General features: G+C 75.8%; 52 protein-coding genes and 1 pseudogene (1 of these 53 only partly in view). 24 read left to right on the plus strand and 29 right to left on the minus strand.

Going from position 1 to position 55,755, the window contains the following annotated elements; all coding sequences use genetic code 11:
• Nucleotides 1-1,156, minus strand: a pseudogene (locus tag ACFU5J_RS14440) (hypothetical protein); the annotation flags it as partial.
• 446 nt (nt 1,157-1,602) lie between these two features.
• Between ACFU5J_RS14440 and ACFU5J_RS14445 the strand changes: the two are divergent.
• From ACFU5J_RS14445 to ACFU5J_RS14470, 6 genes are all read left to right on the plus strand, one after another.
• Nucleotides 1,603-3,102 carry a cytochrome ubiquinol oxidase subunit I gene (locus tag ACFU5J_RS14445; RefSeq protein ID WP_430579174.1) on the plus strand — a complete coding sequence of 500 codons (1,500 nt, stop codon included), beginning with the start codon at nt 1,603-1,605 and terminating at the stop codon, nt 3,100-3,102.
• A 31-nt stretch (nt 3,103-3,133) separates the two neighbouring features.
• Nucleotides 3,134-4,183, plus strand: a complete 1,050-nt coding sequence (cydB, locus tag ACFU5J_RS14450; protein ID WP_430579175.1) for a cytochrome d ubiquinol oxidase subunit II — start codon at nt 3,134-3,136, stop codon at nt 4,181-4,183.
• Nucleotides 4,184-4,238: 55 nt separating this feature from the next.
• Nucleotides 4,239-6,002, plus strand: a complete 1,764-nt coding sequence (cydD, locus tag ACFU5J_RS14455) for a thiol reductant ABC exporter subunit CydD (protein ID WP_430579176.1) — start codon at nt 4,239-4,241, stop codon at nt 6,000-6,002.
• A complete protein-coding gene (gene cydC, locus ACFU5J_RS14460; protein WP_430579177.1) occupies nt 5,999-7,810 on the plus strand; it encodes a thiol reductant ABC exporter subunit CydC in 1,812 nt (603 codons plus the stop codon). The genes cydD and cydC overlap by 4 nt, the downstream gene beginning before the upstream one ends.
• Before the next feature lie 120 nt (nt 7,811-7,930).
• Nucleotides 7,931-8,545, plus strand: a complete 615-nt coding sequence (locus tag ACFU5J_RS14465; protein WP_430579178.1) for a CatB-related O-acetyltransferase — start codon at nt 7,931-7,933, stop codon at nt 8,543-8,545.
• Entirely contained in the window at nt 8,542-8,937 is a 396-nt protein-coding gene (locus ACFU5J_RS14470) for a VOC family protein (protein WP_430576267.1), read from the plus strand. The genes ACFU5J_RS14465 and ACFU5J_RS14470 overlap by 4 nt, the downstream gene beginning before the upstream one ends.
• Here ACFU5J_RS14470 and ACFU5J_RS14475 read toward each other — a convergent pair.
• The 4 genes from ACFU5J_RS14475 to ACFU5J_RS14490 are packed head-to-tail and all read right to left on the minus strand — an operon-like array spanning nt 8,934 to nt 13,933.
• On the minus strand, nt 8,934-10,559 hold the full coding sequence (locus ACFU5J_RS14475) for a phytoene desaturase family protein (protein WP_430579179.1): 1,626 nt from the start codon (nt 10,557-10,559) through the stop codon (nt 8,934-8,936). The genes ACFU5J_RS14470 and ACFU5J_RS14475 overlap by 4 nt on opposite strands.
• The gene (locus ACFU5J_RS14480; RefSeq protein ID WP_430579180.1) at nt 10,556-11,926 is read right to left on the minus strand and encodes a dipeptidase; all 1,371 of its coding nucleotides are present in this window, start codon (nt 11,924-11,926) and stop codon (nt 10,556-10,558) included. Before ACFU5J_RS14480 ends, ACFU5J_RS14475 begins: the two co-directional genes overlap by 4 nt.
• Entirely contained in the window at nt 11,923-12,426 is a 504-nt protein-coding gene (locus ACFU5J_RS14485; protein ID WP_430576270.1) for a hypothetical protein, read from the minus strand. The genes ACFU5J_RS14480 and ACFU5J_RS14485 overlap by 4 nt, the downstream gene beginning before the upstream one ends.
• Before the next feature lies 1 nt (nt 12,427).
• Nucleotides 12,428-13,933, minus strand: coding sequence for an APC family permease (locus ACFU5J_RS14490; RefSeq protein WP_430579181.1), 1,506 nt, complete (start codon nt 13,931-13,933; stop codon nt 12,428-12,430).
• Between the two features lie 127 nt (nt 13,934-14,060).
• On the opposite strand from ACFU5J_RS14490, the gene ACFU5J_RS14495 reads away from it, so the two are divergent.
• Nucleotides 14,061-14,999 carry an NAD(P)-dependent oxidoreductase gene (locus ACFU5J_RS14495; RefSeq protein ID WP_430576272.1) on the plus strand — a complete coding sequence of 313 codons (939 nt, stop codon included), beginning with the start codon at nt 14,061-14,063 and terminating at the stop codon, nt 14,997-14,999.
• Between the two features lie 18 nt (nt 15,000-15,017).
• Here the strand turns inward: ACFU5J_RS14495 and mutM are convergent, their stop codons facing one another.
• The 6 genes from mutM to coaD form a co-directional block, all read right to left on the minus strand.
• Complete coding sequence (gene mutM, locus ACFU5J_RS14500; RefSeq protein WP_430579182.1) at nt 15,018-15,962, minus strand: bifunctional DNA-formamidopyrimidine glycosylase/DNA-(apurinic or apyrimidinic site) lyase; 945 nt, start codon at nt 15,960-15,962, stop codon at nt 15,018-15,020.
• A complete protein-coding gene (gene rnc / locus ACFU5J_RS14505) occupies nt 15,955-16,698 on the minus strand; it encodes a ribonuclease III (RefSeq protein WP_430576274.1) in 744 nt (247 codons plus the stop codon). Before rnc ends, mutM begins: the two co-directional genes overlap by 8 nt.
• 1 nt (nt 16,699) lies before the next feature.
• On the minus strand, nt 16,700-16,894 hold the full coding sequence (gene rpmF / locus ACFU5J_RS14510) for a 50S ribosomal protein L32 (protein ID WP_079574722.1): 195 nt from the start codon (nt 16,892-16,894) through the stop codon (nt 16,700-16,702).
• 2 nt (nt 16,895-16,896) lie between these two features.
• Entirely contained in the window at nt 16,897-17,409 is a 513-nt protein-coding gene (locus ACFU5J_RS14515; RefSeq protein ID WP_430579183.1) for a YceD family protein, read from the minus strand.
• Between the two features lie 189 nt (nt 17,410-17,598).
• A complete protein-coding gene (locus ACFU5J_RS14520) occupies nt 17,599-18,165 on the minus strand; it encodes a hypothetical protein (RefSeq protein WP_430576276.1) in 567 nt (188 codons plus the stop codon).
• Nucleotides 18,165-18,659 (minus strand): pantetheine-phosphate adenylyltransferase, encoded by a 495-nt coding sequence (coaD, locus tag ACFU5J_RS14525; RefSeq protein WP_430576277.1) that lies wholly within the window; start codon nt 18,657-18,659, stop codon nt 18,165-18,167. The genes ACFU5J_RS14520 and coaD overlap by 1 nt, the downstream gene beginning before the upstream one ends.
• 117 nt (nt 18,660-18,776) lie before the next feature.
• Here coaD and ACFU5J_RS14530 point away from each other — a divergent pair, with 117 nt between their 5' ends.
• Nucleotides 18,777-19,574 carry a GNAT family N-acetyltransferase gene (locus tag ACFU5J_RS14530; protein WP_430579184.1) on the plus strand — a complete coding sequence of 266 codons (798 nt, stop codon included), beginning with the start codon at nt 18,777-18,779 and terminating at the stop codon, nt 19,572-19,574.
• Here ACFU5J_RS14530 and rsmD read toward each other — a convergent pair.
• From rsmD to ACFU5J_RS14545, 3 genes are read right to left on the minus strand one after another with little or no spacing between them, the layout of a single operon-like run.
• Nucleotides 19,563-20,228 carry a 16S rRNA (guanine(966)-N(2))-methyltransferase RsmD gene (gene rsmD / locus ACFU5J_RS14535; protein WP_430579185.1) on the minus strand — a complete coding sequence of 222 codons (666 nt, stop codon included), beginning with the start codon at nt 20,226-20,228 and terminating at the stop codon, nt 19,563-19,565. The genes ACFU5J_RS14530 and rsmD overlap by 12 nt on opposite strands.
• 50 nt (nt 20,229-20,278) lie before the next feature.
• The gene (locus tag ACFU5J_RS14540; RefSeq protein ID WP_430579186.1) at nt 20,279-22,531 is read right to left on the minus strand and encodes an ATP-dependent DNA helicase RecG; all 2,253 of its coding nucleotides are present in this window, start codon (nt 22,529-22,531) and stop codon (nt 20,279-20,281) included.
• Complete coding sequence (locus ACFU5J_RS14545) at nt 22,528-24,315, minus strand: DAK2 domain-containing protein (protein ID WP_430579187.1); 1,788 nt, start codon at nt 24,313-24,315, stop codon at nt 22,528-22,530. Before ACFU5J_RS14545 ends, ACFU5J_RS14540 begins: the two co-directional genes overlap by 4 nt.
• Before the next feature lie 215 nt (nt 24,316-24,530).
• Between ACFU5J_RS14545 and rpmB the strand changes: the two genes are divergently transcribed.
• Both rpmB and ACFU5J_RS14555 read left to right on the plus strand, forming a co-directional pair.
• Nucleotides 24,531-24,722: a 50S ribosomal protein L28 gene (gene rpmB / locus ACFU5J_RS14550; protein WP_069984843.1), complete on the plus strand. Its 192-nt coding sequence runs from the start codon at nt 24,531-24,533 to the stop codon at nt 24,720-24,722.
• Between the two features lie 195 nt (nt 24,723-24,917).
• The gene (locus ACFU5J_RS14555) at nt 24,918-25,436 is read left to right on the plus strand and encodes a GNAT family N-acetyltransferase (protein ID WP_430576282.1); all 519 of its coding nucleotides are present in this window, start codon (nt 24,918-24,920) and stop codon (nt 25,434-25,436) included.
• A gap of 27 nt (nt 25,437-25,463) precedes the next feature.
• Here the strand turns inward: ACFU5J_RS14555 and ACFU5J_RS14560 are convergent, their stop codons facing one another.
• On the minus strand, nt 25,464-26,474 hold the full coding sequence (locus ACFU5J_RS14560; protein ID WP_430579188.1) for a thiamine-phosphate kinase: 1,011 nt from the start codon (nt 26,472-26,474) through the stop codon (nt 25,464-25,466).
• Between the two features lie 52 nt (nt 26,475-26,526).
• Between ACFU5J_RS14560 and ACFU5J_RS14565 the strand changes: the two genes are divergently transcribed.
• Nucleotides 26,527-27,021: a DUF3515 domain-containing protein gene (locus ACFU5J_RS14565; protein WP_430579189.1), complete on the plus strand. Its 495-nt coding sequence runs from the start codon at nt 26,527-26,529 to the stop codon at nt 27,019-27,021.
• Nucleotides 27,022-27,066: 45 nt separating this feature from the next.
• The gene (locus tag ACFU5J_RS14570; protein ID WP_430579190.1) at nt 27,067-27,480 is read left to right on the plus strand and encodes a VOC family protein; all 414 of its coding nucleotides are present in this window, start codon (nt 27,067-27,069) and stop codon (nt 27,478-27,480) included.
• A 19-nt stretch (nt 27,481-27,499) separates the two neighbouring features.
• Here ACFU5J_RS14570 and ACFU5J_RS14575 read toward each other — a convergent pair whose 3' ends face one another.
• The gene (locus ACFU5J_RS14575) at nt 27,500-28,669 is read right to left on the minus strand and encodes a D-alanine--D-alanine ligase family protein (RefSeq protein ID WP_430579191.1); all 1,170 of its coding nucleotides are present in this window, start codon (nt 28,667-28,669) and stop codon (nt 27,500-27,502) included.
• 43 nt (nt 28,670-28,712) lie between these two features.
• The gene (locus ACFU5J_RS14580) at nt 28,713-30,341 is read right to left on the minus strand and encodes an AMP-binding protein (RefSeq protein ID WP_430579192.1); all 1,629 of its coding nucleotides are present in this window, start codon (nt 30,339-30,341) and stop codon (nt 28,713-28,715) included.
• A 219-nt stretch (nt 30,342-30,560) separates the two neighbouring features.
• Between ACFU5J_RS14580 and ACFU5J_RS14585 the strand changes: the two genes are divergently transcribed.
• Genes ACFU5J_RS14585 through ACFU5J_RS14595 form a run of 3 tightly spaced genes read left to right on the plus strand, consistent with a single transcriptional unit; the run spans nt 30,561 to nt 34,253 of the window.
• A complete protein-coding gene (locus tag ACFU5J_RS14585; protein ID WP_430579193.1) occupies nt 30,561-32,012 on the plus strand; it encodes a hemolysin family protein in 1,452 nt (483 codons plus the stop codon).
• On the plus strand, nt 32,009-33,028 hold the full coding sequence (locus ACFU5J_RS14590) for a CNNM domain-containing protein (RefSeq protein WP_430576289.1): 1,020 nt from the start codon (nt 32,009-32,011) through the stop codon (nt 33,026-33,028). The genes ACFU5J_RS14585 and ACFU5J_RS14590 overlap by 4 nt, the downstream gene beginning before the upstream one ends.
• A 28-nt stretch (nt 33,029-33,056) precedes the next feature.
• Nucleotides 33,057-34,253, plus strand: a complete 1,197-nt coding sequence (locus tag ACFU5J_RS14595; RefSeq protein WP_430579194.1) for an acyl-CoA dehydrogenase family protein — start codon at nt 33,057-33,059, stop codon at nt 34,251-34,253.
• A gap of 15 nt (nt 34,254-34,268) precedes the next feature.
• On the opposite strand, the gene ACFU5J_RS14600 is transcribed toward ACFU5J_RS14595, so the two are convergent.
• Nucleotides 34,269-35,225 carry an aldo/keto reductase gene (locus tag ACFU5J_RS14600; RefSeq protein ID WP_430579195.1) on the minus strand — a complete coding sequence of 319 codons (957 nt, stop codon included), beginning with the start codon at nt 35,223-35,225 and terminating at the stop codon, nt 34,269-34,271.
• 60 nt (nt 35,226-35,285) lie between these two features.
• Between ACFU5J_RS14600 and ACFU5J_RS14605 the strand changes: the two genes are divergently transcribed.
• From ACFU5J_RS14605 to ACFU5J_RS14615, 3 genes are all read left to right on the plus strand, one after another.
• Nucleotides 35,286-36,683 (plus strand): MFS transporter, encoded by a 1,398-nt coding sequence (locus ACFU5J_RS14605; protein WP_430579196.1) that lies wholly within the window; start codon nt 35,286-35,288, stop codon nt 36,681-36,683.
• Nucleotides 36,680-38,230 carry a pyridoxal phosphate-dependent decarboxylase family protein gene (locus ACFU5J_RS14610; protein WP_430579197.1) on the plus strand — a complete coding sequence of 517 codons (1,551 nt, stop codon included), beginning with the start codon at nt 36,680-36,682 and terminating at the stop codon, nt 38,228-38,230. Before ACFU5J_RS14605 ends, ACFU5J_RS14610 begins: the two co-directional genes overlap by 4 nt.
• A gap of 116 nt (nt 38,231-38,346) precedes the next feature.
• Nucleotides 38,347-39,492 carry a trans-sulfuration enzyme family protein gene (locus ACFU5J_RS14615; RefSeq protein ID WP_430579198.1) on the plus strand — a complete coding sequence of 382 codons (1,146 nt, stop codon included), beginning with the start codon at nt 38,347-38,349 and terminating at the stop codon, nt 39,490-39,492.
• A gap of 2 nt (nt 39,493-39,494) precedes the next feature.
• Here the strand turns inward: ACFU5J_RS14615 and ACFU5J_RS14620 are convergent, their stop codons facing one another.
• From ACFU5J_RS14620 to murA, 4 genes are all read right to left on the minus strand, one after another.
• Nucleotides 39,495-40,190 carry a haloacid dehalogenase type II gene (locus ACFU5J_RS14620; protein ID WP_430579199.1) on the minus strand — a complete coding sequence of 232 codons (696 nt, stop codon included), beginning with the start codon at nt 40,188-40,190 and terminating at the stop codon, nt 39,495-39,497.
• Between the two features lie 34 nt (nt 40,191-40,224).
• Nucleotides 40,225-41,283: an NAD(P)H-dependent glycerol-3-phosphate dehydrogenase gene (locus ACFU5J_RS14625; RefSeq protein WP_430576296.1), complete on the minus strand. Its 1,059-nt coding sequence runs from the start codon at nt 41,281-41,283 to the stop codon at nt 40,225-40,227.
• Complete coding sequence (locus ACFU5J_RS14630) at nt 41,280-42,038, minus strand: lysophospholipid acyltransferase family protein (protein ID WP_430576297.1); 759 nt, start codon at nt 42,036-42,038, stop codon at nt 41,280-41,282. Before ACFU5J_RS14630 ends, ACFU5J_RS14625 begins: the two co-directional genes overlap by 4 nt.
• Nucleotides 42,039-42,100: 62 nt before the next feature.
• Nucleotides 42,101-43,417, minus strand: coding sequence for a UDP-N-acetylglucosamine 1-carboxyvinyltransferase (murA, locus tag ACFU5J_RS14635; RefSeq protein ID WP_430576298.1), 1,317 nt, complete (start codon nt 43,415-43,417; stop codon nt 42,101-42,103).
• A 237-nt stretch (nt 43,418-43,654) separates the two neighbouring features.
• Here murA and ACFU5J_RS14640 point away from each other — a divergent pair, with 237 nt between their 5' ends.
• Complete coding sequence (locus ACFU5J_RS14640) at nt 43,655-45,016, plus strand: MFS transporter (protein ID WP_430576299.1); 1,362 nt, start codon at nt 43,655-43,657, stop codon at nt 45,014-45,016.
• Between the two features lie 88 nt (nt 45,017-45,104).
• On the opposite strand, the gene ACFU5J_RS14645 is transcribed toward ACFU5J_RS14640, so the two are convergent.
• Together ACFU5J_RS14645 and ACFU5J_RS14650 are read right to left on the minus strand one after the other, a co-directional pair.
• Entirely contained in the window at nt 45,105-46,763 is a 1,659-nt protein-coding gene (locus ACFU5J_RS14645; RefSeq protein ID WP_430576300.1) for a DHA2 family efflux MFS transporter permease subunit, read from the minus strand.
• 37 nt (nt 46,764-46,800) lie between these two features.
• A complete protein-coding gene (locus ACFU5J_RS14650) occupies nt 46,801-47,289 on the minus strand; it encodes a MarR family winged helix-turn-helix transcriptional regulator (RefSeq protein WP_430579200.1) in 489 nt (162 codons plus the stop codon).
• A 114-nt stretch (nt 47,290-47,403) separates the two neighbouring features.
• On the opposite strand from ACFU5J_RS14650, the gene ACFU5J_RS14655 reads away from it, so the two are divergent.
• From ACFU5J_RS14655 to ACFU5J_RS14665, 3 genes are all read left to right on the plus strand, one after another.
• Nucleotides 47,404-48,489: an LLM class flavin-dependent oxidoreductase gene (locus ACFU5J_RS14655; protein ID WP_430576302.1), complete on the plus strand. Its 1,086-nt coding sequence runs from the start codon at nt 47,404-47,406 to the stop codon at nt 48,487-48,489.
• Entirely contained in the window at nt 48,486-49,145 is a 660-nt protein-coding gene (locus ACFU5J_RS14660) for an NADPH-dependent F420 reductase (protein ID WP_430579201.1), read from the plus strand. Before ACFU5J_RS14655 ends, ACFU5J_RS14660 begins: the two co-directional genes overlap by 4 nt.
• A 222-nt stretch (nt 49,146-49,367) precedes the next feature.
• A complete protein-coding gene (locus ACFU5J_RS14665; protein ID WP_430579202.1) occupies nt 49,368-50,063 on the plus strand; it encodes a DUF4287 domain-containing protein in 696 nt (231 codons plus the stop codon).
• 52 nt (nt 50,064-50,115) lie between these two features.
• Here the strand turns inward: ACFU5J_RS14665 and ACFU5J_RS14670 are convergent, their stop codons facing one another.
• Genes ACFU5J_RS14670 through ACFU5J_RS14680 form a run of 3 tightly spaced genes read right to left on the minus strand, consistent with a single transcriptional unit; the run spans nt 50,116 to nt 52,397 of the window.
• The gene (locus tag ACFU5J_RS14670; protein WP_430579203.1) at nt 50,116-50,625 is read right to left on the minus strand and encodes a MarR family winged helix-turn-helix transcriptional regulator; all 510 of its coding nucleotides are present in this window, start codon (nt 50,623-50,625) and stop codon (nt 50,116-50,118) included.
• Nucleotides 50,622-51,380: an SDR family NAD(P)-dependent oxidoreductase gene (locus ACFU5J_RS14675; protein WP_430579204.1), complete on the minus strand. Its 759-nt coding sequence runs from the start codon at nt 51,378-51,380 to the stop codon at nt 50,622-50,624. The genes ACFU5J_RS14670 and ACFU5J_RS14675 overlap by 4 nt, the downstream gene beginning before the upstream one ends.
• Before the next feature lie 24 nt (nt 51,381-51,404).
• Entirely contained in the window at nt 51,405-52,397 is a 993-nt protein-coding gene (locus ACFU5J_RS14680; RefSeq protein ID WP_430579205.1) for a helix-turn-helix transcriptional regulator, read from the minus strand.
• A 121-nt stretch (nt 52,398-52,518) separates the two neighbouring features.
• Between ACFU5J_RS14680 and ACFU5J_RS14685 the strand changes: the two genes are divergently transcribed.
• Complete coding sequence (locus ACFU5J_RS14685; protein ID WP_430576308.1) at nt 52,519-52,923, plus strand: VOC family protein; 405 nt, start codon at nt 52,519-52,521, stop codon at nt 52,921-52,923.
• A 6-nt stretch (nt 52,924-52,929) separates the two neighbouring features.
• Here the strand turns inward: ACFU5J_RS14685 and ACFU5J_RS14690 are convergent, their stop codons facing one another.
• Entirely contained in the window at nt 52,930-53,454 is a 525-nt protein-coding gene (locus tag ACFU5J_RS14690; protein WP_430579206.1) for a VOC family protein, read from the minus strand.
• Between the two features lie 93 nt (nt 53,455-53,547).
• Between ACFU5J_RS14690 and ACFU5J_RS14695 the strand changes: the two genes are divergently transcribed.
• Entirely contained in the window at nt 53,548-54,498 is a 951-nt protein-coding gene (locus tag ACFU5J_RS14695) for a helix-turn-helix transcriptional regulator (RefSeq protein WP_430579207.1), read from the plus strand.
• A gap of 40 nt (nt 54,499-54,538) precedes the next feature.
• Here ACFU5J_RS14695 and ACFU5J_RS14700 read toward each other — a convergent pair whose 3' ends face one another.
• Nucleotides 54,539-55,755 carry the 3' portion of a DHA2 family efflux MFS transporter permease subunit gene (locus ACFU5J_RS14700; RefSeq protein ID WP_430579208.1) on the minus strand. 472 nt of this gene lie beyond the right edge of the window, so only the last 1,217 of its 1,689 coding nucleotides appear in the window; its start codon lies off the right edge, out of view — the gene reads right to left on this strand; it ends in the stop codon at nt 54,539-54,541.

Genomic DNA, 55,755 nt, shown 5'->3' on the forward strand with positions numbered 1-55,755 from the left:
GCTCCGGCGCGGCCTCGGGCCGGGTGGCCTCGGGCCGGGTGGCCTCGGTCTCCGCGACCGCGGGCTGCGCCGCCTTGGACGGGCGGGTGGCGCGGCGCGACCGCGAGCGCGTCGCGCCTCCGGTCGTCGCGGCGGCGGCCTCGGCCGGGACCTCGGCGGTGGACGCCGCAGGCGCGGCGGGCGCGGCGGCCGGCTCGGTGGTCTCGGCGGCCGGCTCGGTGCTCACCTTCGACGCGAACGAGGGCGCGGCCGGCTCGTCGTGCGGGCGCGGCGGGCCCGCGGGGGCCTGGGCGCGGCGGGCGCGGCGGCCGGACAGGTCCGGCGCCTGGAACAGGACGGCCGTGGTCGCGAGACGCGGGGTCACGGACCCGCCGCCCCTGGCGGCCGGCGACCGCGGAGCGGTCGGTTCCGGCTGCGCCGCGGCGGCGGTCTCCGGTGCGGTCGCCTCCGGAGCGGTCTCCTCGGCGGGCGCCGCGGGGGCTGCCTTCTTGCGCGTGGTCTTCCTCGCGGCCTTCGCCGCGGGCTCCTTCTCCTCGGTCTCGGCCGTCCGGGCGGAGCGCTTCGCGCCGGTCTTGGTGGCGCTCTTCGCGGCGGTCTTCGCGGTGCTCTTCGTCGCGGCGGGTGCCTCCGCCGGCTCCGCGGCCTCGGTCGCGGCGGGCTCCTCCGTCGCGGCCTTCTTCGTCGTCGAGCCCGTGGCCCGGCGTGCGCGGGTGCGGGGCTTGGTCGCGGGGGCCGCCTCGGCCTCGGGGGCGGGCTCGGCCGCCGGCGTCGCGGGAGCCTCGGCGGGCGTCTCGACGACGGCCTCCGTGGCGGGCGGCGCGTCGGCGGCCGGCTCGGCGGCGCGCTGCGCGCCCGTGGAGCGGGTGGCCCGGCGGCGGGTACGGGCGGGCTTCTGGCCTGCGTCGTCGCCCTCGGTGCGGCCGCTCGGGCCCTGCGGCAGCACGATGTCGGCGAGGTTCCCGGTGCCGCCCCCGGGAGCGTCCTCGCGGGCGTCGGAGCGCTCCGGCAGGACGAGGTCGGACAGCGCGGCGGCCGGGGTGTCCGGGGTCGTCGCGGGCTGCTCGGTGGCGGCGTCCTGCGGGCCGCCGGCGGCGCGGGTCGCGCGGCGGCGAACGGGCTTGCGGGCTGCGGCGTCGGTCGGGTTGTCGGACGTCACGGAAGGCGCTCCAGCTCCGGAGATCCCGCCCCCACACGTGCGGACCCCGGTGGTCGTCGTCGGACGGCGGCGCTGCTCAGCGCACCGACCGACGGAAGTCTCGGTTCCGGCTGCGGCACCGCTCTCTTCGCGGACGCCCACCCCCCGGCCTCGTGCCAGGCGGCGGCATCGCGTGCGGATCGCGAGTGCTGCGAGCTCGTGGGCCGCCCCGGGATGTGGGCCCGTGCGGCTTCGGACCAGTATCGCATCCTGCGCGACCCGCCGCGTGACACGCCGCCGCCGGACACGCCGTGCCCGTCCCGGGTTTGACTTGTGAAGACCTTCACGACCAAGATCGTGAAAGTCTTCACGAGCAGGGCTCCGTGGCGGCGACCGCCCTGGTCGTGCGCCCACGGGCCAGTGGTCATACCGTCGAAAGACGACTCGGTCGAAAATCAGGAGAACCCGTGGACGCCCTCGCACTGGCCCGCTGGCAGTTCGCCATCACCACCGTCTACCACTTCATCTTCGTCCCGTTGACCATCGGCCTCGCGCCCCTGGTCGCCGCGATGCAGACGGCGTGGGTGGTGACCAAGAAGGAGCGCTGGCTGCGTCTGACGAAGTTCTTCGGCAAGCTCCTGCTGATCAACTTCGCGCTCGGCGTCGTGACCGGCATCTGGCAGGAGTTCCAGTTCGGGATGGCGTGGAGCGAGTACTCCCGCTTCGTGGGCGACGTCTTCGGCGCCCCCCTCGCGATGGAGGCGCTGGCCGCCTTCTTCGTCGAGTCCGTCTTCCTCGGCCTGTGGATCTTCGGCTGGGACCGCGTGTCCAAGAAGGTGCACCTCGCGGCCATCTGGCTGTTCGCGATCGCCACGAACCTCTCGGCGTTCTTCATCCTCGCCGCCAACTCGTGGATGCAGCACCCGGTCGGCACGATCTACAACCCCGAGACGGGGCGCGCCGAGATGGAGTCCATCGGCGCGGTGCTCACCAACAACACCCTGTGGGCGGCCTTCCCCCACACCATCACCGCCGCGTTCCTCACCGCCGGCACGTTCGTGTGCGGCATCGCGGCCTGGTGGATGGTGCGCCTCGCCCGCACGAAGAAGGCCGAGAACGTCGAGACGGCGCGGAACGTCTACCGCCCCGCCGTCGTCCTCGGGGCCTGGGTCATGCTCGTCGCCGGCGCCGGCGTCATCTGGTCCGGCGACGTGCAGGGCAAGCTCATGTTCGAGCAGCAGCCCGGCAAGATGGCGTCGGCCGAGGCCCTGTGCGACGGCGAGGAGGCCGCGGCCTTCTCCATCCTGTCGATCGGCAACCTCAACGAGGGCTGCGAGGGCGTGCGGCACATCCTCACCGTCCCCGGCCTCGCCAGCTACCTCGGCACGGGCCACTTCTCCGGCCCCGAGTCCTTCCTGCCCGGCGTCAACGACGTGCAGCAGCAGTACACGGAGCGCTACGGCGACACCACCGCCTCCGGCGACCCCGTCGTCTACACGCCGCCGCTCGCCGTCGCGTACTGGTCGTTCCGCCTCATGATCGGCTTCGCCGCCTTCTCCGCCGCCCTCGCCCTCCTCGCGCTCTGGCTGACGCGCAAGGGACGCGTGAGCGAGAACGTCTGGCTCGGGCGGCTCGGCATCCTGGCCCTGCCCATGCCGTTCATCGCCTGCTCGTTCGGGTGGATCTTCACCGAGGTCGGCAGGCAGCCGTGGGTCGTGGCACCCAACCCGAGCGGCATCGACCAGGTACGCCTGCTCACCGAGCGCGGCGTCTCGACGGCGGTCCCGCCGGGCGTGATCCTCGCGTCGATGATCGTGCTCACGCTCGTCTACGCGCTGCTCGCCGTCGTCTGGTACCGCCTCATGCACCGGTACACGATCGAGGGCGTGCCCGCCTCGGTCCGGGACGAGTCGCCCGAGGCGCAGAGCCCGGACGACACCGACCGCCCGCTGTCCTTCGCGTACTGAGCGCCGAGAAAACGAGACTGGAGCTACTGCCGTGGACCTCGCGATCCTCTGGTTCGTCATCATCGCCGTCCTGTGGACCGGCTACCTCGTGCTCGAGGGCTTCGACTTCGGCGTCGGCATGCTGCTGTCGATCCTGCCGCGCGGCGGCAAGGAGCAGCGCGACAAGGAGCGTCGCGTCCTCATCAACACCATCGGGCCGGTGTGGGACGGCAACGAGGTGTGGCTGCTCACCGCGGGCGGCGCGACCTTCGCCGCGTTCCCCGAGTGGTACGCCACCATGTTCTCCGGCTTCTACATCCCGCTGCTGATCATCCTGCTGGCGCTCGTCGCCCGCGGCGTCGCGTTCGAGTACCGGGGCAAGATCGCCGACGCCCGCTGGGCGCGGCGCTGCGACCTCGCGATCCAGTTCGGGTCGTGGGTCCCCGCGGTCATGTGGGGCGTGGCGTTCGGCAACCTCGTGCGCGGGCTGCTGCTCGACGAGTCGTTCCAGTACGTGGGCGGGTTCTGGGCGCTGCTCAACCCGTTCGCGCTCGCCGGCGGCCTCACCACGCTGGTGCTGTTCCTGCTGCACGGCAGCGTGTTCGTGGCGCTCAAGACCGACGGCGACGTCCGCGAGCGCGCGGGCCGGCTCGCGTCGGTGCTGTCGGTCGTCGCGCTGGTCGTGGCCGGCGGCTGGGCCGTCTGGGCGCAGGTCGCCTACTCCGTGGCGTGGACCTGGGTGCCGGTGGCGGTCGCCGCGCTCGCGCTCGTCGGCGTGGTCGTGGCCGCGCGGGCCCGCCGCGAGGGCGTCGCGTTCACCCTGTCGGCCGTGACCATCGCGGCCGCCGTCGTGCTCATCTTCGGCTCCATGTACCCCGACGTCATCCCCGCCGTCGACGGCGGCGTGGCCCTCACCGTGGCCGAGGCCTCCTCCACCCCCTACACGCTCACGGTGATGTCGTGGGTGGCCGTGGTCCTCACCCCGCTCGTCATCGCCTACCAGGCCTGGACGTACTGGGTGTTCCGCCGCCGGCTGTCCAGCAAGGACATCCCCGCGCCCGCCGGGCTGTCCTGGCAGAAGATCAAGGACGCGGCGTTCTGACGCGCCGCGCGAGCGCCGTCCGAGCACCGTCCGTGCCGAGCCCTAGCCTGCTCCCGTGAAGCCCCTCGACCCGCGCCTGCTGCGACGCGCCCGCGCGGCCCGGTGGTACGTCGCCCTGACCGCCGCGCTCGGCGTCGCCGCCGCCGGCGCGGTGGTCGTGCAGGCGTTCGCCATCGCCCACACGCTGGGGCCCGCGGTCACCGCGGGCAGCGCGGGCACGCCCCTCGCCCTGGCGGACCTCGCGCCGTGGCTCGGGGTGCTCGTCGCCGCCCTCGCGGCGCGGGCGGCGATCGCCTGGGCCCAGGAGCGGTACGCGCAGAAGGCGGCCGCGGACGTCGTCGCCGAGCTGCGCGAGCAGGTCGTGGCGCACACCGTGGCGCTCGGGCCGCGGGCCGGCGGCGACGCAGGCTCCGCGGCCACGGCCACGCTGGCCACCCGCGGCCTCGACGACCTGGCGCCGTACCTCGTCCGGTACCTGCCGCAGCTGCTGCTCACCGCGATCCTCACCCCGGTGCTGGTGCTGGTCGTGCTCGGGCTGGACTGGGTGTCCGCGCTGATCTGCGTCGTGACGCTGCCGCTCGTGCCCCTGTTCATGTGGCTCGTCGGCGTGATGACCGCCGGCGCGTCCGAGCGCCGGCTGCACACGATCGAGCGCCTGGGCTCCCAGGTGCTCGACCTGCTGGCCGGGCTGCCCACCCTGCGCGCGTTCGGGCGCGAGATCGGGCCCGGCGCGCGGGTGCGGGCCCTCGGCGACGCGTCGCGGCGCGCGACCATGGGCACGCTGCGGATCGCGTTCCTGTCGGGCATGGTGCTCGAGCTGCTCACCACGCTGTCGGTGGCGATCGTCGCGGTGGGCGTCGGCCTGCGCCTGGTGGAGGGGATGATCGCGCTGGTCCCCGCCATCGCCGTCCTCGTCCTCGCGCCCGAGGTGTACCTGCCGCTGCGCCGGGTCGGCGCCGAGTTCCACTCCTCCACCGACGGCCTCGCGGCCGCCGACCGCGCCTTCGCCGTGCTCGAGCAGCCGCTGCCCGACGCCGGCACCGCGCCCGCGCCGGCGCTCGCGGGCGCCACCCTCGTCCTCGACGGCGTGGGCGTGCGCGCCGGGGACCGCGGCGTCGCCGCGCCCGCCGGGCTCACCGCCCGGGTGCCGCTCGGCACGGGCCGCCCCGGCGGCGGCCGGGTCGTGGCGCTGCGCGGACCCAGCGGTGCGGGCAAGTCGACCACGGCCCTCGTCCTGCTCGGGCTGCTGCGGCCCGACGAGGGGCGGATCGTCGTCGAGCCCGCGGACACGACGTCCGTCGATCCGGCTCCCGTCGACCTCGCCGACGTCGACCCGGCCACCTGGTGGCCGCAGGTCACGTGGGTGCCCCAGCGCCCCAGCCTCGCGCCCGGCACCCTGCGCGACGCCGTCGCCGACGGCCGTGACGTCCGTGCCGACGAGCTGGCCGCCGCCGCCCGCACCACGGGCCTGGACGCCGTCGTCGCCGGGCTGCCCCAGGGCTGGGACACGCCCGTCGGCCTGGGCGGCACGGGGTTGAGCGTCGGGCAGCGGCAGCGCGTGGCCCTCACGGCGGCGCTGCTCGACGGCGCCGGGACGGGCGGCTCCGCTCCCCCGCCGCTGGTGCTGCTCGACGAGCCCACCGCCCACCTCGACGCCCGCGGCGAGCAGGTGGTGCTCGACACCGTGCGCGCGTGGCGCGACGCGGGCCGCACCGTGGTCGTCGTCGCCCACCGCGCGTCCCTGCTGGCGCTGGCCGACCAGGTGGTGGACGTCGCTTCGCGGCGCGTCGCCGAGGGCGGGGAGGTGGTGGGCCGATGAGCGCGCGCACGCCGGGGACGACACCGGCCACGGCCCCGGGGACGGCCGCGGCCCCGCACGCCGGCACGCGCGACCCGCTGCGCCGCGTGCTGCCGATGCTCGAGGTGCGCTGGTCGCGCGTGCTGCGGGCGGTGGTGCTGGGCACGCTCGCGCTCGGGTTCTCGGTGGGCCTGGCCGCCGCGGCGGCGTGGCTCATCGCGCGGGCGTCGCAGATGCCGCCGGTGCTGCAGCTGTCGGTGGCCGTCGTCGCCGTGCGCGCGTTCGGCACCGGGCGAGGCGTGCTGCGCTACCTGGAGCGGCTCGCCTCCCACGACGTCGCCCTGCGCGGCATGGCCGCCCTGCGCGCCAACCTCTACGACGCGCTCGCCCGCGGCCCCGTCACGCGGGTCGTCGCGCTGCGCCGCGGCGACCTGCTGGCCCGGGTGGGCGCCGACGTGGACGCGGTGGGCGACGTCGTCGTCCGCGCGCTGATCCCCGCCGGCGTGGCCGTCGGCGTCGGCCTGGGCTCCGTGATCCTGGTGGGCGCGTTCCTGCCCGCCGCGGGGCTCACCCTGCTCGGCTGCCTGCTGCTCACGGGGGTGCTCGCGCCGTGGCTGGCGTCGCGGGCCGCGGCGTCCGTCGAGCGCCGCGGCGCCGCCGCCCGCGCCGAGGTCACCGGCCGGGCCCTGGAGCTGCTCGAGGACGGGCAGCAGCTGCGCGTCGCCGGCCGCCTCGACGACCGGCTGGCCGGGCTGCGCGCCGCCGACGCCCGGCTCACGCGCTCCACCCACGACGGCGCGCGCATCTCGGGCACGTCGGCCGCCATCGACGCCGGCGCACAGACGCTCGCCGTGCTGTGCTCGCTGCTGCTCGGCGTGCCGGCCGTCGCGGCGGGCGCGCTGACGCCCGTCGAGCTGGCCGTCGTCGTCCTCACCCCGCTCGCCGTCTTCGAGGCCACGTCCACGCTCCCGGCCGCGGCCGTCCAGCTGCGCCGTTCCCGGGAGGCCGCCCGCCGGCTCGTCGCCCTCCTCCCCGACGCCGTTCCCGCGGCCCCCGCGGCCCCCGCGCCCGGGCCGGCCCCCGCGGGCGGCGACCTGCTGGAGCTCGACGGCGTCGCCGCGGGCTGGGCGGACCGCACGGTCGTGGCGGGCGTGGACCTCGCGCTGCGGCCGGGCGCCGTGGTCGCGCTGGCCGGCCCGTCCGGCGTTGGCAAGACGACGCTGCTGCTCACGGCCGCCGGGCTGCTCCCGGTCCGCGCGGGGCAGGTGCGCGCCGCGTCCGGCGGCACGCTCTTCGTCGCGGAGGACGGCCACCTCTTCGGCACGACCGTGCTGGAGAACCTGCGCGTGGCCCGCCCCGACGTGACCGAGGACGACGCCCGCGACGCGCTGGCCGCCGTCGGCCTCGACACCTGGCTGGCGGCGCTGCCGGACGGCCTCGACGCGATGCTCGGCCCGGACGGCGCGGACGTCTCCGGGGGCGAGCGCCGTCGGCTGCTGGTGGCGCGGGCGCTGCTCGCCCCGGCCGGCGTGCTGCTCGTCGACGAGCCGGCCGAGCACCTCGACGCCGCGACCGCCGACGCGCTCGTGGGCACCCTCGCGGCCCACGCGCGGGCCACGGGCCGGGCGGTCGTGGTCGCCTCGCACCGCCTCACGCCGCTCGCGTCCGCCGACGAGGTGCTGCTGCTCGGCGCGGCCCCCGCCGGCCCCGGCGGCCCCGGCGGCCCAGCCCGGGTCGTCGCACGCGGCCCCCACGACGCCCTGCTCCGCGACGACCCGGGCTACGCCTGGGCCGCCGCGCAGGAGCGGGCGGTCGGGGCGCCGGGCTGACCGCAGGAATGAGGATGACCGGCCGGGCCGGGAGCCTCATCATGGGCCGGACGCGAAGCACGACCGACGAGGAGACCGCGACGCATGCCCGTTCCCGCTGATCCGACGATCCTGCACCCGATGCCCGGCCAGCCCCGGGTGGTGCAGCTCAAGCCCCTGGTGACGTCCCCGCTGATCGAGGTCGGGGAGTACTCCTACTACGACGACCCGGACGACGCGACGGCCTTCGAGACCCGCAACGTGCTCTACCACTACGGGCCCGAGAAGCTCCGGATCGGCAGGTACTGCGCGCTCGGGACCGGCACCCGCTTCCTCATGAACGGGGCCAACCACCGCATGGACGGCCCGTCCACGTTCCCGTTCCCCACCCTCGGCGGATCCTGGGCGGACCACGTCGACCTCCTCACCGGTCTCCCGAGCCGCGGCGACACGGTGGTCGGCCACGACGTCTGGTTCGGGCACGGCGCCACGGTGCTGCCGGGCGTGCGCATCGGGCACGGCGCGGTCGTCGGCGCGGGCGCGGTGGTCACCCACGACGTGCCGGACTACGGCATCGTCGGCGGGAACCCGGCGCGCGTCCTGCGTACCCGGTTCTCCGAGCGGGACGTCGCCCGGCTCCTCGCGCTGGCCTGGTGGGACTGGCCCGTCGAGCACGTCACGGCGCACGTGCGCACGATCATGTCGGGGAGCGTCGACGACCTGGAGGCCGTCGCGCCGAAGGGGGCGGACCGATGACGAGCAGGCTCACCGAGGTGGTCGTCCACTGCCACGACCCGGAGCGGCTCGCCGCCTTCTGGTGCGAGGTGCTGGGCTTCGACGTCCTCGAGCGCCGCGACGACCAGGTGGAGATCGGCTCGTGGGAGCCGACCGTCGAGGGCGTCCGCGCCCGCCAGGAGGCCCCCACCCTGGTCTTCGCGCGGGTGCCGCAGGCCAAGACCGTGCAGAACCGGCTCCACCTGGACGTCAGCCCGATCGACCGGAGCTCCGAGGACGAGGTCGCGAGGCTGCTCGGGCTCGGCGCCTCCCGCGTCGACGTGGGGCAGGACCCCGACGCGAGCTGGGAGGTGCTGGGCGACCCGGAGGGCAACGAGTTCTGCGTCCTGCGCACCCTGGCGCCCCAGGGCTAGCCCGCCCCGAGCACCGCCATCGCCGCGGCGCGGCCGGGGACGCCGCTCACGCCCCCGCCGCGCCGCGCGCCGGCACCCGCCAGCAGCACGCGCGGGTGCACGGTCTCGACGCCCCACGACCCGGGCCGGTCGAGTCCGGCCGTGTCGCCGCCGTCGCCGCCGCCGTCCGGCGCCCACGGCCACGACAGGTCGCGGTGGAAGATGTGCCCGCCCGGCAGCCCGACGTCGCGCTCCAGGTCGACGGGCGTGCGCGCCTCCAGGCACGGCCGGTCGTCCGGGCCGCGCAGCAGCACGTCCTCGATCGGCTCGGCGAGCACGGAGTCCAGGGACGCGAACGTGGCGGCGAGCGCCCGGTCCCGCGCGGCGTCCTGCGCGGCCGGGTCGCCGGTGCGGAACAGCCGCTCGGGCATGTGCAGGCCGAACAGGGTGAGCGTCTGGGCGCCCGACGCGCGCAGGTCCGCCCCGAGGATCGACGGGTCGGTGAGCGAGTGGCAGTAGATCTCGCACGGCGGCACCGCCGGGACACGGCCGGCCGCGGCGTCGGCGTGCGCGGCCCGGAGCTGGTCGAACGACTCGTTCACGTGGAAGGTGCCGCTGAACGCGGCGACCGGGTCGACGCCGTCGCGCAGCCTGGGCAGGCGCCCCAGCAGCATGTTGACCTTGAGCTGCGCGCCCTCGGGGGCGCGGGCCCCGGCCCGGCCGGACGGTGCCGCACCGGCCGCGGCGAGCAGGCGGTCCAGGGTGGCGGGCGCCGCGCCGCACAGGACCGCGCCCGCCGCGACGCCGTGCGTGCGGCCGTCGTCGTCCGTCCAGGAGACCTGGGCGTCGCCGCCCGCGCCCGGGTCGACGGCGGTCACGTCGGCGCGCGTCACGACCGTCGCCCCGGCCGCGAGCGCCGCGTCCCGCAGCGCCCCGGACACCGAGCCCATGCCGCCCACGGGCACGTCCCAGTCCCCGGTGCCGCCGCCCACCACGTGGTAGAGGTAGCAGCGGTTCTGCGCCAGCGAGGGGTCGTCCAGGCCCGCGAACGTGCCGATCAGCGCGTCGGTCGCGACCACGCCGCGCACGACGTCGGAGCCGAACCGGGTGCGCAGCGCCTCCCCCAGCGGTCGCTCGACGAGGGCGTCCCAGGCGGCGTCGTCGTCCACGAGGGCGCGGGCCTCGGCGCGGGACGGCAGGGGCTCGGTGAGCGTGGGGAACAGGCGCCGCGCGAGGCGGCCGGTCGCGGCGTACCAGCGCCGCCACGCGTCGTGGTCGGCCGCGGGCGCCCCGACGGCGGCGAACGACGCCCGCGTGGCGGCGGCGTCGCCCGTGTCGACGAGCAGCCCCGCGTCGCCCACCGGCGTGTACGAGGAGTACCGCCGGCGCCGCAGGGTCAGGGGCAGGGCGAGCTCGTCGACGACCCGCCGCGGCAGCAGGGACACCAGGTAGGAGTACCGCGACAGCCGCGCGTCCACGCCCGGGAACACCGGGGCGGAGACCGCGGCCCCGCCCACGTGCTCGAGCCGCTCCAGGACGAGGACCGCCCGCCCCGCCCGCGCGAGGTACGCGGCGGCGGTGAGCCCGTTGTGCCCGCCGCCCACCACGACCGCGTCGTACCGGGCGGCGGGCACGGCGGTCATCCCTGGCCGAGCCGGGCCAGGAAGAGCGCCTCGCCCACGGCCAGGTTCTCGATCTCGCTCGGGTGCACGCTCTCGTTCGGCGCGTGGATGAGGCACGCGGGCTCCTCGACCCCGAGGAGCACGATCGCCGCGTCCGGGTACTGGCTCGCCAGGATGTTGCACAGCGGGATGGAGCCGCCCTGGCCGGCCGTCACCGTGGCCTCGCCGTACGCGTCCGCGAGCGCCGCCGACAGGGTCTCGAAGACGTGCCCGTCGGTGCGGGCGGCGAACGGCTGCCCGACGGCGTCGCGCTCCACGGTGACCCGCACGCCCCACGGGGCGTGGGCCTCGAGGTGGGCCACGAGCTTGTCCTGCAGGTCGCGGGCGTCCGCACCGGGCGGCACCCGGAGGTTGAGCCTGGCCGCGGCGCGCGGCTGGATCGCCGCCGCGGAGCCCACGACCGACGGCGCGTCGATCCCGAGGATCGTCACCGCCGGGCGCGCCCAGAGCATGTCGGCCACGGCGCCGTCGCCCAGCAGCCGCGTCCCGGGGAGCGCGCCGGCGTCGCCGCGGAACTGGTCGGCGTCGTACCCGACGCCCGGCCAGGTGCCCGACGCGTCCACGCCGTCGATGGTCGTGTTGCCCTCCGTGTCGCGCAGGGACGCCAGGATCGCGACCAGCGCGGCGAGCGCGTCGGGCGCCGCGCCGCCGAACATGCCGGAGTGGATCTCGCCCTCGAGCGCCTCGACGTGCAGCACCACGGTGGTGGCGCCGCGCAGCGACACGGTGAGCGTCGGGAGGCCGAGGCGGGCGTTGCCGGTGTCCTGCACCAGCATCGCGTCGGCGGCGAGCGCCCCCGGGTTGGCCTCGACCCACTGGTCGAGGCCGCCGGTGCCCTGCTCCTCCGAGCCCTCGACCACGATGCGCACGCCCACCGGCAGGTCCTCGCCCACCAGCGAGCGCAACGCGCGCAGGGCCGTGAGGTGCGTGACGACGTTCCCCTTGCAGTCGGCGGACCCGCGCCCGTAGTAGCGGCCGTCGCGCTCCGTCAGCTCGAACGGCGGGGTCTTCCACGCGGCGTCGTCGAGCGGCGGCTGCACGTCGTAGTGCGCGTACAGCAGCACCGTCGGCGCGCCGGGCGGGCCGGGCCGGTACCCGACCACCACATCCGAGCCGTCCGGGGTGCGCTCGCGGCGGGCGTCGTCGATGCCCTCCGCGCGGAAGGCGTCGACCACCCACTGCGCCGCGCGCTCGCACTCGGCGCGCGGGAAGAGGCGCTCGTCCGCGACGGACGGGATGGCGACGAGCGTGCGCAGGTCGTCCAGCGCGCGCGGCAGCAGCGGCGCGACGGCGGCGCGCAGGGCCTCGACGTCGGGGGCGGTGGTCATGAGCCCTCCTGGGTGGTGGACGGGTCGGTCGACTGGGTGGTGGTGGGGTCCAGGTTGAGCGAGTCGACGTACGCGTCGAACTCGTCGAGCTGGTCCGGGCAGTACGTCTCGATGACGAGGCGGTCGCCCTCCAGGCGCCGCTCGTCGAGCACCGAGGGGCGGATGCCGGGGCCGGCGGCGCCGTTGGCGGCCGCGAGGTTCGCGGTGGCGTCGACCAGCGCGGCCGGGTCGGTGCAGAACCCGCCGCCGTCGGAGCCGAGCACGCGGGCGATGGTCTCCTCGGAGAAGGACGTGATCCCGATCTCGGCGAACGCGGCGTGCAGCGTCGCGGCCTTCTGCTCCGCCTCGCGCTGGTCCTGCCGGTCCTGGTGGCCGGCGAACTGGATCATCATGACCGCGCCGAGCAGGAGCAGCAGCACCGCCGCCGCGGTGTACGTGATCCAGCGCTTGCGCCCCTGAGCCCCGCGCTCCGGCTCGTGCGACGGCGTCGTCGTGGTCATCTCAGGCCTCCGTCCCGGCGGCCGCCGGGCCCGCCGCGTCGTCCGCCGTGCCGTCGTCCTCCGCCGGCTGCCGCCACGACGGCTTGCGCAACCTCAGGAACAGCCACGGGATGAGCAGGCCGATGACGCCGAGCCCGCCGCCCACGATGAGGATGTAGACCCCCACCGAACCGCTCGAGAACTGGGCGGGCGGCACGAAGCCGATCACCATCGCGGCGACGGAGGCGAGGAAGCCCACCACGCACAGGACGCCGAGCGCGGGGGCGCGGTAACCGCGGGGGTGGTCCGGCGCGGTGCGGCGCAGGCGCATCGCCGCGACGAACAGCAGCAGGTACATGATCAGGTACACCTGCGTGGTGATCACCGACAGGATCCAGTAGGCGCTGGAGACGTCGGGGATGAACGCGTACAGCAGGGCGATGAACGTGGTGAACATGCCCTGCGCGACGAGGATGTTCTGCTGCACGCCGTTCTTGTTGAGCCGCTGCAGGAAGGGCGGCATGTAGCCCTCCTCGCGCGCCACCGTCAGCAGGCCCTTCGACGGCCCCGCGAGCCAGGTGAGCATGCCGCCGATCGACGCGGCGATGAGCATGAGGCCGAGGATCGGCGTCAGCCACGAGACGCCGAAGTTGGCGAAGAACGCGTCGAACGCCTGCATGACGCCCGCGGTGAGGGAGAGCTGGTCCGCCGGGATCACCCAGCTGATCGCGACCGCCGGGAGGATGAAGATCAGCAGCACCAGGCCGATCGCCAGGAACATCGCGCGCGGGAACTCCTTGCCCGGGTTCTTCAGCGTGTTCACGTGCACGGAGTTCATCTCCATGCCGGCGTACGACAGGAAGTTGTTGACGATGAGCACCAGCGACGCGATGCCCGTCCACTGCGGCAGCAGGTGGGAGGAGTCCATCGGCGCGGCCGAGGCGTTGCCCTGCCCGAGGAACACCATGCCCAGCACCACGAGGATCGCCGCGGGGATCAGCGTGCCGATGATCAGCCCCGCGCTCGACAGCCCCGCGACCGTCTTCGTGCCCTGCGACGACACCCACACGCCGGCCCAGTAGATGACGATGATGACGATCGCCACGTAGACGCCGTTGGACGCCAGCGCCGGGTTGATGACGTACGCGAGCGTGCTGGCCACGTACCCCAGCAGGCTCGGGTAGTAGAAGATCGTCATCGCGAACTGGCACCACACGGCCAGGAAGCCGAGCGGCTTCGAGAGCCCCTCCGCCACCCAGCGGTACACGCCGCCCGACCACCCCGACGCGAGCTCCGCCGAGACCAGCGACGTCGGCAGCAGGAACACGATCGCCGGCACGACGTACAGGAACACCGCCGCAAGGCCGTAGACCGCCATCGTCGGCGCCGCCCGCAGGCTCGCCACCGACGAGGTGATCATGAAGGCGAGCGTGAGCCAGGTGATGTAGTTGCGTGGCGTGCGCGCGGTCATCGCCTGCCGCACCTGCGCACGGGTCGGCGGCGCCGTCCCCGTCCCCGACGTCGTCATGCCGACCTCCTCGACACCCGTGACCCCGGCGGACGCCGGACCTCTCGAACGATAAGAGGGCAGGTCACAGGGCGCACGGCGAACGGTCCGGAACCACTCCTCCGCCGGGCTGATAGCGTCCCGAGGCGTGAAGATCCTCGTGCCCGGAAACGTCCCCTTCGACCTCACGATCGACGTCCCGGGCGTCACGGTGGCGCACTACGTCATGCGCGACCCGGTGCCCGAGGAGCACGCCGACGCCGACGTCCTGGTCACGTGGTCCAGCCCGCAGCGGGTCCTGGAGGACGCCGCCCGGCGCATGCCGCGGCTGCGCTGGGTGCAGACCCTCAACGCCGGCCCCGACCAGGCGCTCGCGGCAGGGTTCGCCCCGGAGGTGGTGATCTCCTCCGGCCGCTCCCTGCACGACACGACCGTCGCCGAGCACACCCTGGCGCTCGTCCTCGCGTCGGTCCGCCGCCTCGACCGCACGCTCGCGGCGCAGCGCGACCACGTCTGGGACCGCGGCCTCGGCCGCGAGCAGGCCCGCGACGAGGCGCTGTTCACCCTGCGCGGCGCCCGCGTGACCGTCTGGGGCTTCGGCTCCATCGCGGCCGTCCTCGCGCCGCTGCTCGCCGCGCTCGGCGCGCAGGTCACGGGCGTCGCGTCGACCCCGGGCGAGCGCTACGGCTACCCCGTGGTCGGGTCGATCGACGAGGTGGCGCCCACCACGGACGTGCTGGTCTCGCTGCTGCCGGCCACCGACGCCACCCACCACGCGCTCGACGCGCGGGTGCTCGGGCTGCTGCCCCCGCACGCGCGGTTCGTCAACGCGGGGCGCGGCGCCACGGTGGACGAGGAGGCCCTGGTCGCGGCGCTGCGCGCCGGCACCCTCGCGGGGGCCGCGCTGGACGTCACGGAGACGGAGCCGCTGCCCGAGACCTCCCCGCTGTGGGACGCGCCGCACCTGATCCTCACGCCGCACGTCGCCGGCGGGCGGCCCCAGGACGCGGCCGCGTTCGTCACCGCGCAGCTGGAGGCGTGGCTGGCCGACGGCGCGGCGGGGCTGCGCAACGTCGTCGCGCGCTGAGGCCCCCCGGGCCGGGCGCTACCAGCGGCCGGTGCGGGGCCGCGGCTGGCAGACGGGGCAGGTGTACGACGAGCGGTTCATGAACGCGTCGCGGCGGATCGGCGTGCCGCAGCGCGGGCACGGCTCGCCCTCGCGCCCGTAGGCCGCGAGGCCGCGGGCGAAGTAGCCGGACTCGCCGTTGACGTTGACGTACAGCGCGTCGAAGCTGGTGCCGCCCTGCGCGAGGGACTCCGTCATCACCTCGGTGGCGGCGTCCAGGGCGCGGCGCACCTCCACCGGCCGCAGCCGGTCGGTCGCGCGCGCGAAGTGCAGGCGCGCCCGCCACAGCGCCTCGTCGGCGTAGATGTTCCCCACGCCGGACAGCAGGCCCTGGTCGAGCAGCGCGCGCTTGATCCCCGTACGGCGGCGGCGCACCGCGGCGACCACCGCGTCGGCGTCGAACGCCGGGTCCAGCGGGTCGCGGCCGATGTGCGCCGCCGGCTCCGGCACGGCCGCGAGGTCGCTGCCCAGGCCGCCGGGCGCGCCGTCGGGGGTCGGCTCCAGGTCCACCACCGACAGGTGCCCGAACGTCCGCTGGTCGACGAAGTCGAGGTACTCGGCGCCGCTGGGCGCGCCCGCGAGATGCAGGCGGACGCGCAGGTGCGGGTGCGCCCAGTCCCCCGCCACGGCCGGGTCGCGCACGAGGAGCTGCCCGGACATCCCGAGGTGCGCGAGGAGGGCGGCGCCGTCGTCGGACGCCGTCCCGGCCCCGGCCGGCGCGCCCAGGGGCAGCCAGAGGAACTTGCCGCGCCGTACGGCGGCGTCCAGGCGCCGGCCGCGGAGCTGGTCCGCGAAGCCCGCGGGGCCGCCGTCCTGGCGCCGTACGGAGTAGTCGCGGAACACCTCGACGTCGCGCACGACGGCGCCCACCACCAGGCGGTCGAGGCCGTCGCGGACGGTCTCGACCTCGGGGAGCTCAGGCACCGGCGGCGTCGGTCACCGGTGCCGACCCCGGGACCGGCAGGTCCTGCAGGGCGTGGTACGCCTCCTCGGCGGCCGCCTGCTCGGCGTGCTTCTTGGCGGTCCCCGTGCCGAGGCCCAGCACCGGGCCGGCCGCCACCTGCGCGTGGAAGACGCGGGCGTGCTCCGGGCCCTCGCCCGTCACCTCGTACACGGGGGCGCCGAACCCGCGCGCGGCGGCCGCCTCCTGCAGCGAGGTCTTCCAGTCGAGGCCCGCGCCGAGGTCGGCGGCGGCCTCGAGGGTAGTGTCCACGAGGCGGTGCACCAGCGCGCGCGCCGGCTCCAGCCCGTGCGACAGGTAGGTCGCGCCGATCAACGCCTCGACGGTGTCCGACAGGATCGAGTCCTTGTCGAAGCCGCGCGTGCGGATCTCGCCCTTGCCCAGCAGCACGTAGGCGCCGAGGTCGAGGCGGCGGGCGATCGCGGCGAGCGCGCGCTGGGACACCGTCGCCGCGCGCATCTTCGCCAGCTCGCCCTCGGACTGGTCCGGGTGACGCCGGTAGAGCGCCTCCGTGACGACGAGGCCGAGCACGGTGTCGCCCAGGAACTCGAGCCGCTCGTTGGTGGGGATGCCCCCGGCCTCGTGCGCGAACGAGCGGTGCGTCAGGGCGAGCACGAGAAGCTCGGGGTCCAGGTGGACCCCGAGCTTCTCGAGAAGAGCGGTCGGCTCCGGCTGCTGCCGGGTGCCGCGTGCAGGCATGTCAGCCCGCGTGCTCGGTGCGCAGCGCCTCGGCGTACTGACGGCCCTTGTACGCGCCACAGGTGGGGCACGCGGCGTGGGACAGCTTCTGCCCCTTGCAGCTCGGGCACGTGGTGAGGACGGCCGCGGTGGTCTTCCACTGCGAGCGACGCGCCCGGGTGTTGCTGCGCGACATCTTGCGCTTCGGAACAGCCACGGCTAGCTCTCTTTCGTCTCGTCGGACACGCTCGACTCCTCGAGCATGGTCTGCAGTGCCGACCAGCGAGGGTCGACCAGGTCGTGATGGTGGTCAGGATCGTCGGCCAGCCGGGCCCCGCAGACGGAGCACAGGCCGGGGCAGTCCTGACGGCACAGCGGTTGAAATGGTAGTGCAGTCACGAGCGAATCCCGAACCGCCGGCTCGATGTCGGCCTGGTCGTCGACCAGCACCGCCTCGTCCTCGGCCTCCTCGTCGCCCGCGTCCTCCGCCGCCTGCGCCCTGTCGGGGTAGGCGAAGAGCTCCTGCACGTGCACGGTCACCTGCCGGGACACCGGATCGAGGCAGCGCACGCACTCCCCCACCGCCGTGCCGCGCACGACTCCGGAGACCAGCACCCCTTCCAGCACCGACTCGAGCCGCAGGCCCAGGGTCAGGTTGTCACCCTCGGGCACGCCGATGACGGCGGTACCCATGTCCGCGGGGGCGGGCACGACGCGCGCGACCTCCAGCATCGTGCCGGGTCGCCGCGACAGCTCGTGCGTGTCGAGCACGAGCGGCGAGGGCTTCGCGGTAGCGATGGCAGGCTCCAGGGACAGACGGGAAGAAAGGGGGCGGCCCGGACTCGGACCAGCGACCTAGTCTAGGCCATCGCGGCCGCAGGTGGCAGCACGCCCGGACGTGACCCGTCTCTCATGCGCTGGTCAGGACTGCTTCCCCTGCGGCCACCGCGGGTCGGCGACGGCGTCCCACCGCACGCGGGGCGAGCCCTGCTCCAGGCGGTCGGCCAGCTTGTCCCGGCCCGCGCGCACCTGGCTCGTGAGGGCGTCCAGGTCCTGCTGGAAGTCGGCGAGGCGGCCGTCGCAGTACGCGTCCGCGTCGGTCCGCAGCGCGGCCGCGCGGCGCTCCGCCTCGGCCACGATCTCCGCGGCCCGGGACTGCGCCTGCACGACCACCTGCTCGGTCTGCACCAGCTCGATGGCGCGGGCCCGGGCCGACGCCACGATCTCCTCCGCCTGGCGGTGCGCGTCGTCCAGCGTGTCCCGCGCGGAGGCGAGCACCTCGTCGGCGCGGGCCACCTGGGTGGGCAGCGCGTCGCGCAGCTCGTCGACCAGCGCGAGGGCCTGCTCGCGGTCGACCTTGACGTTGGTCGACAGCGGCACCGACCGCGCGTTCTCGACCAGCGCCGCCAGGTCCTCGAGGATGTCCAGGAGCCCGCCCGCGGGGTTCTCCTGGTCGTCCACGGTCGGGGTCTCGGTCGTCTCGCTCATCACTTGCTCCCTCGCTCCAGTGCCGCCCGCACCGCCGCGGCGACGCCGGGCGGCACGAGGTCCTCGATCGGCCCGCCGTACCGCGCCACGTCCTTGACCAGCGACGACGCGACGTGCGCGTAGCGCTGCTCGCCGGGCACGAAGACCGTCTCGACGCCCGTCAGGTGCCGGTTCATGAGGGCCATCGGCAGCTCGGCGTCGAAGTCCGCACCGCCACGCAGCCCCTTGACCACGGCGACCGCGCCGACCTCGTGGCAGAAGTCGACCAGCAGGCCCGGCACGACCTCGACCCGCACGTCGGCGGTCTCCGGGTCGGCGGCGAGCGCGGCCCGGGCGAGCTCCACCCGCTGCTCCGGGCCCAGCAGCGCGTTCTTGGACGCGTTGCGGGCCACCCCGACCACGACCTCGTCGAACATCCGGCGCGTGCGCCGGACGATGTCGAGGTGGCCGAGGGTGATCGGGTCGAACGACCCGGGGCAGACGGCGATGCTCACGCCGTCACGCTAGTACAGGGCGACGGCGATCCCCGGGAGCCCGGCCGGGCCCGTCGCGGGTGCCCCGCGGGCGCCCGCGGGGTGCCGCGGACGCCCGGCGGGGACACCATGGTGGGCATGCCCCCAGCCCCCGGCCCGGCGCCCGCGGTCGTCCCGCTCACCACCGACACCCAGCTCGCGTCGCTGTGGCGCGACGTCCTCGCACCGTCGTTCCCGCCCGCCGAGCTGACGTCGCTGGAGGACCTGCGCGCCGGCTGCCGTGCGGGCGCGCAGACGGCGCTGGGGGTCGAGCGCGACGGCCGCGTCGCCGCCGGGATCGTCGCGTCCTGGTCGCCGTCCACGCGGGTGCTGCTGGTCGACTACCTCGCCATCGCCCCGGGCGGGCGCGGCGGCGGCGTCGGCGGCCTGCTGCTGGACCGGTCCGTCGCGGCCTGGCGGGCGGAGCGCTCGCCGGCCCTCGTGCTGGCGGAGGTCGAGCACCCCGCCCACCACCCCGCGCACCCCCAGCACGGGGACCCGGCGGCCCGCCTGCGCTTCTACGCGCGGCACGGCGCACGGGCCCTGGCGCTCCCCTACTTCCAGCCGGGCATGGGCGGGCCGGGCTCGCCTCGCGTCCCGGCGATGCTGCTCGTCGCGCTGGACGTGGGCGCGGAGGCGGGCGGCGGCGCGGACGAGGGCGGGGACGGGTGGCCGGACTCCGTGCCCGGCGACCCCGTCCACGGGTTCCTCGCCGAGCACCTCGTCGCCTGCGAGGGCGCGCTGGTCGAGGACGCCGCCACGCGACGGCTGCTCGGCGCCGCGGCCGGCGACCGCGTCCCGCTCGTCGACCCCGCCGACCCGGTCGCGCTGGCCGCCATCCCCGTCGCCACGCTCGAGGGCGCGGAGCGCTACGCCCCGCCCCGGTCAGCCGGCTGAGCCCGCCTCGTCGCCCTCGGCCGCGACGTCGGCCGCCGGCTCGGGCTCGGACTCGGGCTCGGGCTCGGGCTCGGGCTCGGGCTCGGGCTCGGCGTAGTGCACCGCCGTCTCGCCGTAGTCCTTGCGCGCGAACGCCGCCAGGCCGGCGGGCCAGGCCGGCTCGGGGCTGCGCGTCGAGCGCTCGACCACGACGACGGCGCCCGCGGCGAGCACGCCGGGGGCGGCGAGGTGTGCGAGCACCGTCGTGAGCGCGTCGTCGGCCAGGTCGTAGGGCGGGTCGAGGAAGACGACGTCGAACCCCCGCCCCGCGGTCCCGCCGGCGGGCGCCGCGCCCGCGGCGAACCGCTCGGCGGCGTCGGCGACGACCCGCACCTCGCGCTGCAGGCCCAGGGTCGCGACGTTGCGGCGGGCGACGTCCGCCGCCCGCCGGTTCGCGTCGACGAGCACCACCTCGGCGGCGCCGCGGCTGGCGGCCTCCAGACCGAGCGCGCCGGAGCCGGCGTACAGGTCCAGCACCCGCGCGCCGTCCAGCACGTCGAGGTGGTCCAGCCGGGAGAAGATCGCCTCGCGGACCCGGTCGCTGGTGGGTCGCGTCCCCTTCGGCGGCACCTGCAGCGAGCGCCCGCCGAACCGGCCGGCCACGATCCTCGTCATGCCGCCGAGCCTAGGTCACCCGCCCCCCGGCCCCGCGACCCGCGCGGCGGTCAGGCCCGCTCGAGGAACTCCTCCTGCTCGTCGTCCAGCTGCGCCGCGATCGCTGCGCGCAGCACCGGGTGGTCGCCGAGCTCCAGGTCGGCGTCGACCACCGCGGACGCCTCGCGGCGCGCGTCGGCGATGAGGTCGGCGTCCTGCACCACCCGCAGGAGGCGCAGGGAGCTGGACTTCCCGGACTGGGCCGCGCCGAGCACGTCGCCCTCGGAGCGCAGCTCCAGGTCGAGGGTCGCGAGCCGGAAGCCGTCCGTGGTCTCCGCGAGCGCCTCGACGCGCGTCGCGGCGGGCGTGCCCGGCTGCGCCGTCGAGACGAGCAGGCACAGCCCGGCCGCGGCGCCACGCCCCACCCGGCCGCGCAGCTGGTGCAGCTGCGACAGGCCGAAGCGGTCGGCGTCGAACACCACCATCACGGTCGCCTCGGGGACGTCGACGCCCACCTCGATCACCGTCGTGGAGACCAGCACCTGCAGCTCGCCGGCCGCGAACGCGGCCATGGCGGACTCCTTGTCCGCGGCCGCCATCTGCCCGTGCAGCACGCCGACGTCCAGCCCGGCGAGCGCGGGCGTCTCCCGGAGCATGTCGGCGACCTCGAGCACGGCGCGCAGCGGCGGCCGGTCGTCGGCCCCCTCGGCGTCCACGAGCTCCAGGAGGTCGGGCACGTCGTCGAAGTCCTTCGACGCGGCCCCGCCGCCCGCCGGCAGGTCGGCGTCGGGGTGGATCCGCGGGCACACGACGTACGCCCGGTGCCCCTTGTCGACCTCCTCGCGCACACGCGCCCACGTGCGCTCCATCCAGCGCAGGTTGCCGGCGGGCACCACGTGCGACGTGATCCCGGCCCGCCCGGCGGGCACCTCGGTGAGCGACGACGTCTCGAGGTCGCCGAACACCGTCATCGCGACCGTCCGCGGGATGGGCGTGGCCGTCATGACGAGCACGTGCGGCGCCACCCGTCCCTTGGCGCGCAGCGCGTCGCGCTGCTCGACGCCGAACCGGTGCTGCTCGTCCACGACGACCAGCCCGAGGTCGGCGAACTGCACCTGGTCGCCGAGCAGGGCGTGGGTGCCCACGACGATCCCCGCCTCGCCGCTCGCCGCCTGCAGCAGCGCCTCCTTGCGCGCGGCCGCGCCGAGCGAGCCGGTGAGGAGCGCCACCCGGGTGCCGTGCGCGGCGCCGCCGAGCAGGCCGCCCTCGGCGAGCGGGCCGAGCAGGGCACGCAGCGTGCGCGCGTGCTGCGCGGCGAGCACCTCGGTGGGCGCGAGGAGCGCGGCCTGGCCGCCGGCGTCGACGACCTGCAGCATCGCGCGCAGCGCCACGACCGTCTTGCCGGAGCCCACCTCGCCCTGCAGCAGCCGCTGCATGGGCCGCGCCTGCGCGAGCTCGGCCGCGAGGTCCTCCCCGACGGACCGCTGGCCCTCGGTGAGCGTGAACGGCAGGCCGGCGTCGAAGTCGGCCAGCAGGCTCGCCCCGCCCGACCCGCGCAGCGGGCGCGCGGTGGCCTCCTGCTCCGCGGCGTGCGCGCGGCGCTGCGCGAGCGCCGCCTGCAGCACGAACGCCTCCTCGAACCGGAACCGGTGGCGCGCCCGCTGCCACGCGCGCTGGTCGTCCGGCACGTGGATCGCCCGCAGGGCGTCGAGCCGCCCCGACAACCCGGCGCGCTCCCGGACGTCGGCGGGCACCGGGTCCTCGACGTCGGCCTCGGTGAGCGGGTCGAGCACCGTGCGCACGGCGCGCTGGATGCGCCAGCTCGGCACGGCCGACGACGCGGGGTAGATCGGGATGGGCCGGCTCGCCTCGAACATGGCGGACTCGGCGTCGTCCGCGTCGACGCCGACCAGCACGTAGTCCGGGTGCGTGAGCTGGCGGGTCCCCCGGTACTCGCTGACCACGCCGGTGAACAGGCCCACGCGGCCCGGCCGCAGCTTGTCCTCGTGCGGCCGCAGCGCGCCGGCGCGCTTCGCGAAGAACGTCAGGGCGAGCTCGTGCCGCCCGTCGGTCACGACGGCCTGGAGCATCGCGCCGGCCCGCGACCGCATCGTCCGGACGGTGGCGTGCGCGACGCGGGCCATCACCGTGACGTGCTCGCCGAGCGCGAGCCGGTCCATGTCCGTGAGCGTGCCCGGGTCGCCGTAGCGCCGCGGGTAGTGGCGCAGCAGGTCGCCCGCCGTGACCAGCCCGAGCTTCTCCAGCGGCGCGGCGCTGCGCGCGCCGAGCACCTTCGTCAGGGCCTCGCCCTCGCGTCCCGTCACGCCTGCGCCTCCACCCCGGGCACCGCGACCCCCGGCACCCCGGCACCGTGCGTCTCGACCCCGTGCCTCTCGACCCCGAGCGTCACGCCCGCGCCGGGCCGGCCGGTCGTGAGCACCACCACCTCCGCGTCGGGCACCGCGTCGGCCGCCGCCCGGACGACGTCGTCCAGCCCCGCGGGCGCGGCGCCCGCGTCCGCCAGGACGGTGACCAGCTCCGCGTCCGGCGCCGCGGCGAGGAGCCTGTCGAGCGCGCGCGCCGCCTCCGCGGCGTCGCCGGCCCACGTCGTCAGGCGCCCGAGCGCCGCGCGCACGGCCGCGGGCACGCCGTCGGTGCCGTCCTCGTCCGCACCCACCTCCGCGAGCGCGGCGACCGCCGTGACGACGCGCACGTCGTCGGCCGCGTCCAGCAGCACGACGGCGGGCTCGTCCGCCCCGGGGTCGCGGTGGTCGGCCAGCGACCGCGTCAGCGCGTCGGTGCCGCCGGGCACCGGGCCCGGCACGACCAGCACGCGCGCGGCCGGCACGCCGAGGGCGGCCTGGGCGAGGTCGTCGGCCGTCACGGGCCGGTCGAGGTCGAGCAGCACGACGGCGCCGCCGCGCGCCAGCTCGCCGGCGAGCGCGGGGGCGCCCGTCGCGACCACCGCGCCCCACGCCGCGTCGACGGGGACGCCCGACCCCGCCCCGTGCTCCCCGAGCACCGCGAGGTGCCGCACGTGCACGCGCGAGACGGCGCCGTCGGCGGCCCAGCGGCGGGCCACGTCGAGCCCGCCCGCGAGATCGTTCGTGTGCACGTGCGCCTGCCAGAGCGACTCGTCGCCCGGAGTGGCCGGCTCGTCCGGGGAGTCGAGGTCGTCCGGCTCGTCGGGCTCGTCCGCGCCGCCCACCACGACCACCGACTCGCCGATGGCGTCCAGGTCGCGGCGCAGCGCGTCCGCGACGGCCCCGGGGCCGAAGTCCGCGGCGGCGGCGGGGCGGTGCAGCACGAACATCAGCTCGAGCGCGTCGTCGTGCGCGTGCCCGTCGGCGACGGGCCCAGGGGCTCGCCCCGCGTCCGCGTCGGCGGGCCGCGGCTCGCCCTGGCGCAGCTCGACGTCAAGGGTCACGGGGCCGGTCACGGGCGCCATCGTGCCGGGCGCCTCCGACACGGCCCGGTGCGCCTCGGCGAGCGCCCCCAGCACCAGCAGCAGGCCACCGGCCCCGGCGTCGAGCACGCCCGCGGCGCGGAGGGTCTCGAGCGAGCCGGCGCTCGTGAGCAGGGCGTCGCGCGCCCCCGAGCGGGCGGCGTCGAGCACCTCCTGGCGGCGGCGGTGCCGGTCCGGCTCCGGGACGGCGGCGGGCAGGCCGTCCGGGGCCACCGTGCGTGCCGCGTCCGCCGCCGCGTCCGCAGCGGTGAGGATCGTGCCCGGTGCGGGGTGCGCGACGGCGAGCCGGGCGGTCCGCGCGGCCGTGGCCAGCGCCCACGCGAGGGGCTCGCCGCGGGTGGCGGCGGCGGCCAGGCCCCGCAGCCACTCGCTGAGGATCACGCCGGAGTTGCCGCGCGCGGCGAGGAGGGCGCCGCGGGCCAGCACCCGCAGGAGGCGCGCTCCGCCCGCGCCCTCGGGCTCCTCCTGCACGGCGTGCGCGCCCTCGCGCAGCGTGAGGTACAGGTTCGTCCCGGTGTCGCCGTCGGCGACCGGGAACACGTTGACCCCGTCGAGCGCCGTGCGGGCCCCGCCGAGCGCCTCCACGGCCGTCCGGACCCACAGCCGCACGACGGCCGCGTCCCTCAGGTCCGGGTCCGTCACGTCGCCTCCCGCTGGCTCTCGACCACCCCGCCATGCTCCCCTGGCCCGGCGGCGTCCGCGGCCCACGGTAGCGGTGAGGCACCCCACGTTGAGGGTCACCCTCAGGATCGGCTATCCTCGTGTGGTTGCCCGGGCGGTTCCGGGCTCCCCCAGACCACACACTTCACGTCCTGCTGCCCTGGCGCGGGACGTGTCACGACGATTCAGGAGAGACCGTGGCTGCCAACTGCGACGTCTGCGGCAAGGGCCCGGGCTTCGGGCACAGCATCTCGCACTCCCACATCCGCACGAAGCGCCGCTGGAACCCGAACATCCAGCGCGTCCGTGCCGTGGTCGCGGGTACCCCCAAGCGTGTCAACGTCTGCACCTCTTGCCTCAAGGCAGGCAAGGTGACGCGCCAGGCCTGAGCCTGCGCGCCGGGCGCACGCCCGGTCGTCGACGCTTGTCGCGAGACGCCCGTCGGGAACTTTCCCGGCGGGCGTCTTGTCGTCTCCGGCCCCGGGTCCCGTCCGCTCCGTTGCCCGCCGCGACCGGCAAAGAATTCGTGAAGGATTCACCAAACTGCCTTGGCCGAGGGCATGCCGTCGTGGCACCCTGAGCAGATGATCGTGCAGACCGACAACGACGTGGAGATCCGTCCCGCCGACGTGACCGACGCCGGGCGCATCGCGCAGGTGCACGTCACGTCGTGGAAGGGCGCCTACGCCGCCGTGCTGCCGGCCGAGTACCTCGACTCCCTCGACGTCGACGACCGCGCCGCGCAGTGGCAGCGGATCCTCGACGAGGGCACGCGCACGACGCTGGTCGCCGAGGGTGACGGCCGCCTCCTCGGCTTCGCGTCCTACGGCCCGTCGCGCGACGAGGACGCCGAGGAGGGCGACCTCGAGCTGTACGCGATCTACCTCGACCCCGAGTCGTGGGGCCGCGGCGTGGCCCGCGACCTCATGCGCACCGTCCTGTCGGACGTGCCCGAGGGCGTGCCCATGTCGCTGTGGGTGCTGTCGCAGAACGACCGCGCGCGGCACTTCTACCGCCGCCACGGCTTCCACCCCGACGGCGTCGAGCGCATGGACGACATCGGCGACACCCCGGTCACCGAGGTCCGCTACCGCCGGGGCTGACCCCGCCGGTGCGGCGCGGCCGCCGGCTCAGCCCGCGAAGTGGTCCCAGCCGGGGCCGGTCGCGGGCTCGCCGCCGTCGACGGTGACGCCGGGCTCCGCGGCGGCGAGCACCCGCCCGACCCGCCGGAACCCCGCGGGCAGCGCCGCGTCCGGCGGGAACGTGGCCAGCAGGCCGTGGTCCTCTCCCCCGGACAGCACCCAGCCGAGCGCCGCGACCGCGTCCGCCCCGAGCGCCCGCGCCGCGGGCAGCAGTCGCGCCACGTCGGCGGCGAGGGCCGTGGTCTCCAGGTCCAGGCCCACCCCGCTGGCGCGCGCGATCCGGCCCGCGTCGCGCAGCAGACCGTCCGAGACGTCGAGCATCGCGGTGGCGCCCGCGGTCGCCGCCCCGGGCCCCGCGGCGAGCGGGGCGTCGGGGCGCAGGTAGCCCCCGACGTACGGCCCGAGCTCCCCGTCCGCGCCCGGCGCGCCGTCCGCCGGGGCGGCGGCGCCCGCGTCGAGCAGCGCCAGGCCCGCGGCCGACAGGCCCCTGTTCCCCGCGTACGCGACGACGTCCCCCGCCCGCGCGCCGGAGCGCGTCACCGGTGCCCGGCCCTGCAGGTCGCCGTGCGCGGTCACCGCCACCACGACGGCGTCGCCGCCCGACAGGTCGCCGCCGACGACGCCCGCGCCCGCGGGGGTCCCGGCGTCCGCCAGCCCGCGCGCCAGCCCGGTCACCCAGCCCACCGGCAGGTCGCCGGGCACCACCAGCGAGACCACGAGGGACGTCGGACGAGCGCCCATCGCCGCGACGTCCGCCAGGTTGGCCGTCGCGGCCCGGACGCCGACGTCGTACCCCGTCGACCAGCGGCGGCGGAAGTGCCGGTCCTCGACCAGCACGTCGGTGGTGACGACGAACCGCCCGTCGGGGGCCGCGACCACCGCGGCGTCGTCCCCGGGCCCCAGGAGCGTGGCCTCGGCACCCGGCAGGAGGGGGAAGATCCGGGCGAGGAGCTCCTCCTCGGAGAGGTCGCGCACGAGGGGGTGGGTGGCGTCGGTCACGGGACGACTGTAGGCGGTCGGCGGGCCCTCCAGGCCCGGTAGCGTGGGCGTCGTGCCCCGTCGTCGTTCCCCGCTGACCCGCGCTCCCCGGACCCGTGCCGTCGCGCTGGCCGCCCTCGTCGTCGCCCCGCTCGCGGCATGCGCCCCGACCATTGGCGAGACGCCGGCCGAGGACGCCGCCGACCCGGCGTGCGCCCCGGTCATGCTCGCGCTGCCGGACACGCTCGCCGGCGACCTGCCGCAGCGCGACACCAACGCCCAGGCCACCTCGGCGTGGGGCGACCCCGGCGCGGCCGTCACGCTGCGCTGCGGCGTCACCCCGCCCGGCCCGTCGGCCGACTGCCAGCGCGTCGAGTCCGGCGCGGGCGCGGTCGACTGGATCGTCGTGGCCGGCAAGGACGGCACCTGGAGGTTCACCACCTACGGGCGCGAGCCGGCCGTCGAGGTCCTGGTGCCGCCGTCCGTCACCGAGAACCACTCGACGTCGTTCGTGGGCGACCTCGCGCAGGCCGTCAACACCGTCCCCGCCACCGCGACCTGCACCTGACGCGCCGCCGGGGCGCCTGTCGGCGCCTCGTGCCACGGTGGGGGCATGGACCAGCGCGTGAGCCTCGTCACCCTCGTCGTCTCCGACCTCGCCGCCACCCGGCGCTTCTACGTCGACGGGCTGGGCTGGGACCCGCTGCTCGAGGCGCCCGGCGAGGTGCTCATGTTCCAGGTGGGTCAGCACGTGGTGCTGTCGCTGTGGGACGAGGGGCACGCCGTCGAGGAGATCGGGCCGGTCGTGCGGGGCGGCACGGCGCCGCTCACGCTCGCGCACAACGTGGGCGCGCCCGCGGCGGTGGACGCCGTGCTCGAGGAAGCCCGCCGGGCCGGCGCGCCGACCGTCCGCGACGGCGTGCGGCGCGAGTGGGGCGGTTACTCCGGCTACTTCACCGACCCGGACGGGTTCCTCTGGGAGGTGGCGCACGCGCCCGGGCCGCTCGGCGAGCTCGTCGTGCCCTGACCCGCCGAGCGGGCGGCGGTCAGCGCAGCCCGGTGGGGCGCTCGAGGGCGAGCTGGATGAGCTCGTCCACCAGCTCCGGGTAGCTCACGCCCGAGGCCTCCCACATGCGCGGGTACATCGAGAACGGCGTGAAGCCGGGCATGGTGTTGATCTCGTTGACCACGACGCGCTCGTCGGGCGTGACGAAGACGTCCACGCGCGAGAGCCCCTCGGCCTCCACGGCCTCGAAGGTGCGGACGGCGACCTCGCGGACCTCGTCCAGCACGTGCGGGGGCAGGTCCGCCGGGCAGCGCAGGTCGACGTGCGCCTCGTCGAGGTACTTGGCCTCGAAGTCGTAGAACGCGTGGCTGTCGTGGTCGACGACGATCTCGCCCGGCAGGGACGCGCGCGTCGGGGCGCCGTCGCGGCCGCCGAGCACGGCGCACTCGATCTCGCGGCCGTCGATGCCGGCCTCCACGATCACCTTGGGGTCGTGCACGCGCGCGGCCTCGACGGCGGCGGGCAGGTCCGCCAGGTCGTCCACGCGGGTGATGCCGAGCGACGACCCGGCGCGCGCCGGCTTGACGAACAGCGGCAGCCCCAGCGGCTCGACGGCGGCGACGCAGGCCGCGGGGTCCCGCTCCCAGTCTCGCGGGCGCAGCACGACGTACGGCCCGACGGCGAGCCCCTGGCCCGCCAGCACGAGCTTCATGAAGTGCTTGTCCATGCCCACGGCCGACGCGAGCACGCCCGCGCCGACGTAGTGCACGTCCGACAGCTCCAGCAGGCCCTGCACGGTGCCGTCCTCGCCGAACGGCCCGTGCAGCAGCGGGAAGACGACGTCGACCTCGCCGAGCAGCGCCGGCACCTGGCCGGGCTCCAGCACGCGCAGGGTGCGCTCGCCCTGCGTCAGGGAGAGCACCACCTCGGCGCCGGACTCGGCGGTGACCTCGGGGAGGCGGCCGTCGGCGATCTGCCAGCGGTCCGGGTCGTCGGCCGCGATGACCCAGCGGCCCTCGCGCGTGATGCCCACGGGCACGACGTCGTACCGGTCGCGGTCGATCGCGCGCAGCACGCCGCTCGCGGTCGACGCGGAGATGGCGTGCTCGCCCGAGCGGCCGCCGAACAGCACGGCGACGCGGGTCTTGCGCGAGGCGCCGTCGCCCGCGGTCGGGACGACAGGGACGGAGGCGGTGGTGGCGTCGGACATCGCCGCCCAACCTACCGGACCCGCCCCCGCCGTCCGGACCGGATCACCGGGCGCGCAGCTCCTTGCGCAGGATCTTGCCCGCCGCGGACTTCGGCACCGCCTCGACGAACTCGACGACGCGCACCTTCTTGTACGGGGCGACCTGCTCGGCGACGAACGCCTGCACGTCGTCGACCGTGAGCGTGCTGCCCTCGGCCCGCACCACGAACGCCTTCGGCACCTCGCCAGACTCCGGGTCGGGCACACCGATCACCGCGGCGTCCGCGACCTCGGGGTGGGTGAGCAGCAGCGCCTCGAGCTCGGCGGGCGCCACCTGGTAGCCCTTGTGCTTGATCAGCTCCTTGAGCCGGTCGACGACGGTGAACGCGCCGTCGGCGTCGACGGTGACGATGTCGCCGGTGTGCAGGAACCCGTCGGGCTCGAGCGTGTCGCGGGTGGCCTGCTCGTCCGCCAGGTACCCGACCATGACGTTCGGCCCGGCGCACAGCAGCTCGCCCGGCGCGCTCACGCCCGTCCCCGGCTGCGCGATGGTCTCCCCCGTCGCCGGGTCCACGATCCGGGCCAGCATGTTCGGCACGAGCATGCCGACGGTGCCCGGCGAGACGTCGGGCCGGTCGACGGGCACCAGGTGCGAGACCGGCGACATCTCCGACATCCCGTAGCCCTGCAGCACGCGCGCGCCGGGCAGTCGGCGGCCCACCGCCTCGGCCAGGTGCTCGTCGAACGGCGCCGCCCCGGACATGAGCATCCGCACGCTGGACAGGTCGCGGCCGGCCGCCGCCGGGTGCTTCGCGAGCGCCAGCGCGATCGGCGGCGCGACGAACAGCACCGTGGCGCGGTGCTGCTCGACGACCCGCAGGTACTCCGCGAGGTCGAACCGGGGCAGCGTGACGAGCGTCGAGCGCTGGTACACGGCGCCGTTCATGAGCACCGTCATCCCGTAGATGTGGAAGAACGGCAGCACGGCCGGGATGACGTCCTCCGGCACCAGCGGGAGGAACGCCTCGGTCTGCAGCACGTTCGCCACGAGGTTGCGGTGCGTGAGCATCACGCCCTTGGGCAGCCCCGTGGTCCCGGACGAGTACGGCAGCACCGCGAGGTGCGTGCGGGGGTCGAGGTCGACGTCCGGCGCGGCGTGCCCGCCGGCCAGCAGCTCCGCCAGCGACGGGTGCCCGTCCGCGCCGTCGAGCACGACGACGTCGCCCGGGTCCGTGCCGGCGGCCTCGGCGCCCGCCTCCGCCGCGGCCAGCAGCGCGGACACCGTGACGAGCGCCCTCGCCCCCGACGACCGCAGCTGCTTGGCGACCTCCCGCCCCGACGCGAGGGCGTTGACCGTCGTGACCGTGATCCCCGCGCGCAGGAGCCCGTGGAAGACGGCGACGAACGCGGGCACGTTGGGGCAGTGCAGGGCCACGACGTCCCCGACGCCGAGCCCGCGCGCGGCGAACGCGCCCGCGATCGCGTCGACCTGCGCGCGCAGCTCGCCGTAGGTGGTGGTGGCGGCGGTGGGGCCGTCCACCAGGGCGACGCGGTCGAGGTCGGCGCCCGCGAGCGGCGCGAAGAGGAAGTCGTACAGACTGACGTCGGGGATCTCGACGTCGGGATGGAGGCTGCGGATGACGCCGCTGTCGGCAGGGCTGGCTTCAGGGCGGGCTGCGCTGGTGTCGGACATGGCGGTCCCTTCGTGCGGCACGGTCCTCGTCGACCGTGTGGCACCGGAGCGTAGCGCCGGGAACCGATCGCGCGGTGCCGGCGTTGGGGCGTTCGTGGACATCACCCTCACGACGGAAGCCGTCATGGCGCCCGCGGCCGACGAGAGCGCCGCGCCCGCCGACGACCCCAGCCATAGTCCGGGCTCCCCGCAGCCCCGACGAGAGGCGGTGCGCGTCCGATGACCGCCGCCCTCTCCCTCCTCCTCGGGCTCCTGGTGATCCTCGTGATCACCGCGGCGACGGCGTACTTCGTCGCCCAGGAGTTCGCCTACATGACCGTGGACCGCTCCCGGCTCGCCGCCCGCGCGGAGGCCGGTGACGCGACCGCGCAGCGGGCCCTCGCCGTCACCCGGCGCACGTCGTTCGTGCTCTCGGGCGCCCAGCTCGGCATCACCGTCACCGGCCTGCTGGTCGGCTACGTGGCCGAACCGCTGGTCGGCGACGCGCTCGGCACCCTGCTGGGCGGCGTCGGCGTCCCGACCGGCGTCGGCGTGGCCGTCGGCACCGTCGCGGCGCTGGCCGTCTCGACGCTGGTGCAGATGCTGTTCGGCGAGCTGTTCCCGAAGAACCTCGCGATCGCCCGCCCGGAGCCCACGGCCCTGCGCCTGGCGGGCTCCACGACGGCGTACCTCACGGTGCTCGGCTGGCTCATCGCCGTGTTCGACAAGGCGTCGAACGCGCTGCTGCGCCTGCTGCGCATCGAGCCGGTGCACGACGTCGAGCACTCCGCCACGGCCCGCGACCTGGAGCACATCGTCGCGGACTCGCGCTCCAGCGGCGACCTGCCGGACGACCTGTCGATGCTGCTGGACCGCATCCTCGACTTCCCGCAGCACGACGCCCGCCACGCGATGATCCCCCGCTCGCGCGTCGGGACGGTCGAGCCCGGCCTCACGGTGGGCGAGCTGCGCACCCTCATGGCGGGGGGCCACTCGCGCTACCCGGTGGTCGACGGCGAGGACCAGGCGCTCGGCGTCGTCCAGCTCATGGACGTGCTGCGCACCGGGCTCACGGACGACGCTCCTGTGACGGACCTGATGCGCCCCGTCACCGTGCTGCCGACCCTCATGCCGCTGCCCGCCGCCCTGACGGAGCTGACGCGCTCGCGCAACCAGCTCGCCGTCGTCGTCGACGAGTACGGCGGCTTCGCCGGCGTCCTCACCCTCGAGGACCTCGCGGAGGAGCTCGTCGGCGAGATCACGGACGAGCACGACGACGACGAGACGGCCACCGTCACGGCGGAGACCGACGACACCTGGGTGATGGGCGGCGACGTGCACCTCGACGAGGCGGAGCGGGCCCTGGGGCACGACCTGCCCCGCGGCGACCACGAGACCGTCGCCGGGCTGCTCATCGCGCAGCTCGGCGCCCTGCCCCGCGCGGGCGATGCGGTCACGGTGGAGCTGCCGCCCGACCCGGCCGACCTCGCGCACGACGAGCCCGTCGAGCGCCGGATCGAGGTGGAGGTGCTCGCCGTCGAGCGGCACGTGCCGCACCTGGTGCGCGTGCGCCTGGTGGAGGGCGTCGACGACACCGGCGACACCGACGACACCGCCGACACCGCGAGCGCGACCGACCGCACGACCGCCACGACGGCTGACGCCGTGACCGCGACGGAGGAGGACCGATGAGCAACCCCTGGGTCGTCCTCGGCGCGACCGTCGTCATCATCGCGCTCAGCGCGTTCTTCGTGGCCGTGGAGTTCGCCCTGCTCGGGGCGCGCCGCCACCGCCTGGAGGACGCCGCGCCCACCAGCCGGTCGGCGCGGGCCGCGCTGCGCAGCTCGTCCGAGCTGACGCTGCTCCTGGCGGGCTCGCAGCTCGGCATCACTGCGTGCACGCTGGCGCTCGGCGCCGTGACCAAGCCCGCGGTGCACCACTGGCTCACCCCGCTCATCGCGGGCTGGGGCGCGCCGTACTGGGTGGCCGACGTCGCGGGCTTCGTGCTCGCGCTGATCATCGTCACGTTCCTGCACCTCGTGGTGGGCGAGATGGCGCCGAAGTCCTGGGCCATCGCGCACCCCGAGGCGTCGGCCACGCTGCTCGCGCTGCCGATGCGCGGGTTCATGTGGCTCACGCGGCCGGTGCTGCGCTGGCTCAACACCCTCGCCAACCGGTGCCTGCGGGCCGTCGGGGTGGAGCCGGTGGACCACGTCGACGTCGGGCACGACCCGACCACGCTGCGCCACCTGGTGGAGCACTCGGCGAACGTCGGGGCGCTCGACGCGGCGTACTCGTCGCAGATCGCCGGGGCGCTGGAGCTGGAGACGCTCACGGTCGACACGCTCGTGGCGCCCGGGTCGCGGCCCACGGCGGTGCCGGCCGCCGCCACGGCCGCGGACGTGCGGGCCGTGTCCGTCACGTCGGGCCACCTGCGCATCCTGCTGCGGTCGGACGACGGCGAGGTGGGCGGCGTCGTGCACGTGCGCGACACCCTGCTGCTGGCCGACGACGCCCCCGTCGCGCCGCTCGCGCGGCCGGCGTTCGTGCTGGACGCGTCGACCACCGTGCACGCGGCCATCGCGCTGCTGCGCGAGGCGGGCGAGCAGCTCGCGCTGGTCCGCCGCGACGGGCGCACGCTCGGCGTGATCACCCTCGCCGACGTGCTGCGACGCCTGCTGCCCGAGCCCGTCCCCGCAGGCGGCTGACCGCCCGGGCGCGTCGTACGGTGAGGGCATGCCTGCGCCCTCACCGTACGACGCGCCGTCGCCGTTCTCGGCCCCCCGTCAGATCCTCACCGACGAGCTCCTGGAGACCGTCCGGGGCCGGGCGGCGACCCACGACCGCGAGAACACGTTCTTCGCCGACGACCTCGCGGACCTCAAGGCCGCGGGCTACCTCGCGGCGATGGTGCCCCAGCACCTCGGCGGCGCCGGGCTCACCCTGCGGGAGGCCGCGCGCGAGCAGGCCAGGCTGGCGGGCGCGGCGCCCGCGACCGCCCTCGCGGTGAACATGCACCACGTGTGGGTGGGCGTCGCCCGGTTCCTGCACGAGCGCGGCGACCGCTCCCTCGACTGGCTGCTCGAGGAGACGGCGCGCGGCGAGGTGTTCGGTTTCGGCTACTCCGAGGCCGGCAACGACCTGGTGCTGCTCGGCTCGCGCACCGAGGCCCGCCCCGACGGCGAGGGCGGCTACTCGTTCCACGGCACCAAGATCTTCACGTCCAACTCCCCCGGCTGGACCCGCCTGGGCGTCATGGGCCTCGACGACGCGACCGACCCCGACGACCCGCGCATCGTGCACGCCTTCGTCACCCGCGACGGCGGCGGCTTCGAGATCAAGGACGACTGGGACACGCTCGGCATGCGGGCGTCGCAGTCCTGCACCACGGTGCTCGACGGCGCCCACGCCCCCGCGGACCGCGTGCTGCGCCGCATCGCGCCGGGCCCGAGCCTGGACCCGTACGTGCTCGGCATCTTCACGAGCTTCGAGATCCTGCTCGCGTCCGTGTACCTCGGCATCGCGGACCGCGCGCTGGCGCTCGCCGTCGAGACCGTGAACAGGCGCCGGTCGATGAAGACGGGCAAGGCGTACTCGCAGGACCCCGACATCCGCTGGCGCATCGGCACCGCCGCGCTCGCGCTGGACGGCCTGTGGCCGCAGCTCGACCTGGTGGCCGGGGAGGTCGACGCGCAGGTCGACAAGGGTGCCGGCTTCTTCCGCTCGACGGCGGGGCTCAAGGTGCGCGTCACCGAGACGGCCCGGGAGGTCGTCGACGAGGCGATCCGCTGCTCCGGCGGGTCCACGTACTTCAACCGCTCCGAGCTGGGGCGCCTCTACCGCGACGTGCTGGCCGGGATCTTCCACCCGTCCGACGACGAGTCGGCGCACTCCACCGTCGCGCAGGCCGTGCTCGGCCCTCTCGAGGACTGACGCCGCACCGCGTCGTCAGGCGGAGGCGCCGTCCAGCCGCGCGAGCTCGTCCGGGCTCAGCTCGAGGGTCGTCGACCGCAGGAGCGCCTCGAGCTGCCCGGTGCGGCGGGCGCTCGCGACGGGCGCCACGACGGTGGGCTGCTGGCGCAGCCACGCCAGCGCGACGGAGGCGACGGGCACGCCCTGCACGGCCGCGACCTCGTCGAGGGCGGCCAGCACGCGGCGGCCGCGGTCGTCGAGGTAGCGCGCGGCGCCCTGCGCGCGCGGGCTGTCGGGCGTCTCGCCGTCGCGGTACGTGCCGGCGAGGAACCCGGACGCCAGCGCGTAGTAGGGCAGCACGCCCAGGCGGTGCCGCGCGGCCGCCTCGCGCAGGCCGTCCTCGAAGCCGCGCTCCACGAGGTTGTAGTGCGGCTGCAGCGCGACGGGCCGGTGCAGCCCGCCGGCGTCGACGGCGGAGAACCACTCGTCGATCCGCTCCGGCGTGTAGTTGGAGACGCCGATCTCGCGCACCAGGCCGTCGTCGACGAGCGCGGAGAACGCGGCGGCGGTCTCCTCGATCGGCGTCTCGGCGTCGTCGAAGTGCGCGTAGTACAGGTCGATGCGGTCGGTGCCCAGGCGCTCGAGCGACGCCTCCGCGGCGGCGCGGACCGTGCTCGCCGCCAGCCCGCGGAACTCGGGGTGCTGCGAGCCCTTGGTCGCGACCAGCACGTCGTCGCGCCGGCCCGTGCGGGCCAGCCAGCGCCCGATCGTGCGCTCGCTCTCGCCGCCGGAGTTGCCCGGCACCCACGCGGAGTAGACGTCGGCCGTGTCGATCATCCGGCCGCCGGCGTCCGCGAACGCGTCGAGGACGGCGAAGGACGCGGCGTCGTCCGCCGTCCAGCCGAAGACGTTGCCGCCGAGCACCAGCGGCGCCGCGTCGAGGTCGAGGGAGCCGAGCGGGACGTCGGGGTGCGTGGTGGTCGCCTGGGTCACAGATCGCACAAGCCCGACGGCGTCCGGAACATTCCCGCCGGAGCGCTACGATCCCCGCTCATGACGCTGCGCAGGGGCACGGTCGCCCGGTACGCCGTCGGGTCCGTCGGCACCGGCGGGTTCGCCACGCTGCCCGGGCTGGTGCTCGTCTTCTACCTCACGGACACCCTCGGCGTGACGGCGGCCGTCGCGGGCCTGCTGGTCACCGCCGCGAAGGTCTGGGACGTGGTCATCGACCCCCTGATCGGCGCGGCCAGCGACCGTGAGCGCGCGCGCACCGGCCGGCGCCGCCGGCTCATGGTGGCGGGCGGCGTCGCCCTGCCCGTGTTCTTCGTCCTCACGTTCGCCGTGCCGGGCGGCCTGGCGCCCGCCGGCGCGGCGGTGTGGGTGCTGCTCGCGTTCCTGGCCGCCGCGACGGCGTTCAGCCTGTTCCAGGTGCCGTACATCGCCCTGCCGGCCGAGCTCGCCGACACCTACGACGCCCGCACCCGCCTGCTCACCGCACGGGTCGTGGTGCTCACCGCCGCCATCCTGCTGTTCGGGGGCGGCGGCCCCGCCCTGCGCGGGCTGGGCGGCGACGACGAGCGCCTCGGCTACCTGGTCATGGCCCTGGCCGCCGGCCTGGTGCTCGGCGCGGCGCTGCTCGTCGCCTCGACGGTGGAGAGGTCCGCGGGACCGCCCGCGCCACCGCGGCCCGTCCCGGCGCGCGCCCGGCTCGCCGCCCACTACCGCGAGGGGCTCGGGCTCCTGCGCACGAGCCGCCCGTTCCGCACGCTGCTCGGCACGTTCGTGCTGCAGGCGCTCGCCACCGGGGCGATGCTCGCCGGCGCGCAGTACGTCGCCACCTGGGTGCTGCGCGACACCGCGGCCGTGACGTTCCTGTTCGTGGCCCTGGTCGGGCCGGCCCTGGTCGTGACGCCGGTGTGGGGCGTGCTCGCCCGCCGGGTCGGCAAGGAGCGCGCGTTCCGGCTCGCCTCCGGGCTGTTCGCCGTCGCCGCGCTCGCCCTGCTGCCGCTGGCCTGGGCGCCGGGCGCCTGGGTGTACGCGCCGGTGGCGCTGGCCGGCGCCGCGTACGCGGGCATGCAGTCCCTGCCGATGGCGATGCTGCCCGACGTCATCGCCCACGACGCCCGCACCACCGGCTCCGACCGGGCCGGTGCGTTCGGCGGCGTCTGGACGGCCGGCGAGACCACGGGCATCGCGCTCGGCACCACGCTGCTCACCGTCGTGCTCGCGGTCACCGGCTACGTCGAGTCCACCGGCGGGCAGTCGGTCGCCCAGCCCGGCGCCGCCGTGCTCGGCATCGTCGCCGCGTTCAGCGTGCTGCCCGCGGCGCTCGTGGCCGCCAGCCTGTTCCCGCTCGGCCGCTACCCGCTGCGCCGCCGCGACGTCGACGCCGCCCGCCCCGCCGACGGCCTCCCCACCCCCGGCACGCCCGACCACCAGGAGACCCCGTGAACCGCCCCGCCCTGCCCGACGCCGCCCTCGACCTGGAGCACCCCCCGGAGGCGGTCCTTGCCGCCCTGGCCGCGCTGCGGCACCGGGACGCACCCACCCACGGCGGGCGCGTGCTCAGCTACGTCTACGACCCGGGCGTGCCGGAGCTCGACGAGCTCGCCGCCGGCGCCGTCCGCGCCATGCAGCCGGTCAACGGCCTCGACCCGACGACGTTCGGCTCCGTGGCCGCGCTCGAGCGGGACGTCGTCGCGTTCGCGCGCGACCTGCTGGGCGGCGACGACGACACCGTCGGCACGGTGACCAGCGGCGGCACGGAGAGCTGCCTGCTCGCCGTCCAGTCGGCGCGCGACACCTGGCTCGCCGCCCGCGGCCTCCGCCCGGGCGAGGCCCGACCCCGCCTGGTGGCCCCGGTGACGGTGCACGCCGCGTTCCAGAAGGCCGCCCACCTGTACGGGCTGGAGCTCGACCTCGTGCCCGTCGCCGCGGACGGGCCCGCCGCCGGGGCGGTCGAGGCCGCCGCGCTGGGCGCCCGCCTGCACGACGGCACCGGCGGCGCGGACGGCGTCGCGCTCGTGGTCGTCTCCGCGCCGTCCTACCCGCACGCCGCGGCCGACCCGGTGGCCGACGTCGCGGCCCTCGCCTCCGCCGCCGGGGTGCCGGTGCACGTGGACGCCTGCATCGGCGGATTCGCCCTGCCGTTCTGGCCCGGCCTGCCCGCGTGGGACCTGCGCGTGCCGGGCGTCACCAGCCTGAGCGCCGACCTGCACAAGTACGCGTTCGCGCCCAAGGGCGCCTCGGTGCTGCTGCACCGCGACCGCGACCGGCAGCGCGCGCAGTACTTCGCGACCACCCGCTGGCCCGGCTACCCCGTCGTCAACCCGACGCTGCTCGGTTCCCGGTCCGGCGGGCCCCTCGCCGCGGCCTGGGCGATCCTGCAGGCCCTGGGCACGGACGGGCTCGCGACGCTCGCCGGCCGGGCGCGCCGCGCCACGCTGGCCCTGCGCGACGCCGTGGGCGAGATCGACGGGCTGCGCGTCGTCGGCTCCCCGGTCGGTCCGCTGCTCGCCGTCGCCGCGGACGACGCCGTCCCCGCGGACCGGCGCGTGGACCCGCACGTGTGGGCGGACGCCGTCGGCGCGCGCGGCTGGACGCTCCAGGCCCAGCCCGGCCTGGACCAGGCCGACGGCACCCGCCTGCCGCACACCACCCACCTCACCGTCACCCCCGTCACCGAGGGCGTGCTCGGCGACCTGGTGCCCGTGCTGCGCGCCGCGGCCGACGAGGTCCGCGGCCGCCCCCGGCCCGACGCCGGCGCGCTGCTCGGGGCGCTGCCCTCCGTCGACCTCACGGCGCCCCTCGACTCCGCGACGGCCGCCGCCCTGCTGGACGCGGTGGGCCTGGGCGCCGTGGGCGGCGACCCCGACGCGGCCCCCGGCGTCGGGCCGATGGCGCCGCTGCTGGCCCTGGTCGAGGCGCTGCCCGCTCCCCTGGTCGAGCGGCTGCTGGTCGAGCTGCTCGCGCGCCTCGTCGAGCCGCGTCCCTCCTGATCTGCCGGATCTGGTCGGCAGGCGGTGGATCGGATCGGCAGGGGCGGCTGCCGACCGGATCCACCGCCTGCCGAACGGATCCGCGGCGCCCCGGGCCGTCGTCGTACCCTGCGGCCATGACGCACGACCCCCAGGGCTCCCTCTCCCTCGCCACCCTCGCCGTCACGGCGGGGCGTCCGCCGCGCACGCAGGGCGGGCCCGTGAACCCGCCGGTCGTGCTCAGCTCCACGTACGTGAACCAGGGCGTCTCCGGCCCGGGCGAGCTGCTGTACACGCGGATGGACACCGAGACGTGGCACCCGTTCGAGGAGGCCCTGGCGGCCCTCGAGGGCGCGTCGCACGGCGTCGTCTTCGGCTCGGGGATGGCCGCGGTGATCGCGGCGGTCGGTCACGTGCCCGAGGGCGGCGCGGTGGTCGTGCCGCGGCACGCCTACCAGGTCTCGCTCGGCTACCTCGACGACCTCGCCGCCACCCGCGGCGTCGAGGTGCGGCGCGTGGACGTGGCGGACACGGACCAGGTGGTGGCCGCCCTCGACGGCGCCACGGTGCTGCTGGCCGAGTCGCCCACCAACCCCATGCTGGAGGTCGCGGACCTGCCCGCGATCCTCGCGGCGGCGCGCGAGCGCGGGGTGCGCTCGGTCGTGGACAACACGTTCGCGACGCCGCTCGGCCAGCGCCCCCTGGACCTGGGCGCGGACGTCGTCGTGCACTCGGTGACCAAGTACCTGGCCGGCCACTCCGACGTCGTGCTCGGCGCCGCGGTGACGAGCGACGACGCGATCGGCGCCGGCCTGCGCGCGTACCGCACGATGCACGGCGCGATCCCGGGGCCGATGGAGGTGTGGCTCGCGCTGCGCGGCCTGCGCACCCTGCACCTGCGGGTGGAGCGGGCGGGCGCCAGCGCCGCGGAGCTGGCCCGGCGCCTCGCCGAGCACCCGGGCGTCGCGGAGGTGCGTCACCCGTCCCTGCCCGGCGACCCCGGGCACGAGCGCGCGGCCGGCCTGATGAACGGGTTCGGCGCGGTGCTCGGCCTGCGCCCCCACGGCGGGCCCGCCGCGGCGGACGCCGTCGTGGCGGCGGTCCGGCTCTGGGTCCCGGCCACCTCGCTCGGGGGCGTCGAGTCCACGCTGGAGCGCCGGCGCCGGTTCGCGACCGAGTCCCCCACCGTCCCCGAGGACCTGCTGCGGCTCTCGGTCGGCGTCGAGGACGTCGAGGACCTGTGGGCCGACCTCGACCAGGCCCTGCGCGCCGCCGGCGCCTGAGCTCAGCCGAGCGCGCCGGCGAGCAGCTGCTCGTGCAGGTCGCCCAGGTCGGCGGCGTGCACGTCGAAGGTCTCGCCGGGGCGCGGCGGGTCGCCCTGCGGCCGCGGCACGTACGCGGTGCGCATCCCGACCTCGGCCGCGGCCCGCAGGTCCCACGCGTGCGCCGCCACCATGACCGGCGCGCCCGCCCCGGGCATGGTGGTGGCCTCGACGGCCGCGGCGTAGAGGTCCGGCGCGGGCTTGTACGTGCCCACGTCCTGCGCCGACAGGGCCCCGTCCCAGCGCAGCCCGGCGCCGTCGCGCAGCGCTGCCAGGGTGCTCCGGTCCGCGTTGGACAGGCCCACGACGGTGAAGTCGCGGTCGAGCCTCGCGGTCCCCGCGGCGCTGTCGGGCCACGGGCTCAGGCGGTGCGCGGCCGTGGCGAGCCGGGCGTCCGCGCCGGCCGGCAGCGCGCCCTCGTCGACCAGCCCGGCCAGCACCTCGCGGTCCAGGGCGTGGCTCGGCTCGAAGGGCTCGCGCCCGTCGACGACGGCGCGCTCCCGCTCCGCGACGCGCGCCAGCCACGTCTCCACGACCCGCTCCGCCGCGGCGGCGTCCAGGCCGACGTCGCGGACCTGGGCGGCCAGGCTGCCGGCCTGGTCGACCAGCGTGCCGAGCACGTCGAGCACGAGCACGGGGCGGGGCGTCGTGGAGGTCATCCCGCCACCGTACGGCGCCCGCGCCCCGGACGCGTCAGGCGCCGACGCCCTCGGACTTCTGCGGGCGGGAGAGCAGGCCGCGCGCCATGTCCTCCACCGGCAGGCCGTCGTAGAGGACGGCCACGACCCCGGCGGTGATCGGCATGTCGACGCCGTGCTTGCCCGCGAGGTCCAGCACGGACCGGCACGACTTGGCGCCCTCCGCCGTCGTGCCGGTGGCCTCGACCGCCTCCTCCAGCGTGCGCCCCTCGCCGATGCGGCGGCCGACCATGTGGTTGCGCGACAGCGGCGAGGCGCAGGTCGCGACGAGGTCGCCCATGCCGGCGAGGCCGGCGAAGGTGGCGGCGTCCGCCCCGAGCGCGAGCCCGAGCCGCGTGATCTCGACCAGGCCGCGCGTGATGACGGTGCCCGTCGTGTTGTCGCCGAAGCCACGCCCCTGAGCCATGCCCACGGCCAGCGCGATGACGTTCTTCACGGCGCCGCACAGCTCGACGCCGATGACGTCGCTGTTGAGGTACGGCCGGAAGTACGGCGTGGTGCACGCCTCGGCGACGAGCCGCGTGGCGGCCTCGTCCGTGCCGGCGACGACGGTCGCGGTGGGCTGCTCCTCGGCGATCTCCCGCGCCAGGTTGGGGCCCGACACGACGGTGACGCGCGCCGCCGGGACGTCGAGCGCCTCGGCGATGACCTCGCTCATCCGCTGGTCGGTGCTGAGCTCGACGCCCTTCATGAGGGAGACGATCACCGCGTCGGGCTCGACGAGCTCGCGCAGGCCGCGCAGCGTGTCCCGCGCGACCTGCGACGGCACCGCCACGACGACGATCCGCGCCCCGGCGAGGGCGGCGGCCGCGTCGGTGGTGCCGCGCATCGGCGGCAGCTGGATGCCCGGCAGGTACTTCTCGTTGCGGTGCGCGGTCGTGACCTCGTCGGCCACCACGGCGTCCCGCCCCCACAGCCGGACGTCGCACCCGGCGTCGGCCAGGACCTTCGCGAACGTCGTGCCCCACGACCCCGAGCCGAGGACGGCGACGGGCAGCGGCACGACGGCCGGGCGCGGGACGATCGGCAGCTCGGTGGTCAGGTCGTTGCTCAAGGGCGCTCCACGGGTGGGTAGTGGGTCTGCTTCTTCTCGTATTCGGGGTGCTTGCGCAGGTCGAACCGGACGGCCGGCGGGGTCTCGCCGCGGATCTCTCCCAGCTGCACCGCGATCGCGTCCATGACGCGGTTGGTGGCCTCGCGCAGCACCTGCGTGTCGAGCGGCCGGTCGTACAGGTCGGACAGGTCCACGGGCGGCCCGGCGACGATCGTCACACGCTTGCGCGGCCACGGGCGCAGCAGGCGCCCGTACCGCGGCAGGATCTTGTGCGCCCCCCACTGGGCGACCGGCACCACCGGCAGGCGGCTGGCCAGGGCCATCCGCGCCAGGCCGGTCTTGGCCTCCATGGGCCACAGGTCCGGGTCCCGGGTGAGGGTGCCCTCCGGCAGGATGGCGACGCACGCGCCGTGGCCGAGCTGCGCGCCCGCGTCCTCGAGCGACCCCGCCGCCGCCGCCGTGCCCCGGTCGACGGGGATCATCCGCGTGGCGCGGAGCACGGAGCCGACGACCGGCGCGGTGAACAGCCCCCGCTTGGCCAGGATCCGCGGCTCGAACCCCTTGTCGAAGAGGTAGTGCGCCAGCGTGAGGGCGTCGAACTCCGTGACGTGGTTCGCGGCGGCGATGAAGCCGCCGTCGCGGGGCAGGTTCTCCTCCCCGCCGTCCCAGTCGTAGCGGACCATCGAGAACAGCAGGGGCCGCACGATCCGCGCGACGGCGCGGTAACCACGGGAGTCAGGTCGGGCGATCGGCACGGGCTCAGAGCCTACCCGCCCGTGCCGACCGACCGTGTCAGCCGTGCGGCGGACGCCGCGGGTCAGCCCCGCGAGACGTCGGCGCCGAGCGAGACCAGCTTCTCCTGGAAGTTCTCGTACCCGCGGTCGATGAGGCTGATGCCGCGCACCGTGGAGGTGCCCTTGGCCGTCAGCGCCGCGATGAGGTGGGAGAACCCGCCGCGCAGGTCCGGGACCTCGATGTCGGCCGCGCTGAGCGGCGTCGGGCCCGAGATGACCGCCGAGTGCTGGAAGTTGCGCTGCCCGAACCGGCAGGCCCGCCCGCCCAGGCACTCCTTGTAGACCTGGATGGTGGCGCCCATCTTGCGCAGCGCGTCGGCGAAGCCGAACCGGTTCTCGTACACCGTCTCGTGCACGATCGACAGGCCCTTCGCCTGGGTCAGCGCCACGACGAGCGGCTGCTGCCAGTCGGTCATGAACCCGGGGTGCACGTCGGTCTCCAGGACGATCGAGCGCAGGTCGCCGCCCGGGTGCCAGAACCGGATGCCGTCCTCGGCCACGTCGAACCGGCCGCCCACCTTCCGGAAGGTGTTGAGGAACGTCATCATCTCCGGCTGCGTCGCGCCCTTGATCGTCACGTCGCCGCCGGTGGCCAGCGCCGCCGACGCCCACGACGCCGTCTCGATCCGGTCGCCGAGCGCCGTGTGCGAGTACCCGTCGAGGCGGTCCACGCCCTCGATGCGGATCACCCGGTCGGTGTCGACGGAGATGATCGCGCCCATCTTCTGCAGGACGGCGATGAGGTCCATGATCTCGGGCTCGATCGCCGCGCCGGTGAGCTCGGTGATGCCCTCCGCGCGCACGGCCGTGAGCAGCAGCTGCTCCGTGGCGCCGACGGACGGGTACGGCAGCGAGATTTTGGTGCCCTGCAGGCGGCGCGGGGCGCGGAGCTGGATGCCGTTCGGCATCTTGTCCACGACGGCGCCGAACTGCCGCAGGATGTCCAGGTGGTAGTTGATCGGCCGGTCGCCGATCCGGCAGCCGCCCAGGTCGGGGATGAACGCCTCGCCCAGCCGGTGGAGCAGCGGGCCGCAGAACAGGATCGGGATCCGCGACGAGCCCGCGTGCGCGTCGATGTCCGCCACGTGCGCGGACTCCACGTTCGAGGGGTCGAGGTCGAGGATGCCCGCGTCGGGGTCCGCCTTGACGTTCACGCCGTGCAGCTCGAGCAGGCCCGTGACCACCGCGACGTCGCGGATCTGCGGGACGTTCCGCAGCACGCTCGCCGACTCTCCCAGGAGGGACGCGACCATCGCCTTCGAGACGAAGTTCTTCGCCCCGCGCACCGTGATGGTGCCCTCGAGCGGGGTCCCGCCGTTCACGTGCAGCAGATCGTTCATGTCGTCGTGTTCGTCCCGTCGTTCCGAGTGCAGTGGTGCTGGGACGTCGTCCGTGTCGCGGTCCCAGCGCGCCGTCGATCCTGCCCCGCCCGGCCCGGTGGTGCCAACACGCTCCCGGGGAGCCGTATCCACGTTCACCACACCTTCACGCGCCGGGCACCCCCTCGCAGGGCGGACGATTTCGTATTCCGAGACACGTGTTCATGATGCGGACCGGCGGGCGTACCGTCGCCGACCATGTCCACCTCCGTCACGTCGGGAGCCCCCAGCACGCCGACGCCGGCCGTCAACTCGCGCGGCCGCGTCATCGTCGCGTCGCTCATCGGCACGTCCATCGAGTTCTACGACTTCTACGCGTACGCGACCGCGGCCTCGCTCGTCTTCCCGGCCCTGTTCTTCCCGAACCAGGACGGCACCACGGCCCTGCTCGCGTCGTTCGCCGCGTTCGGCGTCGCGTTCGTCGCGCGGCCTGTCGGGTCGGTCCTCTTCGGCCACTTCGGCGACCGGGTGGGCCGCAAGACGACGCTCGTCGCGTCGCTGCTCACGATGGGGATCGCGACCGTGGTGATCGGCATCATCCCCGCCGCCACGAACCCGGGATGGGCCGTGCTCGCGCCCGTCGTCCTGGTGCTGTGCCGCTTCTGCCAGGGCCTCGGCCTCGGCGGCGAGTGGGGCGGCGCCGCGCTGCTGGCGACGGAGAACGCCCCGGCCGGCAAGCGCGCCGTGTGGGGCACGTTCCCCCAGCTGGGCGCCCCGATCGGCTTCATCCTCGCCAACCTGGTGTTCATCGGCCTCTCGCAGACCCTCACGGACGCGCAGTTCACGTCGTGGGGCTGGCGCGTGCCGTTCCTCGCCAGCTCGATCCTGGTGATCGTGGGCCTGTGGGTGCGCCTCAGGCTCATCGAGACGCCCGCGTTCCAGAAGGTCGTCGAGGCCGAGGCCGTCGCGAAGGTGCCCGTGGCCGAGGTGTTCCGCTCCTCGTGGCGCAAGGTCCTCTCGGGCACGTTCATCATGGTCGCCACCTACGGGCTCTTCTACCTGATGACGACGTTCACGCTGAACTACGGCATCGCCGCCACGGACCCCGCCGACGGCTCCCCCGCCGGCCTGGGCTACGAGAAGATCGACTTCCTCTGGATGCTCATCGTGGGCTGCGTCTTCTTCGGCATCTTCACGCTCGTGTCCGGCCCGCTCGCCGAGCGGTACGGCCGCCGCCCCATGCTGCTGGTCGTGACCGGCGCCATCGCCGCCTTCGGCCTGCTCTTCGTGCCCCTCTTCGCCGGCGGCACCGTGGGCGTCCAGACGCTCCTCATCCTCGGCTTCACGCTGATGGGGCTGACGTTCGGCCCGATGGCCGCCCTGCTGCCCGAGCTGTTCCCGGCGAACGTCCGCTACACGGGCGCGTCCGTGGCGTACAACCTCGCGTCGATCCTCGGCGCCGCCGTGGCGCCGTTCATCGCGGTGTGGCTCTGGGAGAAGGCCGGCTCCCCCGTCCTCGTCGGCGTGTACCTCGCCGCGATGGCCGCGGTCACCTTCGTCGCGCTGTGGCTGCAGAAGGAGACCAAGGACGTCGACTTCAGCGGGGACATCTCCGCCTGACGACGGCGCACCGCCCGGCACGACGACGGCGCCGCCCCTCCGTGCGGAGGGGCGGCGCCGTCGTCCGTACGGGAGCGCGTCCGGCGCCTCAGGCGGCCGCGTCCGCCTCGGCCGGCACGTGCTCGCGGTGCTGCACGGGCGACATCGCCGCCGCGCAGACGACGCCGATCACCAGGACGGCGCCCACCAGCAGGAGCGTCTGGCCGGCGGCGTCCGCGAAGCCCGCGAAGAACGCGTGCTGGGCCGCGGCGCCCACCTGCTCCGCGACCGACGCCGGGACGCCGTCGGGCAGCTGCACCGAGCCGACCGCCGTGGTGCCGAGGCTGCCGCTGGCCTGCGTGATCCCGTCGACGAACGGCTGCCGGTACTGCTCCGGCAGCTGGGCCGCGGCGTCCTGCGCGGCCGCCGGGACGGTGATCGCGAGGCGCGCGGACAGCAGCGCCACCACGACGGCGGAGCCGATGACACCGCCGACCTGACGGTTGGTGTTGAACGCGCCCGCCCCCGCGCCGGCCGTACGGGCGTCGAGCCCCGAGGTGGCCAGGTTGGACAGCGGCGAGAACGTGAGGCCGGTCCCGACGCCGAACAGCGCCATCGGCCACAGCAGCGCGTACGGCGACAGGTCGGGGTCCAGGACCGCGGCGAGCCAGAGCACCGCCCCGGCGATCGCGGCGAAGCCGGCCGCCACCACCCACTTGGCCGGCACCCGGTCGGAGAGTCGGCCGGCGAACGGCGCGACGACGCCGGACACGAGCGACCCCGGCATCATGACCAGCGCGGCCTGGATCGGCGTCAGGCCGAGGATCGACTGCAGGAAGATCGTCAGCGGGAAGAAGATGCCGATCATGGCGAACGTCACGACCATGCCGTCGACGTTGGCGAGCGAGAAGTTGCGCGAGCGGAACAGCCGCAACGGGAGCAGCGCGCGCGGCCCCTGCCGGTGCTGCCACCAGACGAACCCGACGAGGACGAGCAGCCCCAGCCCCACGAGCGTCCACACGGAGAACGGCCCCCAGATGTGGCCCCAGTCGTAGTTCTCGCCCTCCTGCAGGCCGAAGACGACGGCCGCGAGGCCGACCACCGACAGGACCACGCCCAGCGGGTCCATCGTGGTCCCGTGCGACGGGAGGTGCGGCAGCCGCGCGAAGGAGAACCACAGCGCGGCGATCCCCACCGGGATGTTGACGTAGAAGATCCACTCCCAGCCGACCGTCTCGACGAAGATGCCGCCGAGGAGCGGGCCCGCGATGGTCGCGACGCCCGCCGTCGCGCCCCACAGGCCCATCGCCGCGCCGCGCTGGGTGGGCGGGAAGACGCGCGTGATCATCGACATCGTCTGCGGGGTCATCATGGCCGCGCCGACGCCCTGCAGGACGCGGAAGCCGATCAGCCAGCCGATCTCCGGCGCGGAGCCGATGTTCCCGGAGAAGCCGCAGAGGAACGAGAACGTCGTGAACACCACGAGCCCGACGATGAAGACCGACTTCTGCCCGTACCGGTCGCCGAGCCGGCCGGCCAGGAGCATCAGCACGGCGTACGAGAGCAGGTAGGCGCTGTTCACCCAGCCCACCTCGATGAGGGAGGCGGAGAACTGCTCGGTCAGCGTGGGGATGGCGATGTTCACGATCGTCGTGTCGACCATGATCATGAAGAAGCCGAGGATGAGCGGCGGGAGCACGCTCCAGGCCGACCGGCCGTGCAGGTCGACGAGAGGGGTCACCGGGACGCGCCCGGACGTGGTGGACATGCGACGAGCGTGGCACGGCCCACCGACGCGCGCCTCGTCACACGGCCCGGTCCTCCGAGGCGTCCGGCGCTCCCTCCAGCGACGCGCGCAGCGCGACGGCGATCTCGCCGGCGGCGGCGAGCTGGTCGTCGCTCAGCGCGTCGACGAACAGGTCCCGGACGTCCCCCAGGTGCGCGACCGACGCACGGCGGAACGACGCCGCACCGTCGTCGGTGAGCGCGACACCCGCCGCGCGGCCGCCGCTCCGCGCGACCAGGCCGCGCCGCTCCATGCGTCCCACCTGGTGCGACACCCGGCTGCGCTCCCAGCCGACGGCCGCGGCGAGCGCCGAGGACCGCAGGCAGCCCCCGTCGGCGTCGTGCAGCGCGAGCAGCACCGCGTAGTCGGCCCAGGACAGCCCGGACTCCGCCTGCAGGCGGGACGACAGGCGCGACCGCAGCGCCTCGGTCGCCTCGACGAACTCGCGCCAGGTGCGCAGCTGGTCGAGGGTCGGCGAGCGCCGCGCCCCGTCCCGGCCCTGCGTCATGCGACCACCGCCCGTTCGGGAATTGACATGTCAATCACGACGTTACCCCCCGCGAACGCACACCGGCACGACAGATCGGGCGGACCGCGACCCGGACCGCCACGGGAGGGCACCATGACCACGCTCCAGCTCGGGCTCGACTCGTTCGGCGACCGCCCCGTGGGCGCCGACGGGGAGCTCGTCTCGCACGCCGCGGCGATCCGCCAGGTCGTCGACGAGGCCGTCCTGGCCGACCAGGTGGGCGTCGACGTCGTCGCGCTCGGCGAGCACCACCGGCCGGAGTACGCCATCTCGTCGCCCGAGACCGTGCTCGCCGCGATCGCCGCCCGCACCGAGCGGATCCGCCTGGCCTCGGGCGTGACGGTCCTGTCCTCCGACGACCCCGTCCGCGTGTTCCAGCGGTTCGCGACGCTCGACGCCCTGTCGGACGGGCGCGCCGAGGTGATCCTGGGGCGCGGCTCGTTCACCGAGTCGTTCCCGCTGTTCGGCTACGACCTGGAGGACTACGACCTCCTGTTCGACGAGAAGATCCACCTCTTCACCGAGCTCCTGAAGGAGGAGCCCGTCACCTGGTCGGGCACCACCCGGCCCGCGCTGCGGGACGCCGACGTCTTCCCCAAGACGGAGTCGGGCCGCCTGTCGACGTGGGTGGGGGTGGGCGGCTCCCCGCAGTCCGTGGTCCGCGCCGCGCACTACGGCCTGCCGCTGATGCTCGCGATCATCGGCGGGGAGCCCGCGCGGTTCGCGCCGTACGTGGACCTCTACCGCCGCGCCACCGCCCAGCTCGGCACGACGACGCACCCGGTGGGCATGCACTCCCCCGGGTTCGTCGCCGACACCGACGAGGAGGCCGTCGAGATCTTCTGGCCGCACTACCGGCTCCAGCGCGACCGCATCGGGGCGTCCCGCGGGTGGCCGCCGATCCGGCGCGAGGAGTACGACGCCGAGATCGCGCACGGCTCCCTGTACATCGGGTCGCCGGAGACCGTCGCCCGGAAGATCGCGACCGCGGTCACCGACCTCGGGGTGGGCCGGTTCGACATGATCTACACCACCGGTGCCCAGCCCGCCGAGGCCCGGCTGCGCAACGTCGAGCTGTACGGCACCCAGGTGGTCCCGCGCGTGCGCGAGCTGGTCGCCGAGCACGCCGCCGAGCACGCCGCGACCGACGAGGTCGCCGCGCAGGACGGTGCCGCGTGACCGGGCCGTCGCCCGCGGAGCGGGAGGTGACCGTGGGCATCCTCGGCGCCGGGAAGGTCGGGACCGTCCTGGCACGCCTCGCCGCGGCCGCCGGGTACCGCGTGCTCGTCGCGGGCTCGGGCGATCCCGGGCGGATCGCGCTGACGGTGGAGGTCCTCGCCCCCGGCGCGCAGGCCGTCACCGCCCAGGAGGCCGCGGCGAGGTCCGACGTCGTCGTCCTCGCGCTCCCGCTCGGCAGGTACCGCACCGTGCCCGCGGACGCGCTCGCCGGCAAGCTCGTCGTCGACGCCATGAACTACTGGTGGGAGGTCGACGGGCACCGGGGCGACCTCGCCGAGCCGGCCACCTCGACGAGCGAGCTGGTGCAGGACTTCCTCCCGGCGTCCCGGGTCGTCAAGGCGTTCAACCACATGGGCTACCACGACCTCGACGCCGGGGCCCGGCCCGCGGGCGCTCCGGGTCGCCGGGCGATCGCCGTCGCCGGGGACGACCCCGAGGACGTGCGGCAGGTGACCGACCTCGTCGACCGCCTCGGCTTCGACCCGCTGGTCGCGGGCCCGCTGGCCGCCGGCGCGACGCTGCAGCCCGGCACCCCGGCGTTCGGCGCCAACGTGCCGCGCGAGGAGCTGCGGGAGCTGGTCGGCGCGCCGGCCTGACCCCGGCCTGCCTCGCGGCCGTCGGCGGCGCGCCCTACGCTGGACGGCAGGGCGGCGCGTCCCGCCCGACCCCCGGACCGGTGCTCGCGCCACCGGGACCGCGCGAGCGGTGGGGGCAGAGGGGACCTCGAGTGCTCGACGCGGGTCAGGACACCGTGTTCCCCGGTGCCTGCCGGCGGGCGCGGGCCGCGGGTGGCGCGCCGAGCGAGCACAGGAGTCCTCATGACCACGCAGGAATCGTTCAAGCGCCGCGTCCGCGAACGCATGACCCGCACCGGCGAGAAGTACGGCGCCGCGCGCCGCGCCCTCCTCGCCCGGACCGCACCCTCCACCGCACCGGGCACGGCGCCGGGTGCCCGCCCCTGGGTCTCGCAGCCCGACGTGGCCGACGACGTCGTCCGCGAGAACACCGGCCACGGCTGGGACGAGTGGGTCGGGCTCGTCGACGCCGGCCCGGGCCGCGACGCCGGTCACACCGCCATCGCCGCCTGGGTGGCCGAGCAGCACGGCGTGTCGGGGTGGTGGGCGCAGTCCGTCACCGTGGGCTACGAGCGCGTCACCGGGCTGCGCGTGCCCGGGCAGCGGCCCGACGGCACGTTCTCCGTGAGCCGGTCGCGGCTGACCGACCTCGACCCGGACCAGCTCCGCGCCCTGCTCGCCGACGACGACGCCCGCGCCGACCTCGTCCCGGGCCTGACGCTCACCCCGAGGTCGCGGCCGGGCGTGCGGAGCCCGCGGTTCGGCGTCTCCGACGGCGACGGCGCGCACGGCGTCCTGCTCGTCTCCCTGGACCCGGCCGGGCGGCGGCTGCGCCTCACCGCCACCCACGAGCGGATCGCCACCGCGGCCGAGGCCGAGCAGTGGAAGGGCTACTGGGCCGACTGGCTGGAGGCGCTGACCGCCGCCGCCCACGACTGACACCGGCGTCGGGCCCGGTCCTCGCGGCCGGGCCCGGCACCGGGCCCGGCCGTCACGACCGGCGCAGGTGGTCCTCCGTGGCGGCCTCGAACCGGCGCAGCAGCCCCGCGAGCGCGTGCCGGTCGGCGACGTCCCACCCGGCGAGGAGCTCGTCCACGAGGAGGTCGCCGCCCTCGACGAACCGGCGGGCGACGTCGACGCCCGCGGGCATGAGGTGCACGCGGGAGGCCCGGGCGTCGTCGGGGTCCGGCCTCCGTTCGACGAGGCCCCTCGCCTCCAGGCGGCCGAGGATCTTGCTGACGTTGGACGCTCCCGTCGACAGGTGCTCGGCGACGTCGGAGGGCCGGCGGGGCCCGTGCCGCCAGAGCACCGTCATGACGACGATCGCGGGGGCGTCGAGGTCGACCCCCGCCCGGCGCGCGATCGTCGACATGAGGTCCCCGCCGGTCCACAGGCCCATGACGCGCACCAGCGCGTCGAGCAGGTCCGAGCGGTAGCCCGGGACGCCCGCGGGCCCGTCCGCGGGCCCGTCCGCGGGCCCGGCGTCCGGCGCGCCCGTCATGCGATCCGCGTGCCGCCGTCGACGGGCAGCACGACGCCGGTGACGAAGGCCGCCTCGTCGGACAGGAGGAACGCGGTGGCGGCGGCGATCTCCTCGGGGCGACCGAGGCGGCCCATCGGCACGTCGGCGGCGTACCCGGCGCGGGCGTCCGCGGGGAGCGAGGCGAGCGCGGCGGTCTCGATCGCGCCGGGCGCGACCGCGTTGACGCGGATGCCGTCGCGGACGTACTCCAGGGCCGTCGCGTGGGTGAGCGAGACGACGCCGGCCTTGGCCGCCGAGTAGGGCGTCATGCCCGGCGACGCCTTGAGCCCGGCGATCGACGCGGTGTTGACGATCGAGCCGCCGCCGTGGGCGACCATGTGGGCGGTCTCCGCGCGCAGGCACAGGAACGTGCCGCGCAGGGTGATGTCCTCCGCGCGGTCCCAGGCCTCGACCGGCATCTCGTGCACGCGCGTCGGCCGCGTGCCGACCCCTGCGTTGTTCACCGCCAGGTGGAGCCCGCCGAACGCCTCGACGGCGGTCGCGACGAGCGCGTCCACGGCGGCGGGGTCGCTGACGTCGGCGGCCCGGAACACGGCGCGCCCGCCGGCCGCGGTGATCGCCTCGACGACCCGCGCCCCGGCGTCCGCGTCGACGTCGGAGACGACGACCGCGGCCCCCTCGGCGGCGAGCCGGGTGGCGACGGCCGCGCCGATCCCCGCGCCCGAGGCGGTCACGAGCGCGACCTTGTCGGCGAAGCGTGCGGTGGTAGACATGGACGACCTCCTGAGGGAACACATTTACTGTCCTGAAGACAGTAACATCGGATGCTGCGCCACCAGCTCCGCCCCCAGGCGGGCCAGCTCCGCGCGGACCTCCGGCGGCCCGAGCACGCGGGCCTGCGCCCCCCAGCCCGCCAGGTGCCGGGCGACGTCGAGCGGCGTCGGCGCGGCCACGCGCACCCGGACCATGCCCGCGTCGCCGCCGTCCTCGTCGCCGTCCTCGCGGCCCTCCGAGTCCTCGACCCGCGTGTGGCGCCCGAACTGGTCGCGGAGCACGGCGACGTGCTCCGGCGCCACGAGCACGGTCGCCCAGGTGGCGGAGCGCCGCTCCTCGACCTCGCCGACGACGCGCCGCCACTCGGCCTGCAGGTCGAGGTCGTCGGGCACGGCGGCGGTCTCGTCCGTGACCTCCAGCGCGCCGACCCGGTCCACCCGGTAGGTGCGCGGCCCGCGCCCGGTGCCCGCGACGAGGTACCAGACGCCGTCCTTGTCCACGAGGCCCCAGGGGTCGACGACGCGGCGCGAGGACCGCCCGGTCGCGCCCGTGTAGTCGATCCGCACCCGCCGGCGCCCGACGACGGCGCCCTGCAGCGCCTCCACCGCCGGCGGGGTCGCGCGGTCCGCGGCGCTCCAGCGCTCCCGGTCGACGACGACGGCCGCCGCGGCGGCCTCCGCCTCGGCGCGGAACGTGGCGGGCAGGGCGCGCACGAGCTTGCGCAGGGCGGCCCGCGCGTCGTCGGACGAGCGGGTGCCGGGGCCGGCCAGCAGGAACAGCGCGCGGGCCTCGGGCGCCGTCAGCCCGGTGAGGTCGGTGCGGGCGCCGCCGAGCAGCGACCAGCCCCCGCCGCGGCCGGGCTGCGGGTAGACGGGCACACCGGCGGCGGACAGCGCCTCGAGGTCGCGGCGCGCGGTCGCGACCGACACCTCGAGGGCGTCGGCGAGCTCCGCCGCCGTCACGCGCGGCCGCGACTGGAGGTGGAGCAGGACCTGGATGAGCCGGTCGGCGCGCATCCTCCGAGACTGCCACGCAAAGTGCTCGGTAGGTGAGCACTTTGAGCGGAAGAGTGGTGCTCGTCAGGTCGTCCGGACCTGCACCTCTCGCCCCGAGAGCATCTTCGACCGAGGAGCACCCGTGCTGCGCGGACTGACGACCATCACCTACCTCGCCGACGACGTCGCCGCCGCCCGCGACTGGTACGCCGAGGTGCTCGGCACCGACGCCTACTTCGCCCGCGAGGCCGGCGACCGCCTCGCCTACGCCGAGTTCCGCATCGGCGACTACCAGCACGAGCTCGGGATCATGGACCGGCGCTTCGCTCCCCCGCAGCCCGACGGCGTCGCGGGGGCCGTCGCCTACTGGGCGGTCGACGACGTGCGCGCCGCCCGCGCGCGCCTGCTGGAGCTGGGCGCCGCGCCCTACCAGGACGTGGTCGAGCGCGGCCCCGGGTTCGTCACCGCGGCCGTGGTCGACCCGTTCGGCAACGTGCTCGGCGTGATGGAGAACTCCCACTACGACGAGGTGCTCGCGGGTCGCTGACCGCCGTCAGCGCACCGGCGCGCTGCTGCGGCCGTGGTCGCGGCCGCTCAGCTCGGCGTCGAGGGTCTCCTGCGCCACGCGCATCTGCCCCGCGTAGAAGGGGTCCTGCAGCCGCTGCCACATGACGTCCTCGGGCACGTCCTCGACGTGGCTCACGACCCACCACACGTTGCCGAACGGGTCCTTGACCCGGCCGCCGCGCTGCCCGAAGGCGCTGTCGGCGAGGTCGGTCACCACGGTCGCGCCGGCCGCGGCCGCCCGCGCGAACGCCGCGTCGGCGTCCGGCACGAACACCCGCAGCAGGCTCGGCATGACGGGCCACTCGGGGCGCCGGTCGAAGGCGAGCACGACGGTGTCGCCCACGCGGGTCTCGCCGTGCCCGACCGAGCCGTCCTCGGTGACGACGCGGGCGAGCTCGTCGCCGTCGAACGCCGCGGTCACGAAGTCGAGGAAGGCGCCGGTGTCGTCGGTGACGACCCAGGGGGCGACGCTCGTGTAGCCGGCGGGGGCGGGGTGCTGCGTGGCGGTCATGACGGTGTCCTCTCGGGTGGGGTGACGCTGTGCCGGCCACGCTAGGCGGCAATGAGGACCGTTCCTGTCCTCGATAGCGGGCAGGATGGGGGCGTGCCCGGACCCACCTCCCGCCTGCTCTCGCTGCTGTCGCTGCTGCAGACCGCCCGCACGTGGTCGGGCGGCGAGCTCGCCGACCGGCTCGGCGTCACGCACCGCACCGTGCGGCGCGACGTCGACCGGCTGCGCGAGCTGGGCTACCCCGTCGAGGCGACGCTCGGCGCCCACGGCGGGTACCGGCTGGTCGCGGGCGCGTCGATGCCACCGCTGCTGCTGGAGGACGACGAGGCGGTGGCCGTCGCTCTCGGCCTGCGCACGGTCGCCGCCCACGGCCTGCCCGGGCTCGACGACGCGGGGGTCCGCGCGCTGACCAAGCTGAGCCGCTCGCTCCCGCCCCGGCTGCGGCACCGCGTGCGCACGCTCGGCGCGGCGGCGATGTCCGGGGACCGGCCCGCGAGCGCCGTCGACCCCGACGTCCTCACCGTGCTGGCGGCCGCGGCCGCCAACCGCGAGCGCGTGCGGCTGGAGTACGAGACCCGCGACGGGCGGCACGGGCCGCGGCACGTGGAGCCGCAGCAGCTGGTCGTCGTGCACCGGCGCTGGTACCTCGTGGCGTTCGACCTCGACCGCGACGACTGGCGCACGTTCCGCGCCGACCGGGTCCGCGCCCCGCGCGCGACCGGTGCTCGCTCGCGTCACGACCTGGCCGCGCCGGACGTGCTGGCCCACCTCGAGGCGAGCGAGCGCGCGCTGGCGCCCACGGCCCGGGCCGACGTCACGCTGCGCCTGCCTCTCGACGACGCCCGCGCCCGGCTGCGCGACCACCTCGGCGACGGCGACCTCGCCGCCGAGGGCGAGGACACCCGCTGGCGCAGCGCGGCGGACACCGTCGAGTGGCTCGCGCTGCGGCTGCTGGCGCTCGACTGCGCCTTCGAGGTGCACGGGCCGCCCGCGCTGCGCGCCCACCTCGACGCGATCCACGAGCGCACGCGGCCGGGGGCGTAGCCCCGCGCGCCGGGCGGGAGCCGCCCGGGCGCCGGCGGGCTCAGTCGTCGGCCCCGACGTCGCCGAGCCGTCGCGACGCGCGCACGACGGCGAGCGAGGCGGCCAGGCCGAGCAGCAGGAACACGCCGGCCACGAGCAGCGAGCCGCGGGTCGCGTCGGCGAAGCCCAGGGAGAGCGCGTCGACCACCGCGGGGCCCTGGTCGCCGAGCTTCCCGTCGGTGCCCTGGGCGCGCAGACCGGAGATGACGTTGCCCGCGGACCCGCTGGTGGCGTCGGCGAGCTGGGTCACCTGGGCGTCGGGCAGCCCCTGGCCGTCGAGCGAGGCGGGCACCGTCGTCGACAGCAGGACCGCGAGCGCCGTCCCGACCAGGGCGGTGCCCAGGGCCGACCCGACCTGCCGCACGGTGGACTGCGTCGCCGACCCCTGGCCGGACTCCGCGGGCGGCACCTGCGCGAGCGTCGTGCTCGTGAGCTGCGCGGACGCCAGCCCCAGCCCGACGCCGTACACGACGAGGACGAGCGCGAGCAGCCACGGTGAGACGGTGGGCGTCACGACGAGCGCGACGGCGACGACCCCCACGACCTCGAGCACCAGCCCGATGACGACGACGAGCGGCGCGCCCACCCGCGCGGCGAGGTGCCGGGCCGACGCGCCGGAGAGGAACGCGCCGATCGCCATCGCCGCGAGCACCAGCCCGGCGCCCATCGTCGAGAGGGCGAGCACGTTCACGAGGAACAGCGGCAGCACGAAGATGATGCCGAACTCCCCCACGGCGACGGCGGTCGCGGCGACGTTGCCCCAGCGGAAGGTGGCGATGCGGAACAGCCGGAGGTCGAGCAGCGCCGAGCGGCCGACCCGGGCGCGGTGCCGCTCCCACACGACGAACAGCACCAGGAGCGCCACCCCGAGCGCGAGCAGCACCGGCACCGGCGACACGGGCGCCGAGGCCGGCCAGGTCAGGCCGAGGACCTCGAAGTCGGTCTTCGGCGCCCACCAGCCGAGCGTCTGCCCCTCGATGAGGCCGAAGACGAGCGCTCCGAAGCCGAGCCCCGACAGCAGCAGCCCGTCCACGTCCAGGCCGGGCGCGGTCACCGTGGTGCGCGTCTCGGGGACCCACAGGTACGCGCCCACCACGACGGCGACGCCGATCGGCAGGTTGACGAGGAAGATCCACGGCCAGGTGAACGACGTCGTGAGCCAGCCGCCGGCCAGGGGTCCGATCGCGGCCGCCCCCGAGATCACCGCGCCCCACACCC

The organism is Isoptericola sp. NPDC057559, from assembly GCF_042801555.1.
Lineage (GTDB): Bacteria > Actinomycetota > Actinomycetes > Actinomycetales > Cellulomonadaceae > Isoptericola.

Bases quoted from the DNA above. Each gene is read 5' to 3' on its own strand.
- cydC (WP_430579177.1), top strand. From the start codon at position 5,999: ATGAGCGCGCGCACGCCGGGGACGACACCGGCCACGGCCCCGGGGACG.
- ACFU5J_RS14465 (WP_430579178.1), top strand. From the start codon at position 7,931: ATGCCCGGCCAGCCCCGGGTGGTGCAGCTCAAGCCCCTGGTGACGTCC.
- ACFU5J_RS14470 (WP_430576267.1), top strand. From the start codon at position 8,542: ATGACGAGCAGGCTCACCGAGGTGGTCGTCCACTGCCACGACCCGGAG.
- ACFU5J_RS14475 (WP_430579179.1), bottom strand. From the start codon at position 10,559: ATGACCGCCGTGCCCGCCGCCCGGTACGACGCGGTCGTGGTGGGCGGC.
- ACFU5J_RS14480 (WP_430579180.1), bottom strand. From the start codon at position 11,926: ATGACCACCGCCCCCGACGTCGAGGCCCTGCGCGCCGCCGTCGCGCCG.
- ACFU5J_RS14485 (WP_430576270.1), bottom strand. From the start codon at position 12,426: ATGACCACGACGACGCCGTCGCACGAGCCGGAGCGCGGGGCTCAGGGG.
- ACFU5J_RS14490 (WP_430579181.1), bottom strand. From the start codon at position 13,933: ATGACGACGTCGGGGACGGGGACGGCGCCGCCGACCCGTGCGCAGGTG.
- rnc (WP_430576274.1), bottom strand. From the start codon at position 16,698: ATGCCTGCACGCGGCACCCGGCAGCAGCCGGAGCCGACCGCTCTTCTC.
- ACFU5J_RS14515 (WP_430579183.1), bottom strand. From the start codon at position 17,409: ATGCTGGAGGTCGCGCGCGTCGTGCCCGCCCCCGCGGACATGGGTACC.
- ACFU5J_RS14520 (WP_430576276.1), bottom strand. From the start codon at position 18,165: ATGAGCGAGACGACCGAGACCCCGACCGTGGACGACCAGGAGAACCCC.
- ACFU5J_RS14530 (WP_430579184.1), top strand. From the start codon at position 18,777: ATGCCCCCAGCCCCCGGCCCGGCGCCCGCGGTCGTCCCGCTCACCACC.
- rsmD (WP_430579185.1), bottom strand. From the start codon at position 20,228: ATGACGAGGATCGTGGCCGGCCGGTTCGGCGGGCGCTCGCTGCAGGTG.
- ACFU5J_RS14555 (WP_430576282.1), top strand. From the start codon at position 24,918: ATGATCGTGCAGACCGACAACGACGTGGAGATCCGTCCCGCCGACGTG.
- ACFU5J_RS14570 (WP_430579190.1), top strand. From the start codon at position 27,067: ATGGACCAGCGCGTGAGCCTCGTCACCCTCGTCGTCTCCGACCTCGCC.
- ACFU5J_RS14575 (WP_430579191.1), bottom strand. From the start codon at position 28,669: ATGTCCGACGCCACCACCGCCTCCGTCCCTGTCGTCCCGACCGCGGGC.
- ACFU5J_RS14580 (WP_430579192.1), bottom strand. From the start codon at position 30,341: ATGTCCGACACCAGCGCAGCCCGCCCTGAAGCCAGCCCTGCCGACAGC.
- ACFU5J_RS14585 (WP_430579193.1), top strand. From the start codon at position 30,561: ATGACCGCCGCCCTCTCCCTCCTCCTCGGGCTCCTGGTGATCCTCGTG.
- ACFU5J_RS14590 (WP_430576289.1), top strand. From the start codon at position 32,009: ATGAGCAACCCCTGGGTCGTCCTCGGCGCGACCGTCGTCATCATCGCG.
- ACFU5J_RS14595 (WP_430579194.1), top strand. From the start codon at position 33,057: ATGCCTGCGCCCTCACCGTACGACGCGCCGTCGCCGTTCTCGGCCCCC.
- ACFU5J_RS14605 (WP_430579196.1), top strand. From the start codon at position 35,286: ATGACGCTGCGCAGGGGCACGGTCGCCCGGTACGCCGTCGGGTCCGTC.
- ACFU5J_RS14615 (WP_430579198.1), top strand. From the start codon at position 38,347: ATGACGCACGACCCCCAGGGCTCCCTCTCCCTCGCCACCCTCGCCGTC.
- ACFU5J_RS14620 (WP_430579199.1), bottom strand. From the start codon at position 40,190: ATGACCTCCACGACGCCCCGCCCCGTGCTCGTGCTCGACGTGCTCGGC.
- murA (WP_430576298.1), bottom strand. From the start codon at position 43,417: ATGAACGATCTGCTGCACGTGAACGGCGGGACCCCGCTCGAGGGCACC.
- ACFU5J_RS14640 (WP_430576299.1), top strand. From the start codon at position 43,655: ATGTCCACCTCCGTCACGTCGGGAGCCCCCAGCACGCCGACGCCGGCC.
- ACFU5J_RS14645 (WP_430576300.1), bottom strand. From the start codon at position 46,763: ATGTCCACCACGTCCGGGCGCGTCCCGGTGACCCCTCTCGTCGACCTG.
- ACFU5J_RS14650 (WP_430579200.1), bottom strand. From the start codon at position 47,289: ATGACGCAGGGCCGGGACGGGGCGCGGCGCTCGCCGACCCTCGACCAG.
- ACFU5J_RS14655 (WP_430576302.1), top strand. From the start codon at position 47,404: ATGACCACGCTCCAGCTCGGGCTCGACTCGTTCGGCGACCGCCCCGTG.
- ACFU5J_RS14665 (WP_430579202.1), top strand. From the start codon at position 49,368: ATGACCACGCAGGAATCGTTCAAGCGCCGCGTCCGCGAACGCATGACC.
- ACFU5J_RS14670 (WP_430579203.1), bottom strand. From the start codon at position 50,625: ATGACGGGCGCGCCGGACGCCGGGCCCGCGGACGGGCCCGCGGACGGG.
- ACFU5J_RS14675 (WP_430579204.1), bottom strand. From the start codon at position 51,380: ATGTCTACCACCGCACGCTTCGCCGACAAGGTCGCGCTCGTGACCGCC.
- ACFU5J_RS14680 (WP_430579205.1), bottom strand. From the start codon at position 52,397: ATGCGCGCCGACCGGCTCATCCAGGTCCTGCTCCACCTCCAGTCGCGG.
- ACFU5J_RS14690 (WP_430579206.1), bottom strand. From the start codon at position 53,454: ATGACCGCCACGCAGCACCCCGCCCCCGCCGGCTACACGAGCGTCGCC.